General features: G+C 65.4%; 61 protein-coding genes and 1 riboswitch (2 of these 62 running past the window's edge). Of the genes, 36 read left to right on the top strand and 25 right to left on the bottom strand.

Annotation, left to right across the window (positions count from 1 at the left end; all coding sequences use genetic code 11):
* The 4 genes from I6F16_RS29460 to I6F16_RS29445 form a co-directional block, all read left to right on the top strand.
* Positions 1-226: the final stretch of a DUF2314 domain-containing protein gene (locus tag I6F16_RS29460; protein WP_036009354.1), read on the top strand. The gene continues 299 nt to the left of window position 1, outside the view; 226 of the gene's 525 nt are visible here — the last part of the coding sequence; the start codon falls outside the window, past its left edge; its stop codon occupies positions 224-226.
* Between the two features lie 39 nt (positions 227-265).
* Entirely contained in the window at positions 266-1,786 is a 1,521-nt protein-coding gene (hisS, locus tag I6F16_RS29455) for a histidine--tRNA ligase (RefSeq protein ID WP_225115002.1), read from the top strand.
* Positions 1,787-1,853: 67 nt separating this feature from the next.
* Positions 1,854-2,108, top strand: a complete 255-nt coding sequence (locus I6F16_RS29450) for a tautomerase family protein (protein ID WP_275498569.1) — start codon at positions 1,854-1,856, stop codon at positions 2,106-2,108.
* A 185-nt stretch (positions 2,109-2,293) separates the two neighbouring features.
* Positions 2,294-2,686: a thioesterase family protein gene (locus I6F16_RS29445; RefSeq protein ID WP_036009365.1), complete on the top strand. Its 393-nt coding sequence runs from the start codon at positions 2,294-2,296 to the stop codon at positions 2,684-2,686.
* 18 nt (positions 2,687-2,704) lie between these two features.
* On the opposite strand, the gene I6F16_RS29440 is transcribed toward I6F16_RS29445, so the two are convergent.
* From I6F16_RS29440 to I6F16_RS29430, 3 genes are all read right to left on the bottom strand, one after another.
* Positions 2,705-4,066 (bottom strand): flagellar biosynthesis protein FlgA, encoded by a 1,362-nt coding sequence (locus I6F16_RS29440; RefSeq protein WP_225174221.1) that lies wholly within the window; start codon positions 4,064-4,066, stop codon positions 2,705-2,707.
* A 67-nt stretch (positions 4,067-4,133) separates the two neighbouring features.
* Positions 4,134-4,958 (bottom strand): pyrroline-5-carboxylate reductase, encoded by an 825-nt coding sequence (gene proC / locus I6F16_RS29435; RefSeq protein WP_109145982.1) that lies wholly within the window; start codon positions 4,956-4,958, stop codon positions 4,134-4,136.
* Between the two features lie 247 nt (positions 4,959-5,205).
* Entirely contained in the window at positions 5,206-5,706 is a 501-nt protein-coding gene (locus tag I6F16_RS29430) for a YbjN domain-containing protein (RefSeq protein WP_036009392.1), read from the bottom strand.
* Positions 5,707-6,138: 432 nt separating this feature from the next.
* Positions 6,139-6,298, top strand: a riboswitch (FMN riboswitch).
* A gap of 77 nt (positions 6,299-6,375) precedes the next feature.
* Here I6F16_RS29430 and I6F16_RS29425 point away from each other — a divergent pair.
* Positions 6,376-6,933 (top strand): 6,7-dimethyl-8-ribityllumazine synthase, encoded by a 558-nt coding sequence (locus I6F16_RS29425; RefSeq protein WP_036027167.1) that lies wholly within the window; start codon positions 6,376-6,378, stop codon positions 6,931-6,933.
* A 175-nt stretch (positions 6,934-7,108) separates the two neighbouring features.
* On the opposite strand, the gene I6F16_RS29420 is transcribed toward I6F16_RS29425, so the two are convergent.
* The 5 genes from I6F16_RS29420 to lgt all read right to left on the bottom strand — a co-directional run bounded on the left by I6F16_RS29420 (position 7,109) and on the right by lgt (position 11,721).
* Positions 7,109-8,062 carry a ribose-phosphate pyrophosphokinase gene (locus I6F16_RS29420; protein ID WP_036009398.1) on the bottom strand — a complete coding sequence of 318 codons (954 nt, stop codon included), beginning with the start codon at positions 8,060-8,062 and terminating at the stop codon, positions 7,109-7,111.
* A 194-nt stretch (positions 8,063-8,256) separates the two neighbouring features.
* Complete coding sequence (locus tag I6F16_RS29415; RefSeq protein WP_225174220.1) at positions 8,257-8,871, bottom strand: hypothetical protein; 615 nt, start codon at positions 8,869-8,871, stop codon at positions 8,257-8,259.
* A gap of 101 nt (positions 8,872-8,972) precedes the next feature.
* A complete protein-coding gene (gene pgeF / locus I6F16_RS29410) occupies positions 8,973-9,740 on the bottom strand; it encodes a peptidoglycan editing factor PgeF (RefSeq protein ID WP_225174219.1) in 768 nt (255 codons plus the stop codon).
* On the bottom strand, positions 9,737-10,855 hold the full coding sequence (locus I6F16_RS29405) for an SAM-dependent methyltransferase (protein ID WP_225147374.1): 1,119 nt from the start codon (positions 10,853-10,855) through the stop codon (positions 9,737-9,739). The genes pgeF and I6F16_RS29405 overlap by 4 nt, the downstream gene beginning before the upstream one ends.
* 20 nt (positions 10,856-10,875) lie before the next feature.
* Positions 10,876-11,721, bottom strand: a complete 846-nt coding sequence (gene lgt, locus I6F16_RS29400; RefSeq protein ID WP_036027175.1) for a prolipoprotein diacylglyceryl transferase — start codon at positions 11,719-11,721, stop codon at positions 10,876-10,878.
* A gap of 198 nt (positions 11,722-11,919) precedes the next feature.
* On the opposite strand from lgt, the gene I6F16_RS29395 reads away from it, so the two are divergent.
* The 4 genes from I6F16_RS29395 to ychF all read left to right on the top strand — a co-directional run bounded on the left by I6F16_RS29395 (position 11,920) and on the right by ychF (position 15,124).
* Positions 11,920-12,183: an accessory factor UbiK family protein gene (locus I6F16_RS29395; RefSeq protein ID WP_057027684.1), complete on the top strand. Its 264-nt coding sequence runs from the start codon at positions 11,920-11,922 to the stop codon at positions 12,181-12,183.
* A gap of 339 nt (positions 12,184-12,522) precedes the next feature.
* Positions 12,523-13,239 carry a 50S ribosomal protein L25/general stress protein Ctc gene (locus tag I6F16_RS29390; protein ID WP_057027685.1) on the top strand — a complete coding sequence of 239 codons (717 nt, stop codon included), beginning with the start codon at positions 12,523-12,525 and terminating at the stop codon, positions 13,237-13,239.
* A 58-nt stretch (positions 13,240-13,297) separates the two neighbouring features.
* Complete coding sequence (gene pth, locus I6F16_RS29385) at positions 13,298-13,903, top strand: aminoacyl-tRNA hydrolase (RefSeq protein ID WP_036009403.1); 606 nt, start codon at positions 13,298-13,300, stop codon at positions 13,901-13,903.
* Between the two features lie 123 nt (positions 13,904-14,026).
* Positions 14,027-15,124, top strand: coding sequence for a redox-regulated ATPase YchF (ychF, locus tag I6F16_RS29380; protein WP_057027687.1), 1,098 nt, complete (start codon positions 14,027-14,029; stop codon positions 15,122-15,124).
* Positions 15,125-15,239: 115 nt separating this feature from the next.
* On the opposite strand, the gene I6F16_RS29375 is transcribed toward ychF, so the two are convergent.
* A complete protein-coding gene (locus I6F16_RS29375) occupies positions 15,240-15,536 on the bottom strand; it encodes a DUF4282 domain-containing protein (protein ID WP_028134403.1) in 297 nt (98 codons plus the stop codon).
* Between the two features lie 179 nt (positions 15,537-15,715).
* On the opposite strand from I6F16_RS29375, the gene I6F16_RS29370 reads away from it, so the two are divergent.
* From I6F16_RS29370 to I6F16_RS29360, 3 genes are all read left to right on the top strand, one after another.
* Positions 15,716-16,168: a MaoC family dehydratase gene (locus I6F16_RS29370; RefSeq protein WP_036027191.1), complete on the top strand. Its 453-nt coding sequence runs from the start codon at positions 15,716-15,718 to the stop codon at positions 16,166-16,168.
* A complete protein-coding gene (locus I6F16_RS29365) occupies positions 16,168-16,662 on the top strand; it encodes a MaoC family dehydratase (protein ID WP_225174218.1) in 495 nt (164 codons plus the stop codon). The genes I6F16_RS29370 and I6F16_RS29365 overlap by 1 nt, the downstream gene beginning before the upstream one ends.
* A gap of 178 nt (positions 16,663-16,840) precedes the next feature.
* Positions 16,841-16,987 (top strand): hypothetical protein, encoded by a 147-nt coding sequence (locus I6F16_RS29360; protein WP_225157367.1) that lies wholly within the window; start codon positions 16,841-16,843, stop codon positions 16,985-16,987.
* Positions 16,988-17,025: 38 nt separating this feature from the next.
* Here I6F16_RS29360 and I6F16_RS29355 read toward each other — a convergent pair whose 3' ends face one another.
* The 5 genes from I6F16_RS29355 to I6F16_RS29335 form a co-directional block, all read right to left on the bottom strand.
* The gene (locus I6F16_RS29355; RefSeq protein ID WP_007614812.1) at positions 17,026-17,163 is read right to left on the bottom strand and encodes a hypothetical protein; all 138 of its coding nucleotides are present in this window, start codon (positions 17,161-17,163) and stop codon (positions 17,026-17,028) included.
* 328 nt (positions 17,164-17,491) lie between these two features.
* Positions 17,492-17,914 (bottom strand): hypothetical protein, encoded by a 423-nt coding sequence (locus I6F16_RS29350; protein WP_036009414.1) that lies wholly within the window; start codon positions 17,912-17,914, stop codon positions 17,492-17,494.
* A 217-nt stretch (positions 17,915-18,131) separates the two neighbouring features.
* On the bottom strand, positions 18,132-19,040 hold the full coding sequence (locus I6F16_RS29345) for a hypothetical protein (RefSeq protein WP_225115005.1): 909 nt from the start codon (positions 19,038-19,040) through the stop codon (positions 18,132-18,134).
* A gap of 372 nt (positions 19,041-19,412) precedes the next feature.
* On the bottom strand, positions 19,413-19,853 hold the full coding sequence (locus tag I6F16_RS29340; RefSeq protein WP_036009417.1) for a nuclear transport factor 2 family protein: 441 nt from the start codon (positions 19,851-19,853) through the stop codon (positions 19,413-19,415).
* A 200-nt stretch (positions 19,854-20,053) separates the two neighbouring features.
* Entirely contained in the window at positions 20,054-20,494 is a 441-nt protein-coding gene (locus I6F16_RS29335; protein WP_036009420.1) for a nuclear transport factor 2 family protein, read from the bottom strand.
* A 346-nt stretch (positions 20,495-20,840) separates the two neighbouring features.
* On the opposite strand from I6F16_RS29335, the gene I6F16_RS29330 reads away from it, so the two are divergent.
* A complete protein-coding gene (locus I6F16_RS29330) occupies positions 20,841-21,227 on the top strand; it encodes a hypothetical protein (RefSeq protein ID WP_036009422.1) in 387 nt (128 codons plus the stop codon).
* Between the two features lie 37 nt (positions 21,228-21,264).
* On the opposite strand, the gene uvrB is transcribed toward I6F16_RS29330, so the two are convergent.
* The 4 genes from uvrB to I6F16_RS29310 all read right to left on the bottom strand — a co-directional run bounded on the left by uvrB (position 21,265) and on the right by I6F16_RS29310 (position 25,839).
* The gene (gene uvrB, locus I6F16_RS29325) at positions 21,265-24,222 is read right to left on the bottom strand and encodes an excinuclease ABC subunit UvrB (RefSeq protein ID WP_225174217.1); all 2,958 of its coding nucleotides are present in this window, start codon (positions 24,220-24,222) and stop codon (positions 21,265-21,267) included.
* 93 nt (positions 24,223-24,315) lie between these two features.
* The gene (locus I6F16_RS29320) at positions 24,316-24,543 is read right to left on the bottom strand and encodes a hypothetical protein (RefSeq protein ID WP_225114102.1); all 228 of its coding nucleotides are present in this window, start codon (positions 24,541-24,543) and stop codon (positions 24,316-24,318) included.
* A 55-nt stretch (positions 24,544-24,598) separates the two neighbouring features.
* On the bottom strand, positions 24,599-24,820 hold the full coding sequence (locus tag I6F16_RS29315; RefSeq protein WP_057027695.1) for a hypothetical protein: 222 nt from the start codon (positions 24,818-24,820) through the stop codon (positions 24,599-24,601).
* A gap of 104 nt (positions 24,821-24,924) precedes the next feature.
* Positions 24,925-25,839, bottom strand: a complete 915-nt coding sequence (locus I6F16_RS29310; RefSeq protein ID WP_074448039.1) for a LysR substrate-binding domain-containing protein — start codon at positions 25,837-25,839, stop codon at positions 24,925-24,927.
* A gap of 190 nt (positions 25,840-26,029) precedes the next feature.
* Here I6F16_RS29310 and I6F16_RS29305 point away from each other — a divergent pair, with 190 nt between their 5' ends.
* From I6F16_RS29305 to I6F16_RS29295, 3 genes are all read left to right on the top strand, one after another.
* Positions 26,030-26,809, top strand: coding sequence for a sulfite exporter TauE/SafE family protein (locus tag I6F16_RS29305; RefSeq protein WP_109145303.1), 780 nt, complete (start codon positions 26,030-26,032; stop codon positions 26,807-26,809).
* Positions 26,806-27,036 carry a hypothetical protein gene (locus I6F16_RS29300; protein WP_225114101.1) on the top strand — a complete coding sequence of 77 codons (231 nt, stop codon included), beginning with the start codon at positions 26,806-26,808 and terminating at the stop codon, positions 27,034-27,036. The genes I6F16_RS29305 and I6F16_RS29300 overlap by 4 nt, the downstream gene beginning before the upstream one ends.
* Positions 27,037-27,148: 112 nt before the next feature.
* The gene (locus I6F16_RS29295; protein WP_225114100.1) at positions 27,149-27,847 is read left to right on the top strand and encodes a glutathione S-transferase family protein; all 699 of its coding nucleotides are present in this window, start codon (positions 27,149-27,151) and stop codon (positions 27,845-27,847) included.
* 63 nt (positions 27,848-27,910) lie between these two features.
* On the opposite strand, the gene I6F16_RS29290 is transcribed toward I6F16_RS29295, so the two are convergent.
* Positions 27,911-28,126, bottom strand: coding sequence for a cysteine-rich CWC family protein (locus tag I6F16_RS29290; protein WP_109145300.1), 216 nt, complete (start codon positions 28,124-28,126; stop codon positions 27,911-27,913).
* A gap of 118 nt (positions 28,127-28,244) precedes the next feature.
* Here I6F16_RS29290 and I6F16_RS29285 point away from each other — a divergent pair, with 118 nt between their 5' ends.
* The 3 genes from I6F16_RS29285 to I6F16_RS29275 all read left to right on the top strand — a co-directional run bounded on the left by I6F16_RS29285 (position 28,245) and on the right by I6F16_RS29275 (position 31,601).
* Positions 28,245-29,786 carry a DUF1800 family protein gene (locus I6F16_RS29285; protein ID WP_225114099.1) on the top strand — a complete coding sequence of 514 codons (1,542 nt, stop codon included), beginning with the start codon at positions 28,245-28,247 and terminating at the stop codon, positions 29,784-29,786.
* Positions 29,787-29,788: 2 nt separating this feature from the next.
* Positions 29,789-31,006 (top strand): DUF1501 domain-containing protein, encoded by a 1,218-nt coding sequence (locus I6F16_RS29280; RefSeq protein ID WP_225174216.1) that lies wholly within the window; start codon positions 29,789-29,791, stop codon positions 31,004-31,006.
* A 271-nt stretch (positions 31,007-31,277) separates the two neighbouring features.
* On the top strand, positions 31,278-31,601 hold the full coding sequence (locus tag I6F16_RS29275) for an antibiotic biosynthesis monooxygenase (RefSeq protein WP_036030903.1): 324 nt from the start codon (positions 31,278-31,280) through the stop codon (positions 31,599-31,601).
* A gap of 177 nt (positions 31,602-31,778) precedes the next feature.
* Here the strand turns inward: I6F16_RS29275 and I6F16_RS29270 are convergent, their stop codons facing one another.
* From I6F16_RS29270 to I6F16_RS29250, 5 genes are all read right to left on the bottom strand, one after another.
* A complete protein-coding gene (locus tag I6F16_RS29270) occupies positions 31,779-32,234 on the bottom strand; it encodes a GNAT family N-acetyltransferase (protein WP_036030968.1) in 456 nt (151 codons plus the stop codon).
* Positions 32,235-32,320: 86 nt separating this feature from the next.
* Complete coding sequence (locus tag I6F16_RS29265) at positions 32,321-33,133, bottom strand: PAS-domain containing protein (RefSeq protein ID WP_225174215.1); 813 nt, start codon at positions 33,131-33,133, stop codon at positions 32,321-32,323.
* A 229-nt stretch (positions 33,134-33,362) separates the two neighbouring features.
* Positions 33,363-33,512, bottom strand: coding sequence for a hypothetical protein (locus I6F16_RS29260; RefSeq protein ID WP_036009463.1), 150 nt, complete (start codon positions 33,510-33,512; stop codon positions 33,363-33,365).
* A 73-nt stretch (positions 33,513-33,585) separates the two neighbouring features.
* Positions 33,586-33,762, bottom strand: a complete 177-nt coding sequence (locus tag I6F16_RS29255) for a hypothetical protein (protein WP_162832045.1) — start codon at positions 33,760-33,762, stop codon at positions 33,586-33,588.
* A gap of 154 nt (positions 33,763-33,916) precedes the next feature.
* Positions 33,917-34,567 carry a glutathione S-transferase family protein gene (locus tag I6F16_RS29250; protein ID WP_025032208.1) on the bottom strand — a complete coding sequence of 217 codons (651 nt, stop codon included), beginning with the start codon at positions 34,565-34,567 and terminating at the stop codon, positions 33,917-33,919.
* Between the two features lie 592 nt (positions 34,568-35,159).
* Between I6F16_RS29250 and I6F16_RS29245 the strand changes: the two genes are divergently transcribed.
* From I6F16_RS29245 to I6F16_RS29215, 7 genes are all read left to right on the top strand, one after another.
* Positions 35,160-36,362 carry a pyridoxal phosphate-dependent aminotransferase gene (locus I6F16_RS29245; RefSeq protein ID WP_225174214.1) on the top strand — a complete coding sequence of 401 codons (1,203 nt, stop codon included), beginning with the start codon at positions 35,160-35,162 and terminating at the stop codon, positions 36,360-36,362.
* A 384-nt stretch (positions 36,363-36,746) separates the two neighbouring features.
* Positions 36,747-37,226 (top strand): DUF992 domain-containing protein, encoded by a 480-nt coding sequence (locus I6F16_RS29240; RefSeq protein ID WP_225174213.1) that lies wholly within the window; start codon positions 36,747-36,749, stop codon positions 37,224-37,226.
* A gap of 155 nt (positions 37,227-37,381) precedes the next feature.
* Positions 37,382-39,430, top strand: coding sequence for an elongation factor G (locus tag I6F16_RS29235; protein ID WP_036009483.1), 2,049 nt, complete (start codon positions 37,382-37,384; stop codon positions 39,428-39,430).
* Positions 39,431-39,713: 283 nt separating this feature from the next.
* On the top strand, positions 39,714-39,986 hold the full coding sequence (locus tag I6F16_RS29230) for a helix-turn-helix transcriptional regulator (RefSeq protein WP_008566993.1): 273 nt from the start codon (positions 39,714-39,716) through the stop codon (positions 39,984-39,986).
* A 105-nt stretch (positions 39,987-40,091) separates the two neighbouring features.
* Positions 40,092-41,834 carry a SulP family inorganic anion transporter gene (locus I6F16_RS29225; protein WP_225174212.1) on the top strand — a complete coding sequence of 581 codons (1,743 nt, stop codon included), beginning with the start codon at positions 40,092-40,094 and terminating at the stop codon, positions 41,832-41,834.
* 66 nt (positions 41,835-41,900) lie between these two features.
* Positions 41,901-42,740, top strand: a complete 840-nt coding sequence (locus I6F16_RS29220) for a shikimate dehydrogenase (RefSeq protein ID WP_225114093.1) — start codon at positions 41,901-41,903, stop codon at positions 42,738-42,740.
* Positions 42,741-42,804: 64 nt separating this feature from the next.
* Positions 42,805-43,431, top strand: coding sequence for a hypothetical protein (locus I6F16_RS29215; RefSeq protein WP_036030974.1), 627 nt, complete (start codon positions 42,805-42,807; stop codon positions 43,429-43,431).
* A 228-nt stretch (positions 43,432-43,659) separates the two neighbouring features.
* Here the strand turns inward: I6F16_RS29215 and I6F16_RS29210 are convergent, their stop codons facing one another.
* On the bottom strand, positions 43,660-44,796 hold the full coding sequence (locus I6F16_RS29210) for an alpha-hydroxy acid oxidase (protein WP_225114092.1): 1,137 nt from the start codon (positions 44,794-44,796) through the stop codon (positions 43,660-43,662).
* A gap of 129 nt (positions 44,797-44,925) precedes the next feature.
* Between I6F16_RS29210 and I6F16_RS29205 the strand changes: the two genes are divergently transcribed.
* From I6F16_RS29205 to serA, 10 genes are all read left to right on the top strand, one after another.
* Positions 44,926-45,093: a hypothetical protein gene (locus I6F16_RS29205; protein WP_167361667.1), complete on the top strand. Its 168-nt coding sequence runs from the start codon at positions 44,926-44,928 to the stop codon at positions 45,091-45,093.
* Positions 45,094-45,314: 221 nt separating this feature from the next.
* The gene (glmM, locus tag I6F16_RS29200; RefSeq protein WP_036009507.1) at positions 45,315-46,658 is read left to right on the top strand and encodes a phosphoglucosamine mutase; all 1,344 of its coding nucleotides are present in this window, start codon (positions 45,315-45,317) and stop codon (positions 46,656-46,658) included.
* Between the two features lie 246 nt (positions 46,659-46,904).
* A complete protein-coding gene (locus tag I6F16_RS29195) occupies positions 46,905-48,149 on the top strand; it encodes an MFS transporter (RefSeq protein WP_275970744.1) in 1,245 nt (414 codons plus the stop codon).
* 236 nt (positions 48,150-48,385) lie between these two features.
* On the top strand, positions 48,386-49,216 hold the full coding sequence (locus I6F16_RS29190) for an outer membrane beta-barrel protein (protein WP_036009511.1): 831 nt from the start codon (positions 48,386-48,388) through the stop codon (positions 49,214-49,216).
* A 166-nt stretch (positions 49,217-49,382) separates the two neighbouring features.
* Positions 49,383-50,270 carry an outer membrane beta-barrel protein gene (locus tag I6F16_RS29185; protein WP_225114091.1) on the top strand — a complete coding sequence of 296 codons (888 nt, stop codon included), beginning with the start codon at positions 49,383-49,385 and terminating at the stop codon, positions 50,268-50,270.
* Between the two features lie 70 nt (positions 50,271-50,340).
* Positions 50,341-50,931 carry a glutathione S-transferase family protein gene (locus I6F16_RS29180; protein WP_225114090.1) on the top strand — a complete coding sequence of 197 codons (591 nt, stop codon included), beginning with the start codon at positions 50,341-50,343 and terminating at the stop codon, positions 50,929-50,931.
* Between the two features lie 18 nt (positions 50,932-50,949).
* On the top strand, positions 50,950-51,414 hold the full coding sequence (locus I6F16_RS29175) for a GNAT family N-acetyltransferase (RefSeq protein ID WP_225114089.1): 465 nt from the start codon (positions 50,950-50,952) through the stop codon (positions 51,412-51,414).
* Positions 51,415-51,569: 155 nt separating this feature from the next.
* The gene (locus tag I6F16_RS29170) at positions 51,570-51,776 is read left to right on the top strand and encodes a hypothetical protein (protein WP_036009515.1); all 207 of its coding nucleotides are present in this window, start codon (positions 51,570-51,572) and stop codon (positions 51,774-51,776) included.
* Positions 51,777-51,855: 79 nt separating this feature from the next.
* Complete coding sequence (locus tag I6F16_RS29165; protein WP_225114088.1) at positions 51,856-53,028, top strand: phosphoserine transaminase; 1,173 nt, start codon at positions 51,856-51,858, stop codon at positions 53,026-53,028.
* A gap of 123 nt (positions 53,029-53,151) precedes the next feature.
* Positions 53,152-54,157: the 5' portion of a phosphoglycerate dehydrogenase gene (gene serA / locus I6F16_RS29160; protein ID WP_036030940.1), read on the top strand. Its footprint extends 584 nt past the window's final position; the window shows 1,006 of its 1,590 coding nt (coding positions 1-1,006); it begins with the start codon at positions 53,152-53,154; its stop codon lies beyond the right edge, outside the window.

Here is a 54,157-nt window from a genome sequence, read left to right as displayed (position 1 = left end):
GAAGAAGCTGCCCGACGGGACCTTGACCGGCGTCTTCGCCAACGAGCCGCGCGATCTGCCGGGCAAGCGAGCCGGCGATAAGGTCAAGTTCGCGGAGGCCGACATCTCGGACTGGATGTTCATGCGCAACGGCAAGATCGTCGGCGGCGAGACCATCAAGCCGACGCTGAAATCGCTGCCGAAGGCCGACGCGGACGCGCTCCGGGCGCGAATGGAGCAGCCGTAGGGCAGTTGCCGCCCCGCGCCGCGGCTGGTAAACGCCCGCATGGCCGAGAAACCCAAAAAACCCCAGAAACTGAAGGCGCGCCTGCCGCGCGGGCTCGAGGATCGCGACCCTGCCGCGATCCGGGCGACGCGCGAGATGGTCGAAAAGATCCGCGCCGTCTACGAACTCTACGGTTTCGAGCCGGTGGAAACGCCGGCGATGGAATACACCGACGCGCTCGGCAAATTCCTGCCCGACCAGGATCGCCCCAACGAGGGCGTGTTCTCGTTCCAGGACGACGACGAGCAATGGATCAGCTTGCGCTACGATCTCACTGCGCCGCTGGCCCGCTACGTCGGTGAGCGCTACGGCACCGACGGTCTGGTGCTGCCCTATCGCAGCTACCGCGTTGGCTACGTCTTCCGCAACGAGAAGCCCGGCCCCGGCCGCTTCCGCCAGTTCATGCAGTTCGATGCCGACACGGTCGGCTCGGCGACGCCGGCGGCGGATGCCGAGATCTGCATGATGGCGGCGGACACGATGGAGGCGCTCGGGATCGCGCGCGGCCAGTACCTGGTGAAGGTGAACAATCGCAAGGTGCTCGACGGCGTTCTGGAAGCCATTGGCCTCGCGGGTGAAGAGAATGCGGCGCGCCGACTGACCGTGCTGCGTGCGATCGACAAGCTCGACAAGTTTTCCGCGGATGAAGTGCGCAAGCTGCTCGGTCCCGGACGCTGGGATGGCGGCGAGGAAGGCAAGGGCGACTTCACCAAAGGCGCCAATTTGAGCGCGGCGGAAGCCGATGTTGTTCTCGCCATCACCAAGCCGCGCGAGGATTGGAAAGAAGCAATTGCCGCGGCAGAAACCTATCTCGCCAAGAGCGAAGTCGGTCAGGCCGGCGTCAGCGAGCTGGAAGAGATTGCAAAACTGGTCACGGCCTCGGGCTATGGTGCGGATCGTATCAAGATCGATCCCTCGGTGGTGCGCGGCCTCGAATATTACACCGGCCCCGTCTACGAGGTCGAACTCCTGCTCGATACCAAGGACGAGAAGGGCCGCCCGGTGCGCTTCGGCTCGGTCGGCGGCGGCGGGCGTTATGACGGCCTCGTCTCGCGCTTCCGCGGCGAGCCGGTGCCCGCAACCGGATTCTCGATCGGCGTGTCGCGGCTGCAGGCCGCGCTGACGCTGCTCGGCAAGCTCGACACGCGGCCCGAATTCGGCCCGGTCGTCGTCACCGTGTTCGACCGCGACCGCGTGGCCGACTACCAGAAGATGGTCGCGAGCTTGCGTACCGCGGGCATCCGCGCCGAGCTCTATCTGGGCAACCCGAAGAACATGGGCAACCAGCTCAAATATGCCGATCGCCGCAACTCACCTTGCGTCATCATCCAGGGCTCGGATGAAAAGGCGCGCGGCGAAGTGCAGGTCAAGGACCTGATCGAGGGCGCCAAGGCGGCCGCTGCGATCGCCTCCAACCAGGAATGGCGCGAGACCCGGCCGGCGCAATTCTCGTGCAGCGAAGCCGATCTCGTCGCAAAAGTGCGCGAGGTCCTGGGCCGCCATGACGTGAAGTGGGGCTAGCTATTCGCAGGCCGCGTCATGCCCGGGCTTGTCCCGGGCATCCACGTCTTGTTTGATAGAAGAGAACGTGGATGGCCGGGACAAGCCCGGCCATGACGACAGCAGCAGGGAGAGAACAATGCCTGAGATCACCATCAGCATGGCCGAAGGCCGTACCGACGAGCAGAAGGCCGGCATGATGCGCGACATCACCCAGGCGCTGGTGAAGAATCTCGGCGTCGATGCCGATGCCGTCGTCATCCAGATCAACGAAGCCCCGCTCCGTCACAAGATGAAGGGCGGCAAGACCTTCGTGGAGCGTGCGGCGGCGGCGAAGAAGTAGCGGTCGACGGTTCTGCATTCACCGCTGTCGTCCCCGCGAAGGCGGGGACCCATAACCACAGGGAGTGGTATTGGGCCAGCTGGTAACTCCGAGCCTTCGCCAAACTTGATCCTGTGGTTATGGGTCCCGGATCTGCGCGCGCTTAAGGCGCGCTTGTCCGGGACGACACTGAGTGTAAGGGGTCCATGGACGCACGCGACTTCATCACAACAGGCATGAGCGCCGAGCGCACGCTGGTGGTCCCGGTGGAGCGCACCGTCGGGCATTTCGTGTCAGGCATGCCTTTTGTCTACGCGACGCCGATGATGATCCTGGAGATGGAGATGGCATCGGGTGATGCGATCCGCTCAGCGCTTCAGCCGGGCTGGGTCACTGTCGGTACCGAGGTCGACATCCGCCATCTTGCCGCCGCGCTCGTCGGTGCGACCGTGCGGACCACTGCAAAGGTGGTCGCGGTCGAGCGCCGCGTCATTCGCTTCGAGGTTGAGGCATTCGAGGGCCCGCGCAAGCTCGGCGAAGGCCGCCACGCCCGCGGGCTCGTCAATGTCGAGATGTTCAACAAGCGGCTCGGGGCTTAACGCGGCTGTGGATTTCGCCTAATCCACCTTCCGCGCTTTTGGAGACGAATACGACGTTTCCTGCTCCCTGCGGAGACGCACGGCAGACAGCCTCTCGTCAATCGCCACATCCGCCCAGGTGATGCAGGTGTCTTTGGCTACCGCCTTGGTCAATCGCACATTGTGCGCAAGCCCGAGTGGCAGATAGCGCTTTTCAAGGGAGGTGCTGGCGGGCGTCAGTTTGCCGAAGACGGTGTAGCCGCCTTCTCCGTCGAGCATGTCTCCCTCGCGCAAGTCCTTCTTGGCTGTGGCAGCAACATCGGCGTTGAACGTCGTGGCGACGCCTGTCGCCTCATTGCGCAGAGCGATCGAGGCAACTGAAATTCCAAGCTCCAGCCCTATGAGATGCCACTTCTTGTAGGAGCTCATGTAACGACCGCTCGGATCGGTGACGACGCTGTATTCCTGGAAACAGTTGCGGATGTAATCGCTGTCGCCTTCGAAACAGACCCACACGCCCTTGCGGATGTCGTTGGGGATGGGCCTGCCTTCGGCCGTCAGGCAGGATACGACCTCGACCTGGCCCTTGGATTCCAGGATGCCGCCCTCCGAACTGGGGCGCATCAGCGTGGGGATGTCGTCGACCGATCCCGGTGGGAATGCAAGGCCATGCGAGGGCGCCTCCAGGCCGGTTGCGTTCGCGATCGCGGCAGATTCAATCGCAGGCTTGGAGCCGTCGAGGAACGCGTTGAACATTTTTGGATTCATGCCCCCGCGCGCAGCTTGCTCTGCAGACAATCCCCAGTGATCCCAGACCGTTTCGGGCGTCGATTCCCGGTAATGCGGCAGCCATTTGTGGCCACGGCCCGCTGCCACGACGGGAAAACCGCAGGCCCTCGCCCAATCTACGAGGTCGCAAGCGAGAGCCGGCTGATCGCCATAGGCCAGGCTGTAGATCACGCCGGCCTGCCTGGCTCTCTGCGCGAGGATCGGTCCGCAGAAGGCGTCGGCTTCGACGGTCACGTTGATGACGGCCTTGCCTGCAGAAAAGGCGCCGAGGCAGTGCTCGACCGCCGCGACAGGATTGCCGGTGCACTCTGCGATCACCTCGATGCCTTCGCACTTCACAAGCGCTTCCCAGTCGTCGGTCAGGAAGGTCGTGCCGTACTTGAGAGCATCCCCGAGTGAGGTCGCGGCGAACTGCTCCGGGCGCCACCCCACCCGGTACAGGTTTTCGCGGGCACGCGATGGGGACAGGTCAGCAATTCCAACGAGATGGACGCCCGGCGTACGCAGGACTTGATGGAGATACATTGCGCCGAACTTGCCCGCCCCGATCAGTCCGATTTTGATGGGGCGCCGCTCGGCCTGTCGTTCGAGAAGTTTCGCGTAGAGGTTCACGATTGCTCTCCCTATCGGCAACGACCGGGATCGCCGCGCATTCGGCCGCCGAAGCGCTCTGATCCGTCTACTTCGCCAATTCCTTCGACCGCTGCGTGGCCGCGGCGATGGCGCGGATCATGAGTTCGCGCAGGCCCGGCTCGCCCATCAGCACACTGAGCGCGGCGGCCGTGGTGCCGCCGGGCGAGGTGACGTTCTGGCGCAGGGCGCTGGACGGCAGCTCCGACTGGTGCAGCAGCTCGCCGGAGCCGGCGACGGTCTCGCGGGCGAGCTTGGTCGCCAGCGCCTCCGGCAATCCCGCTTCGACGCCGGCGCGGGCGAGCTCTTCGGCGAGCAGGAACACATAGGCCGGGCCCGAGCCGGACACGGCGGTGACCGCGTCCATCAATCCTTCATCCTCGACCCATTCGACCGAGCCGGTGGCGCGCAGCAGCGCATCCGCCACCGCGCGCTGCGCGGCGCTGACGTTGTTCGCGGCAACAGCGACGGTGATGCCGCGGCCGATCGCTGCCGGCGTGTTCGGCATCGCGCGCACCACGGCGCCGCCACAGACCTCTTGGAGCAAGGCGATCGTGGTGCCTGCCATGATCGAGACCACCGACGTCTTGTCCGAGACGAACGGCTTCAGCTTGGCGCCGGCCTCGCGGAACATCTGCGGCTTCACCGCCACGACCAGCGTCTCGACAGCGCCTGCGGTCTTCACATCAGGATTGAGCACGACGCCCTTGGCGGCCAGCGCGGAGATCTCGGGCGCAATGTGCGGCTCGATCACCGCGACGCGGCGCGGATCGAGCCCGCCCGAAAGCCATCCGGTCAGCATCGCGCCGCCCATCTTGCCGGCGCCGGCGAGCAGGATGGTGCCGGTGATGTTTTGAAGAGGGTTGTTTGCCATCGCCGTTGCCACGTGTTTGCTGTCATCCCCGCCTAGTGCGCAATTGCGCACGGGGGGCGGGGATCCCTGCGCGAGCGATTGCTCGTCACATAACCACAGGCGGTTCTAGTGGATCGAGGTGTCGGCAACAAGCCGCGTGCCACAAGTGGCCATCACGCGGTATGGATCCCGGATCGTGCGCGCTTTGGGCGCGCTTGTCCGGGATGACGTAGGGAGCGAGCTGCCGCCCTTGCGCCTTGGGAAGGCCCTACGCCTCCCCCACCGTATCGAACATCGCCGCGTCCATCGCCTCCGCCGTGCTCTTGCCGGCCCACACCACGAACTGGAACGCCGGGAAGTAGCGCTCGCAGGCATGAATGGCGCCGGCGAGCATGACCTCGCATTGCGCGGGCGAGGCGGTAAGGCCGCCCGGCAGCACCAGGGCCTGGCGGTGCATCACCATGCCGGTGGTGGTCCACAGGTCGAAATGGCCGACCCACAGCTGCTCGTTGACGGCGGCGACGAGCCGCTGCACCTCGCCGCGGCGCGCGGGCGGAATCTTCATGTCGAAGGCGCAGGCCAGATGCAGCGCCTCGATCTCGCCCATCCAGGTAAAGGAGAGCTGGTAGTCGGTCCATTGTCCCTTGGAGACAATCGTGAGCTCGTCCTCGCCGGAGCGTTCGAACGGCCAGTTGTTGCTGGCGGCGATGTCCTCGACCACCGCGAGCGGATGGTTTCTGGAATCGATAGTGCCTTCGAGCAGGGACATGCCGTCTCGACCTCTTGCCTTCTTGTTGTCTTTGATACGCACGCGGTTGGGCCCGGCGCGCACTCCCTAAAACGTCGCTGCGGCGTCCCTCGGATCAGCCTTTGCAATCCCCTCGGAGTCGCTGTTGCGATCCTCGGATCAGCGCGGGCCTGTCGCGGATCAAGTGATGTGATTTGCGGAATCTGCGCAACGGGGTCGCGAGTCCGTCCACAAGCCAGGACTCGTTCGTCCACAGCTCATCTCCGCCACAATCCTTAACGGACGAGAACAAACCGGAATCGGATTCGGCAAAAAAGCTCGCCGCAAATTCCGTGGGGCGAGGGCCGGACCGCCGTGCGGGCATGGGACCATGCGCTTGGCCCATGCGGAACACGCTTGCCGCGACTGCCCGGCGGCGGCATATTTCCTGATAGGCCGTTCATCCCGGACGGCCGATGTTCTCAGGGCGGGGTGAAAGTCCCCACCGGCGGTAAGGGCCGACAAGCCCAAGCCCGCGAGCGCCTTCCGCAAGGGTTTATCCCGAACGGAAGGGTCAGCAGATTCGGTGCAACTCCGAAGCCGACGGTTAAAGTCCGGATGAAAGAGAACGGTCGGTGGCAGACGCATCGCAAGGTGCGGCTGTTTGTCGTTCCGTGTGCCCTGATTCTGGTCCTTAAACCGAGGAAAGCCATGAATCAGATGCTGCAAGACCCCCAAACCGAAACGTCCCAAACGCCGCCGCCGGTTCCCGTGGATCCGGCCCCTGCGCATCCGCGTTTCGCCAAGCCGCAGCGGGTGGCCTTCGTGCAGGCCTGCTGGCACCGCGACGTGGTCGCGGAAGCCCGCATCGCCTTCATGAAGGAGGCAGAAGCCCGCCACCTCACCCATGTCGACGTGTTCGAGGTGCCGGGCTCGTTCGAGATCCCGCTGCACGCGCAGGTCCTCGCCAAGACGCGGCGCTACACCGCGATCGTCGCGGCCGGTCTCGTCGTCGACGGCGGCATCTACCGCCACGAATTCGTCGCCGACACCGTGATCAAGGCGCTGATGGACGTGCAGCTGCGCACAGAGGTGCCGGTGTTCTCGGCCGTGCTGACGCCGCAGCAATTCCACGAGACCGAGGTGCACTACGATTTCTTCCGCAAGCACTTTGCGATCAAGGGCGTCGAGGTCGCGACCGCCTGTGCGGAGACGTTGCACGGCTTGGAGCGTTTGCGCGGCCAGGTCGCGGCGGGGATCGTGGGGTAGTAAGGGCCGGAAGGACCGTGCACTCCCTCGCCCCGCTTGCGGCGAGAGGGTGGGGTGAGGGGGAGTCTCCGCGGGGACGGTGAGAGTTGGACTCGCGGAGAGCCCCCCTCACCCGGATTGCATCTGCGATGCAATCCGGCCTCTCCCCGCACGCGGGGAGAGGCGAAGAAGAAAATCAGTCGAACAGGCTCGACACCGATTCTTCCGCCGCCGTGCGCGCGATCGCATCCGAGATCAGACTGGCGATCGGCAGGGTGCGGATGTTCGGCGCCTTGGTCACCGCGTCGGTCGGCAGGATCGAATCGGTAATCACCAGCTCCTTCAGCCTGGAGCCGGCGATGCGGGCGGCGGCGCCGCCGGAGAGCACGCCGTGGGTGATGTAGGCGTAGACGTCCTTGGCGCCCTTGGCGAGCAGCGCATCGGCCGCGTTCACCAGCGTGCCGCCGGAATCGACGATGTCGTCGACGAGGATGCAGGTGTGGCCGGAGACGTCGCCGATCACGTTCATGACCTCGGACTCGCCCGGCCGCTCGCGGCGCTTGTCGACGATGGCGAGCGGGGTGTTGATGCGCTTGGCGAGGCCGCGCGCGCGGGCGACGCCGCCGACGTCGGGCGAGACCACCATCGTCTTGGTCAGGTCGAACTTGTCCTTGATGTCGCGCACCATCAGCGGCGCGGCGAACAGGTTGTCGGTCGGGATGTCGAAGAAGCCCTGGATCTGGCCGGCATGCAGGTCGAGCGTCATGACGCGGTCGACGCCGGCCTGCGTGATCATGTTGGCGACGAGCTTGGCCGAGATCGGCGTGCGCGAGCCTGACTTACGGTCCTGCCTGGCGTAGCCAAAATAGGGCAGCACTGCGGTGATGCGGCGCGCCGAGGAGCGGCGCAGCGCGTCGGTGATGATGAGCAATTCCATCAGATGGTCGTTGGCGGGGAACGAGGTCGACTGGATGACGAAGGCATCCGAGCCGCGGACGTTCTCCTGGATCTCGACGAAGATCTCCATGTCGGCGAAGCGCCGCACCACCGCCTTGGTCAGCGGCAGGTCGAGCCCTTGCGCGATCGCCTGGGCGAGGGCCGGATTGGAGTTGCCGGCGACGAGCTTGATGGAGCCGTTTTTGGCCGACATGGACGCTTCCTCCCGCGCTTTGCTGGATACGACCTTCAACATCAGAAAATACCCGCTGGCAGCACGGTTACGACGGGCGAGGAAATATCAGGCGGAAGGGCGCAATGGCAACCCGGGATGCTACGTTTTCCCTTTGAAAATCCTGAGTCGGGCCAACGGCTTGGCCGCAAGTTGAGGCCGTGGTTTAGCGGGGGTTATTGCTCGGCATAGCCGAGCGCTGATGCCGGCATGTCTGGCGCGGGAGCGTCCTTGACGACGCTGGCCACCGCCGGTCCCCGCAATGCCGGAGCTGCACTGGGTGCATCCGGCGTTCCGTTGATCATGTTGGAAAGTCCGCTGAATCCGGCCTGGGCGATCTTCCGCAGCACGAGGTCGTCGGCAGCCAACCACGCGTCGCGCCCGCCCTTGGCCGAGGTCGGTTCCTCGCCGGAGAGACGCAGCGCGCGCTGCTGGTTGGCGTCGTAGACGTCCCAGACCCAGGCGATCACGGTCTTGCCGCGCACCACCTGGGCGGAGAGGTAGCTGCGCACGCGATAGGCAGCCGTACCTTCGCGGGAGACCACGGACAGGCTGCGCAGCTTGGATTCGCTGTCGAGCACGCCGACCATGCGGTCGAACACTTGCGGAGGTGGCCCGTCGATCGATTCGAAGGCGATAGTGGCCCCACTGCCGGCGCTCGGCGCCATCGCATAGGAATTGGCGGCAGTGCCGCCGCCGGCGCAGCCGCCCAGCGCGGCCGCCGCCGCCAGCAGCATGACCGCCAGCACGCGCGAACCCGCGCGGCGGAAGATGAATGACGCGTCCCTCATTATGGAGGGCAGCGATATCGTTAAAATCGATTAAGGTCTAGGGCAGGCGCGACACAAGCCACTGTCATCGAGCCCCGGAATGGCACGGGGTGCCCCTGTGTTCACCCTTCCAGCGCGATCGCGTGAACGTGACGGCCGTAATCCGGCTCCTTGCGATGCACCGAACGGCGATAGCTGAAGAAGCGCTCGTCGGCGTAAGTATCGAGACCGAGATCGTCGATCATCAGGATGCCGGCGGCCTCCAGCCGCTTGCGGATGAAGCCGGCGAGATCGAACATCGCGTGGCCCTCGCGCACCGAGGGGATGAAGAACACAGCGTTCTCGGCATCCTGTTCGATGAAGCGCGCCACGAACTCGTTGCCGACCTCGTAGCTGTCCTGGCGGATCAAGGGACCGATCGCGGCGATGATGCCGCCGCGCGTGGCGCCGAGCTGCTCCATCGCCGCGATGGTGGATTCCAGCACGCCCGTCAGTGCGCCCTTCCACCCCGCGTGCGCGCCGCCGATCACGCGCGCCTTCGGATCGACGAACAGCACCGGCCCGCAATCGGCGGTGGAGACGCCGAGCGCGATGCCCGGCGTCTTCGTCACCAGCGCATCGCCCTTGGGTCGCGGCCCGCTCGGCCATGGTGCCTCGGCAACCAGCACGTCGGGCGAATGGATCTGGTGCAGGCTGAGGAAGCGCTCGGGCGCAACGCCGACATGCTCGGCCATGCGGCGCCGGTTCTCCGCGACCAGGGCCTGATCGTCGTTGGAGCCGAGCCCGCCGTTCAGCGCCGAATAGATGCCGCCGGAGACGCCGCCTTCGCGGGTGAAGAAGGCATGGCGCAGGCCGGGCACGGCCGACAGCACCGACGAAGCAATCGTCATGAGGCCTCTCCTGCCTGTTCGAGATCGCTGAGGCCGGCAAGGCTTGCCAGCCGCGGCTCGGAGATGCCGAGCACCTTGAACATCGAGCCCATGCCGCCACGCCCGGTATCGGTCAGGCGCCTGAGCGCCACCGAAATGTCGGTGGCAACGTCGGGCGCAGCTTTCTGCATCAGGGCGGCGGCGCGGGTGTCGATGCCGATCCGCTTGAGGAAGTCGCCTTGCGTCACGGGCCCATGCACGCGCGCGCCGACATCCTCGGCCGCGCGCGCCAGCGCCTGGAAATCGACATGGGCGGTGACGTCGGCCTGGCCCGGCGCCTTCAAGGGATCGGCGAAGGTGTGGCGCGCAATCGCCTGGAACGTGTCGCCGGCGTCGCTGCGGAGGTGGCCGTAATCGATGATCAGCGCCGCGCCGTCCTGGTCGCGCACGCGCGTGGCAAGCTTCATGATCTCGCCGTCGGGGCGCCACTCGAACACGGCGCCGATGGGGGCGGCGCGTACCAGGGGCGGCAGCAGCACGTCGAAGCGAGGCGTCGGCTCCGGCGCCGCGCCGAACTGAAGCTTGCCGTTGGGATCGATCTCGATCACGCGCTCGTGCCAGCCGTTCTCGAGCCGGACCATCTGGTGAATCGGCAGCACGTCGAAATATTCGTTGGCGAGGATGATGCTCGGGCCCTCCGGCACCTCGTCGATGCTGTCGTGCCAGGCGATGTTGCGCACGTTGGCGAGCGTCGCGCTCTGCCGGTCCCGCAACACGGGATTGACCTCGACCATGTGGATGTGGAGCGCCTGGTAGAGCGGGGGCAGCACGCGGAGCGCGCGCAGCGCATCCGCCATCATGGTGCCACGGCCGGGGCCGAGCTCGATCAGCCGCAGGAACTGCGGCGAGCCCATCTGCTTCCAGACCGAGGCGGTCCACAACCCCAACAGCTCGCCGAACATCTGGCTGACTTCGGGCGCCGTGGTGAAGTCGCCCTCGCGCCCGAGCGGATCGCGCGAGACGTAATAGCCGTAGCGCGGATGCATCAGGCACAGTTCCATGTACCGCCAGACCGGCATGGGCCCGGAAGATTTGATCAGCGCCTTGATCTCGTTGAGCAGCGGCTGGTCGGTCACGGCGATCTTCTCGAAATGAATTAACGAATGGCCTGGACGGGCGTCGGCGCACCGCGCCTCACTGCCAATACAATAAGAATGAGGCCGACGATAAGCATCGGGATCGACAGCAGCATGCCCATGGTTAATCCGCCCCAGAGGAAACCGAGCTGCGCGTCCGGCTCGCGGAAATGCTCGCCGGCGATGCGGGCCAGACCATAGACCAGGATGAAGGCGCCGAGGATCATGCCGGGGCGCTTCAAGGCACCGAACCGGATCATGATCGCGAGCACCGTGAACAGCAGGATGCCCTCCATGCCGGCTTGGTAGAGCTGGCTCGGATGCCGCGGCAGTTGCGTCGGATCGTTGGGGAAGATGATCGCCCAAGGCAGGGTCGGGTCGGTGGCGCGGCCCCACAATTCGCCGTTGATGAAATTGGCGATGCGTCCGAGCAACAGCCCGACCGGGGCGACCGCGGTGGTGATGTCGCCGAGCGACAGGATCGAGATGCCATTGCGCCAGGCGAACCACATCACCGCGACGACGCAGCCGAGGAAGCCGCCGTGGAACGACATCCCGCCCTCCCACAACTTAAAGATCGCGGCGGGATGATCGATGAAGAAGGGCAGGTTGTAGAACAGCACGTAGCCGGCGCGGCCCCCCACGATGATGCCGAGCGTGACCCACAGGATGAAGTCGTCGATCTGAAGCAGCGAGATCGGCGCGGGTCCGCCCCACAGGCGTTCGCTCTTCAGCAGCGCGCGGGCATAAAGCCAGCCGAACACGATGCCGCAGATATAGGCCAAGGCATACCATTTGATCGCGAACGGACCGATCTCGAGCGCGATCGGGTTGAAGGCGGGGAAGTCGATGAGCAGAAACGGCATCGCGCCTTCTGTGTCCAAGCGGGATCGCGGCGGTCGGCGCCGGCAGACGCCCCGTGATTCCTCTTATGCAGGGACGTTGAATACGATTGCAAGGAAACCGGCGCATGACAAGGATACCGCCGCTTCGCTCTTGAACCGGCCCCGTCGGATTGCCATTGTCATTCTGCGTGTTCGCGCAAAGTTTATCGGAGGCCCACAATGACCCAGACCAACAACCGGTTTTTCGACGAGATCGGCCGCCTGATGAACGACGCCGCCGGTGCTGCCCAGGGCGTCAAGCGCGAGTTCGATTCCGTGATGCGCAGCCAGGCCGAAAAATTCCTGCGCGACATGGACCTCGTCAAGCGCGAGGAGTTCGAGGCGGTCAAGGACATGGCGCGCCTTGCGCGTGAGGAGAACGAAGCCCTGAAGGCGCGGCTCGCAGCGCTGGAGGCGAAGCTCGGGGGGACCCCGACGTCGTAAAGCGCGGTCTCTTACCCTCCCCTGGAGGGGGAGGGTCGGCGCGTAGCGCCGGGGTGGGGTGATCTCTCCACTCGGGCACCGCCTCGATCGAGAGACTGTCACCCCACCCCGGCTCACGTTTTGCTACGCTCCATATGAGCCGATCCTCCCCCTCCAAGGGAGGGTAAGGACCCGGGCCTCCCAGGGGAGGGTACCAGCCCATTCTCCTTGTCATTTCCGCAGCTTCCGGGTAAAAGCCCGCCACGTCCGCGGCCCCCGCACCCCTGGAGGCTTGCTGTGGACTATGCCATGGGCCGCCTTGCGGCCCATTAACTTTTGCAAAAACAAGGACTTAACGACATGGCGACGACCGTCAAGGAATTGAAGGCGACCGCGCGTCCGAAGAGCGGCAAGGGGGCCGCCCGGGCTGAGCGTCGCGCCGGGCGAGTGCCCGGAGTGATCTACGGCAACAACCAGCCCCCGCTGACGATCTCGATCGAGGATCGTGAACTGCGCCAGCGCATCCTTGCCGGCCGGTTCCTGACCACGCTGGTCGACATCGACCTCGAGGGCAAGAAGCACCGCGTCATTCCGCGCGACTATCACCTTGATCCGGTCAAGGACTTCCCGATCCATGTCGATTTCATGCGGCTGGGCGAAGGCGCCACCATCCGCATCAGCGTTCCCCTGCACGTGGTGAAGGCGGAAACCTCTCCGGGCGTGAAGCGCGGCGGTACCGTCAACATCGTCGCCCACGCGATCGAGCTCGAATGCGGCGTCGAGAGCATCCCGCAATACATCGAGGCCGATGTCGGCTCGCTCGAGATCGGTCACTCCCTGCATCTGGCCGACGTCAAGCTGCCGGCCGGCGTCAAGGCGCTGACCCGCGAGGACGCGACCCTCGTCACCATCGTGCCGCCGTCCGGTTACGCCGAAGAGCAGAAGGCCGCTGCTGCGGCTGCCGCTGCTGGTGCGGCCCCGGGCGCTGCGGCTGCTCCGGCCGCTGGTGCTGCGGCTCCGGCTGCTGCTCCTGCCGCTGCTGCCAAGGCTCCCGCCGGCGGCGACAAGAAGAAGTAATCTCTCGAAGCTGGCGCGCGGTCCTTGACCGCGCGCCGAGCGGGGGGCGCGCCGCGTCATGCGACTCTTTGTTGGGCTCGGCAATCCCGGCGCGAAATACGCACGTAACCGGCACAATATCGGCTTCATGGCCGTCGACGAGATCGCGCGGCGTCATGGTTTTGCGCCGTGGCGCCGCCGCTTTCAGGGCGAGACCTCGGAAGGTGCGCTCGGACCCGAGCGCGTGATCCTGCTCAAGCCCACGACCTACATGAACGAGTCCGGACGCAGCGTTCAGGAAGCGGCTAGCTTCTTCAAGATCGCCGCGGGCGACACCACCGTGTTCCACGACGAGCTCGAGCTGCCGCCAGGCAAGGTGCGGGTGAAGATCGGCGGCGGCATTGCCGGCCATAACGGCCTGCGTTCGATCTCGGCGCATATCGGCAACGATTATCGCCGGGTGCGGCTCGGCATCGGTCATCCCGGCGTCAAGGAGCTGGTGCACGGCCATGTGCTGTCGGACTTCGCCAAGGCCGACAACGAATGGGTGGCGACGCTCTGCGATGCGGTGGCCGAGCATGCCGCGCTGCTTGCCAAGGGCACGGACGCGACCTTCGCCAACAGGGTGCATCTGGCCATGCAGGCGAAGGGGTTTTTGACCAAGGACGAGAACGGCAAGGAATAACACCTGTCATCGCCGGACTTGATCCGGCGATCCATCCTTCGAAGACGATGGATGCGCGGATCAAGCCCGCGCATGACGAGTTCGAAAGACATTTGCGCGCGAAGCGCGGAGGCCAGGACCACCATGGGATTCAAATGCGGGATCGTCGGATTGCCCAATGTCGGCAAGTCGACCTTGTTCAATGCGCTGACCGAGACGGCCGCGGCGCAGGCCGCGAACTATCCTTTCTGCACCATCGAGCCGAATGTCGGCGAGGTCGCCGTGCCCGATCCCAGGCTCGACAAGCTCGCGGCGATCGCCAAGTCGGGCCAGATCATCCCGACCCGGCTGACCTTCGTCGACATCGCAGGCCTCGTGCGCGGCGCCTCCAAGGGCGAAGGCCTCGGCAACCAGTTCCTGGCCAATATCCGCGAGGTCGACGCCATCGCGCATGTGGTGCGCTGCTTTGAAGATTCCGACATCACCCATGTCGAAGGCAAGATCGCCCCGCTCGCGGACATCGAGACCATCGAGACCGAGCTGATGCTCGCCGACCTAGACAGCCTCGAGAAGCGCGTCGACAATCTCACCAAGAAGGCCAAGGGCAACGACAAGGACGCCAAGGAGCAGCTCGATCTCGTCAACCGCACCCTGGTGCTCTTGCGCGAAGGCAAGCCCGCGCGCCTCGTCGAGCGCAAGGCGGAGGAGGAGCGGGCCTTCTCGATGCTCGGCCTGCTGTCGTCCAAGCCCGTGCTCTATGTCTGCAACGTCGAGGAAGGCTCGGCCGCGACAGGCAACGCCTTCTCCAAGGCGGTCGAGGAGCAGGCGGCGAAGGAGGGCGCAGTTGCCGTCGTCATCTCCGCCAAGATCGAATCCGAGATCGCGACCATCTCGCGTGACGAGCGCGCGGACTTCCTGGAGACTTTGGGCCTCGAAGAAGCCGGCCTCGACCGCCTGATCCGTGCCGGCTACACCCTGCTCGACCTCATCACCTACTTCACCGTGGGCCCGAAGGAAGCGCGCGCCTGGACCATCCATCGCGGCACCAAGGCGCCGGCGGCGGCCGGTGTGATCCACACCGATTTCGAGAAGGGTTTTATCCGCGCCGAGACCATCGCGTATGACGATTACGTCGCGCTCGGCGGCGAAGCCGGTGCCCGCGATGCCGGCAAGCTCCGCCTTGAAGGCAAGGACTACGTCGTCGCCGACGGCGACGTGATGCATTTCAGGTTTAATACGTAGGCCACAGCGTCATTCCGGGGCGCGCCTCTTGGCGCGAACCCGGAATCCATAGGGCCTCAGAACAAGTGGATGAATGGATTCCGGGCTCGCGCTGCGCGCGCCCCGGAATGACGGGCTACCGCATCCCTGATCCCTGGTCCCGGATCGCGCCGAGATGCTCGTTGATGCGGAAGACGATCAGGATCAGCTCCGCGACGATGCGCGAGAACACGATGCCGACCACGACGCTGGCGATCGACGACAGCAGCACCAGGAAGCCGCCGAATGGGCTGATCGCCATCGCGGCCAACCCTGAGAAGATGCCGGAGAGCCCGAACAGGCAGATCAGCGCGATCACCAGCCAGTAGAAGGTCTTGATGATCGTCGGCGTGATGAAGCGGTCCCACTGGAACAGGTCGCTGAATGAGAACATTGCTCTCCCCAAGGCAAATCGCAAGGCAAATCGGGACTTCAAATCGGGCTTCGGCCGTCGATCGATCCGACTCAAATCAACGCCGATCTCAAGTATGTAGCACGAGCCATGCGGGCCGGCGGGTTGAGATTGCCGCAAAGTGCGGCCACAATCTGTCATTCCCGCAAAGCTTTCCCGAGATGACCCTGACCTTCGAAGATTTCCCGCCTGGCCGGTTCGGAACGTTCGGCCCGCGCCACGTCACCCGCGACGAGATATTGGCCTTTGCCGCCGAGTTCGATCCGCAGCCGATGCACCTCGACGAGGCGGCAGCAGCTGAGAGCATGCTGCGCGGCCTGTCCGGTTCGGGCTGGCACCTGTGCTCGCTGATGATGCGGATGATGGCCGACGGCTTCATCACCCGCGCCGCGTCGCTGGGATCTCCCGGCGTCGACGAGGTGCGCTGGCTGTCGCCGCTGCGGCCTGGCGACGATCTCACGCTCGACGTCGATGTCCTGGAAGCGCGGGCCTCGAAGAGCCGACCTGAGCTCGGCATCGTCAAGTTCAAATGCACCGCGCGCAATGCGGCGGGGCAGGCGCTCGCCGAGATGACCTCGCCGATTCTGATCAAGCGGCGCGAGGGAGCGGCCTGATGCGGTTCTTCGAAGACATCGCGATCGGTCAGCGCCGCGAGATCGGCGCCTATACGTTCACGGCGGAAAAGATCAAGACCTTCGCCGCCAAGTTCGATCCGCAACGTTTTCACCTCGACGAGGAGGAGGGCAAGAACTCGCTGTTCGGCGGGCTCGCGGCCTCGGGCTGGCATGTCGGCTCGGCCTGCATGAGCCTGCTTGTCGCCGACGGCCAGCGTCTGGCGCGCGAGGCCGCCTCGCGCGGCGAGGAGGTCGCGGTGTGGGGCCCGTCGCCGGGCTTTCGAGACCTGCGCTGGATCAGGCCGGTGCTCGCGGGAGATACCGTCGCTTACGTCAATGAAGTCATCGACAAGCGCACCTCCGCCTCCCGTCCCGGCTGGGGAATTTTGACGGCCCGCACCACCGGCACCAACCAGCGCGGCGAGGAGGTCTATTCCATCACCGCGTCCGCCTTCGTGCCGCTGCGCAAAGCGGTTAGATCTGTTCCAAGATGAACGGGCAAATGAGTGCGCGAGTGTTGCCCGCGCGCTATGGACGCGATTCCGGGTGGCTGCCATAAGCCTGCGCAACATGGTTACGGCGAAGCAGTTTCGCGGAACCAGTCAGTTGCTAACTAATTATGAACCTGTCGCTGTCTATTTGAAACGAATGGGGCAGAGACAGGGGACGACCATGGCAGACCGCGGCGCACTCAAATTTGTTGGATTCATCTTCGCGACTGCGACGCTGGCCGTGATGCTGGTCGCCGGCATGGTGGTGAAGGGCTACGCCGATGGCGCCTACACGCTGGAGGCCTCGACCGCGGAAGCGGCCCGGTAAGAATTCGTTAACAATCGCGGCCGGCATCCGGCCGCAGCTCAGCGGCTATAGACGAACGCCAGGATGGCGATCGCAACCGCCAGCAGCCCGACAAAGCGCAGCATGATCGTGCCGAATTGATTCGGCGCGGGCCGCAACGGGATCGGGTCCGTGGTATCGGGCCGAATGCTTTCCATCTGAAAGGTCCCCCTGAGCCCCGGCCGTAGCTGCACGGGCGCTTGGGGTTGGTCGCCGGGGAGCGGCGGTGGGTTCAATGGTGGGCGTTGGCCGCGCCACATTCTCCGCTGTCATGCCCCGGCTGACCGGGGCATCCAGTACGCCGCGGCCCATCGATTCAATCACCGGCGCTGGTGGAATACTGGATCACCCGCCCCTGTGCGCAATTGCGCACTAGGCGGGTGATGACACCTGTGTTGGAGAAACGGCTGCGTGACCCACCAACAAATCAAAACCGCCGCGCTCCCTTCCGGAACGCGGCGGCCAATGATGCGTTCGTGCCGGCGATCAGCTGTTGCGCAGGCCGTCGGCGGCGCGCTTCCACTGCGCGACGTTGTCGGCGATCATGCGGGTCGACTTCATCGCGGCCTGGCTGAGCTGGGCGTAGCCGGAGATCTCGCGCTGGACGCGCTGGCCTTCGGCGTGGAGCAGGTCGCGCAGGCTCTCGAGCTCGGAGATCAAATTCTCGATCTCGGCGAGCGAGGTGCCGGCGACGCGCTGGATCAGCGAGTTGACGTTGTTGACGGTGGCTTCCGCGCTCGGGTCGAGCGGCGGGGCGTCGGTGGTGGTCGCTGCCGGACGACGCAGATAGGCGATGTCGTTGCGGACGAAGTCGCGGATGCCGGCTTCGACCTCGGTCACGGCGGCGAGGTTGGTGTCGACCGTCTCGGTCTCGGTGGCTTCGATCTTTTCGGGACGCATGGCGTTCATCGTTATTCCCCTGTTCGCGTTGAGCGCAGCGCGAGTGTCCCCCGCACGACGACGTCTGTGAGGCAGGCTGCATCAGGGCGTCCGATTTTGACCGCAAATGGGCCAAGATGCGGCAAGGCCGGACCATTCGGGGGTTTTGCCGTGGCGTATGGTTAGGGAAGGGTGAATGCTGCCGCGGTGATGGCCTTCTCCCCGCAGGCGGGCAGAGGCGCCGGCCTCACCAGCTCTTCTTGAAGCCCGCCGTCACGCTCTTGTTCAGCGTGCCTTGCGAGGTTTCACCGACCGAGCCGGAAACCGTGACGTTGTCGAACAGCTTCTGCTCGGCGCCGAGCTTGCGCAGCCATTTGTCGTCGGTGGTCGACAGCGTCTGGCCCGCAATGATGCTGGTGCCGGTGTCGGTCGCGGTGACCTTGGCGCTCTGGTCGGTCTCGTAATTGCGCGTGACGTGGCCGCCGATGCCGGGGACCGCGCTGGTGCCCTGCTGGTTGACGCTGTAGCCGTTCTGCAGCGTCAGGGAGGTGTCGCCCGACAGCGGCACCGATTTGGTCAGCGACGCCCCGATCTTGCTGTGCTCGGCGCCGGGATCGACCCTGGCTTCCACCGCGGTCTTGTCCCAGATCGCGCCCGCACCCGGCGCGGTCGCCGTCGCCCAGGCGCTGCCCGAGGATTGCGGCAGGCTGCCGCCGTTGGTGGCCTTCTGCGCCAGCAGCTCGGACATCGTCCTGGGCTCGCTCGCCAGCGTCATGTCGGCGCCGACTCGGGTATCCCAGAACGAGGATACCGATTGCTTCACGGTCACTGCCGACGAGCCGTTGGCATTCGGGTTCGACGACCAGTCGAGGCCTTCCCTGGCGGCGGCCTGGGCGCGCTTCTTGGCGGCCATCGGGTCGATGCCGGTCCCGGCATCGACCGCGAGCTGGCTCCAGTCGAGCTTGTCGACGTCGATGCCCTTCATGATGTCGGGATCATTGACGTCGGGGGCTTCGGCCGCCTCGGCCTCGTCGTCGGATGCGGGTGCGGAGAAGGGCGGAATGATCTGTGCCTGTAACGTCAGCACCGAGCCCAAGATGAATGCGGCCGCCAGCAACGGCAGCCTGGTCCAGCCAAACCCTGTCGAGAATTCCATCGTCCTGCCCACGAACCCCAGCGCATGCTGTCCGCCCCACTATAGCGGTTGCAATGACCATGCGCCATTCCGGCGCTGAAAGTGCCGGTTTATCGTTGCGGAATTGTGGCGGTTCGCAAGGGGAGGCGAACCAACGGGCCGCGCGAAAGGCGCGCGCCCGATGACAGGTTCGTGATGCGACGGCATCCGGCGGGGCTGGAGGCCAGGACGTCGCGATCGCCTCGTCATCGGTCCCGAACAGCGGGGCCCGTTGGCGTCCCCCCTGAAGCGCGATGATCATCATCGCGCTTCAGGTTGTTGTTTGCGCATGATCTTCTCGGAAAACCGCTTCGTACTTTGCGCTAACGCGGCCCCTCAGAGCCGGATCATGCGTTAGCCGACGCTGGTCATCTTCGGCAGATGAATGGCGCGGCCGAGTGCCTGCTCGACCAGGTCGAAGGTGTCGATCAGCACCCGCATGCTGATCAGCTTGCCGGCCCTGAACTGGGCGAACTGCGCCACGCGCAGGCTGATCGGCTTGTTGGAATCCAGCGCCGTCAGCGAATAGCGCACCATCGAGGCGGCGGAATCCACGCCCAGCATGATGCTCTCGCGGTCGAAGCGGCGGACCTGGAAATTGTCGGCGAGCTGGCGGATGACGTCGAGCACGGCATCCTTGCCCTGGCGCGCGCCGAGGAACGGAAACATGTCGATCGGGCCGTAGAGCGCCCACTCGACGTCCTCGTCGATCAGGGCCTCGATATCCCTAAAATCCCGGTCGTTGATCGCGCGGTGCAACGCACGCGAGAAACGCCAGAGGCTGTGCTCTGTCATTTGGGGCAGTCCTGAAGCTGGCTTTACGGAAAAAAACGGCAAACAACCCCATGCGCACCAAGGCGCCAGGGCTCAACTCATTTGTATACGAACAAATTAGCAGATTTCGGCCAAAACGCAATTCACGTTTTCGCAATGCACACTTGAACGGGTTTTGTGAGATTTACAATACAACCCCGTAATTGTCCGGGTCCCGGCGCTCAGTCCGCCCCGGCAATCAGCGGCCCGATCTCCCGTTCCAGCACCTGCTGCACCAGGTCGTAGGAATCGATGATCTCGCGCATCTCCGCCACCAGTCCGCCGCGAAACGTGTAGAACACCGCCATGTCGAACTGCACGATGCGGTCGTTGCTGCGCTTCTTGAAAAAAGCGTTCATGTAGGTCGCGACGGCCTCGCCCTCGGCGACGATATGCGGCGTCTTGTAACGAACCTCCGAATAGCGCGACCAGACCGTCTGCCACAACTCGCGCAGCTCCTGCTTGCCCTGGCGCGGCACCAAATGCGGCAGCACGTCGATCGGCGCGTGGGTGAGGAAATAGACGTCGTCGGTGCAGCAGGCCAGCGCCGTCTCGATATCGCCGCGCGCGAAGGCATCGAGCAGGTGCACGACGCGTTGGCGATTCAGCTGCTCCACCGTCATTCCCGCCCGCTCTCCTTGGTCTTGTGCCTTTTGCAAGCCTAGCGCGTGGTCTCACGCCGGCGCAATCCGCAAGATCACAGGGATGTTTGCAGAGGTTTTGACGTGCGAGCGCAATGCCCGGTTCATGGGGTTCGCGGCGTCTTCGGCTGCTTGGTGTGCAAGCCCGCGTGGACGAACCCGCAAAGCCGCGCGCCGGGAACATAGGCGGCCCGCTCTCGTGCGCCGAAGCTTGGGTGAACGTGGAGGGGAGAGACGCAGCCGGCATCGCCGGCCTGCGTGATCCATCTCACGTCGCGCCTGTCCAGACGCCGCTACCGTCATCCCCAAGTCATCAGGGAGACGTGCCATGGCCACCATCGCCGCCACGAGAAAGTCCCGCCTGCATAACGCGCTCGAAGGCCTCGCGCTGACCGCGACCCTGCAGAGCTTCCCGACCTTCGCCACTGCGGCCTTCCTGCTCAAGCTCATCGGCAACCACGACCTCGTCGGCGATCCCGGCGTCGCCATCTTCGTCGCCTTCGCCTCGTTCACCCACGCCCTGATCGCCGTGACCCTCGGCCCGAGCTTCCCGCACCTGTTCAAGACCGTCTACGAGCCGAAATTCTTCGAGGCCCATCTGTCGCTCTCCGACAAGATCACGGCATGGCGCACCCAGCCCGTCGCCTCGCTGCAACTGGTGACGATCGTGCTGCTGCTGTCGGTGATGGCCGTGGTGGCGGCGAGCGTGGGGTGAGGGGGTAACCACGAACGTCGCCGATAAACCTACGCGTCTACCTCTTCTTCCACCCACCCCTTCGCCCCGGTGCCCCGCCCGTCGACTTCGGCGCGGGCCCGAACTCCGGTCCCGACTGCCGCGAATCCGTCGGCTGGATGATCCTGCTGGTGCTGCCGAACGGCTTTGACGGCAGCGCGCGGCTCTCGCGATAGGGCAACGACTCCGGGCCGTGCATCTCGTCGAGATGCGGCTTATGCACGCGGGAGCCCTTGCCGCCGCCGGCCTTGAGCGCAGTTGCGGCGCTCTTGTTCTTCATGGCGCTGACGGGGAGGTTGGCGGCGTCGCCGTATTTCTTCGTGCCGGCATAGGCGCCCGCCTTGGTCGCGACGGTGCGCTGCTTGACGGTGGGGTCGTCGACCACGGCGAGCTCGGTGGCGCGCAGGCGCTTGACCTCGTCGCGCAGGCGGGCGGCTTCCTCGAAGTTCAGGTCGGCGGCGGCCTCGCGCATTCGCGTTTCGAGATCGGCCAGAACGGCTTCGAAATTGTGGCCGATCGAGATGACGTCGTCGGTCATGTCGTGGCCGCCGACCTCGATCAGCACGTGGTCGCGCTCATAGACCGAGTTGAGGATGTCGCCGATCTGCTTCTTCACGCTCTCCGGCGTGATGCCGTTGGCATTGTTGTACTCGACCTGCTTCTCGCGGCGGCGGTTGGTCTCGGCGATGGCGCGCTCCATCGACCCCGTCATCTGGTCGGCATAGAGGATCACCTTGCCGTCGACGTTGCGCGCGGCGCGGCCGATGGTCTGGATCAGCGAGGTCTCGCTGCGCAGAAAGCCTTCCTTGTCGGCGTCGAGGATGGCGACCAGGGCGCATTCGGGGATGTCGAGGCCCTCGCGCAAGAGGTTGATGCCGACCAGCGCGTCGAAGGCACCGAGGCGCAAGTCGCGGATGATCTCGATGCGCTCGATCGTGTCGATATCGCTGTGCATGTAGCGCACGCGGATACCCTGCTCGTGCAGATATTCGGTGAGGTCCTCCGCCATGCGCTTTGTGAGGACCGTGATCAGTGAGCGATAGCCCGCCTGCGCGGTGGCGCGCACTTCGCCGACGAGATCGTCGACCTGCGTGCGGGCGGGGCGAATATCAACGGGAGGATCAATCAGCCCGGTGGGGCGAATGACCTGCTCGACGAACACGCCGCCGCTCTCGTTCAGCTCCCAGCTGCCCGGGGTCGCCGACACCGCGACGGTCTGCGGCCGCATCATGTCCCATTCCTCGAAGCGGAGCGGGCGGTTGTCCATGCAGGACGGCAGGCGGAAGCCGTATTCGGCCAGTGTCGCCTTGCGACGGAAGTCGCCGCGGAACATGGCGCCGATCTGCGGGATGGTGACGTGGCTTTCGTCGGCGAAGATCAGCGCGTTGTCGGGCACGTATTCGAACAGCGTCGGCGGCGGCTCGCCGGGGCGGCGGCCGGTGAGGTAGCGCGAATAGTTCTCGATGCCGGCGCAGCTGCCCGTCGCCTCCATCATCTCGAGGTCGAAGGTGGTGCGCTGCTCCAGCCGCTGCGCTTCCAGCAGGCGGCCCTGGTTATTGAGCTGGTCGAGCCGCTGCTTGAGCTCGAACTTGATCGACTTGATCGCCTGCACCAGCGTCGGGCGCGGCGTCACATAGTGCGAGTTGGCGTACATCTTGATGAATTCGAGCTCGTCCTGCTTGTGGCCGGTGAGCGGATCGAACTCCTCGATGGTCTCGATGGTGTCGCCGAACAGGTTCACGCGCCAGGCGCGGTCTTCATAGTGCGCCGGAAAGATGTCGATGACGTCGCCGCGGACACGGAAGGTACCGCGGGTAAAATCGGCCTGGGTGCGCTTGTACTGCAGCGCGACGAGGTCGGCGATCAGCTGGCGCTGGTCGATGCGCTCGCCCTTCTTCAGCGCGAAGGTCATCGCGGTGTAGGTCTCGACCGAGCCGATACCGTAGATGCAGGACACCGACGCCACGATGATGACGTCGTCGCGCTCGAGCAGCGCGCGCGTCGCCGAGTGTCGCATGCGGTCGATCTGCTCGTTGATCGAGGAATCCTTTTCGATGTACGTGTCCGTGCGGGGCACATACGCTTCCGGCTGGTAGTAGTCGTAATAGCTGACGAAATACTCGACCGCGTTGTCCGGAAAAAAGTTCTTGAACTCGCCATAGAGCTGGGCGGCCAGCGTCTTGTTCGGCGCCAGGATCAGGGCCGGGCGCTGCGTCGCCTCGATCACCTTGGCCATGGTGTAGGTCTTGCCGGAGCCGGTGACGCCCAGCAGCACCTGCGAACGGTCGTTGCGGTTGATGCCCTCGACCAGCTCGGCGATTGCGGTCGGCTGGTCGCCCTTCGGCTCGTAGGACGACTTGATCTCGAAGCGGACACCGCCTTCGGACTTCTCCGGGCGCGGCGGCCGGTGCGGCGTCCACACCTTCATGGAGCCGTCGCCCTTGCGGAACTCCGGCCGGCCCTCGCGGATCAGCGATTCCAGCGCATCGGCGGTCGCCTTGACGCCGAGCGCCTCCATCTTGGAACGCGGCGGGCGCGCCAGCGCTTCGGCATCGTCCTCCTCGGTGGGCAGGCCGAGCTGCCGCGCCAGTTCCGGATCTAGCGTCGGGATGGTGGCCGCAGTTCCGTAATTGGCCTGCGGTGCCTCCTCCAGCCCGGCAAGCTCGCCGGACTGACGGGCGCCCGGCGGCTGCGGATTGGGCCGCAGCGGCATCGGCCGCGCCGCATCTTGCGGAAACTCCTTCGGTGTCGAAGCCCGCGCGCGATGCGCGGCGGCCTCGCCCCCGGCACGGCGGTCGCGCGAATTGTCAGGCGGCGGCTGCAGGCCGGTGCCCGATCCCAAGCCCGCATCGCCGCGATTGATCGCGGGATTCAGCAATTCGGCCAGCGCAGGCCCGATCGGCTGCACATCGGGGCGATGCGCCTTCGATTTGGGGGATTTGCCGGATTTTTCGGGGGATGCAGGTTTCTTCGCCATGAGGCGAATATGGGACGAGTCTGCCCCGCGATAAAGGGTGAATGCCCCGAGCCATGCAGGCTGCTGACAGCAGGTTGGCAGCAGCCTTGCGGTTCACGCCGCCGGCAGCGGCCCCTCGTCGTCTCCGGCCGCGACATTCGGCTCGAGGATGTCGAGATGAATGCCGCCGCAATCGGTGCAGCGCATGGTCCAGTACTCGCATCCGGCGCGGCCGCCGATCACACGGAGCACCGTGAGATCGCCGTCGCATTCCGGGCAGTTGGAGAGCACTGCGCGGGCGTAGATCCGCGGCTGCACCGCATCGGTTTCGATGATGGACATGACCGGTTCCCCCCCTTTTTTTCGCCGCCCTGTCTCTGGTCGGCCTGCGGACCGCCTATTCGTCGTCGCCAGCCCGCCGCCGGAAACGATCGATGTGGTGCTTGGCATCGGCAATCGCGGCATCGCGATCGGGCCAAGCGAAGCCGACTTCCATGGCCGGAAACAGCACGCCGTCGATGGCCACCGGGCTGAGATCGGCCCGGCGGATCCGCGCGTGCCACAGCCCCTTGCCAGCTTCGAAGGATTCGATGTCAAAGCCGTCGTAGAGGGTCGTCATGAGTGTAGGTCCCACGTTTCTTTTCGGAGGGTCACGAGACCACGTCTGCGGAATTTGGGATGTGAAGCCGTTCACAAGCAGGCGGCTTTTTTGCCCGCCGGGCTTCAGTTCCGCGCTGCGGCGCGGCCGATCCGCCGTGGACGGGCGGCAGGTTCCGATGCCGCCCGCATGATCCAGCGGCGGAAGGCGGCAAAGTCGCGCTGCTCGGTCTGGAAGCTGCGATAGAGCAGATACCAGCGCATGCCCTTGGGCACCGAGAGGTCGAACGGCGCCACCAGCCGGCCGGCCGCGAGATCGTCGTCGATATAGGGGCGGATGCCCATCGCGATGCCGAGCCCGTCGGCCGCGGCCTGCAGCGCCTGGCCGTAGAACTGGAACTCGGGCCCGCGCGCGTTGATCCTCGCTGTCCCCGCCGCCTTCAGCCAGATCGGCCAGTCCTCGGGTGAGTGCGCGACGCGGATCAGGCTCGGTCCCTTCAGGTCGGCCGGGCGTTTCAATCCGCCGGCAAGGCGCGGCACGCAGACGGGGGTGAGATCACCGGCGAACAGCGGCTCGGCGACGAGGCCGGGCCAGTCGCCGGTGCCGAGCTTGATGCCGCAGTTCCAGTCCTCGCCGAACGGCACCGCGGCGCCGCCGGTGGTGAAGCGCACCTCGATGTCGGGCTCCTCGCTGCGAAACTCCGACAGGCGCGGGATCAGCCAGCGCATCGCAAAGGTGTGGCCGACGCCGATGGTGAGCACGCGCACGCTGGCGGGCGCCGTCACCTGCGCCGTGAGGCTCGCCAGCGCATCGAAGATCGGGGTCAGCCCGCTCTGATAGGCGCGGCCCGCCTGCGTCAGCACGAGCCTGTTGGCCTTGCGCTCGAACAAGGCGACGCCGAGCCGCTCTTCGAGCAGGTGCACCATGCGGCTGACGGCGGCCGCCGATACGCTCAGCTCCAGCCCGGCCGCAGCAAAGCTGCCGGTCCGCGCCGCCGCCTCGAACGCCTTGATGCCGTTGAGAAACAGCAACCGCCGCAAATGACCCACCCTCAGGAAAGCTGATGCCAGGGCAAGATATCTCAGTTTGCGGAAGAGGCGCAAGCGAGGCACAAACATCAGCGCAATTCGAGCTGATTTGTTGAAGCAGGCGCGGTGCCTTCGCCTCTCCTCGCGGGGCGAGGGAGTGAAACAGTTTGCGTCCCTCACTCGCCCTCGGGAGATTCCTTTCGTGACGCCCATCATGATCGCTGCCCTTGGATTGCTGATGGTGGCCACGGCGTTCCTGTCGGGGCTGTTCGGCATGGCGGGCGGGCTGATCCTGATCGGCGTGCTGCTGGCATTGATGCCGCTGCCGACCGCGATGGTGCTGCATGCGGTCACGCAGATGGCTTCGAACGGCTGGCGCGCGTTCCTGTGGCGGGCGCATATCCGCTGGCGGCCGGTTGCGAACTACATGGTCGGCGCGGCCGTCGCGCTCGCGGCGTGGTCGCTGACCCGCTACGTGCCCGATAAGCCGGTCGCGCTGCTGCTGCTCGGCATCACCCCGTTCATGGCGCGGCTTTTGCCGGCGAACATCAAGCCGGACCCTGATAGCCTCTGGCAGGGCACGGTCTACGGCACGATCTGCATGGGCCTGATGCTGATGACCGGCGTCTCCGGCCCGCTGCTCGACACCTTTTTCCTCGGCGGCGATTTCGGCCGGCGCGAGAAGGTTGCGACCAAGGCGATGTGCCAGGTCGTCAGCCATTTCACCAAGCTGATCTATTTCGGCGGCATCATCGACCAGGCCGCGGGCCTCGATCCCGTGCTCGCTGCCGTCGCCATCGCAGCCTCGATGCTCGGCACCACGCTGGCGCGGCGCATCCTCGAAGCCATGACCGACCAGCAGTTCATCGCCTGGTCCAACAAGCTGATCACCACCATCGCCTGCTACTACATCGTCCACGGCGGCTGGCTGTTGCTGCGTGCGCCGGTTCTGGCCGCCTTCGACAAGGGAGGTTTGCAATGAGCTGTAACGCCGATCCGCTGGTGCTGGACTTCGTCGAATGGGTCGCGCGCGAGCCGCGCGTCTACGCCGAGGTGCTCGCGACCTGGAAGACCTCGTGCCCGCGCCTCACCATCTGGGAGGACGCCGCCGAGCGCGGCTACGTCGCGCGCGAGACGATTGCCGGTCTCGGGCTGGTGATCGCGGCAACGGAAGGCGGCGAGAGGCTGTTGCGCGCGAACGGGCGGTGACGCGCACCTCTCTCCACATCGTCATTGCGAGCGCCAGCGAAGCAATCCAGAATGTCACCGCGGAAGCAGCCCGGATTGCTTCGCTGCGCTCGCAATGACGGAGCACTGCTCAATGTCGCTCAAACTCTACGAACTCGTCGGTACCGATCCCACGCGCCCCTTCAGCCCGTATTGCTGGCGCACCCGGATGGCACTGGCGCACAAGGGCCTTGCGGCGGAATCGCTACCCTGGCGCTTCACGGAGAAGAGCGCGATTGCGCCGCACGGCTCGGAGAGGGTCCCCGTGCTGTTGCACCACGACAAGGCGATCGTCGATTCCTGGACCATTGCGAACTATCTCGAGGACACTTTTCCGGATCGCCCGTCGCTGTTCGGCGGGGAGGGCGGCCGCGCGATGGCGCGCATGATCAATGCGTGGGGCGACATCGCCATCGTCGGCGGCATCTTTCCGCTCATCATCGCCGATATCCCGAACAATCTGAATGAGGTCGATGCCGCCTATTTCCGCAAGTCGCGCGAGGCGCGCTTCGGCGGCAAGACGCTCGAGGAGATCATGGCGGGCCGCGACACCGGCATCGTCGCGTTCCGCAAATCGCTCGAGATCATGCGGCAGACGCTCAAGACGCAACCTTTTCTCGGCGGGCAGGCACCGAACTACGCCGATTACATCGTGTTCGGCGGATTCCACTGGGCGCGCGTGGTCAGCCCGTTCAAGCTGCTCGAAGCGGATGATTCGGTCTATGTGTGGCGCGAAAAGCTGCTGGATGCGTTCGACGGCATGGCGCGGAAGTCGCCGGGACAAGAGGTGTAAACTTCGTAGCCCGGATGGAGCGCAGCGAAATCCGGGGCCGGTGCTAGCGGAACGATTCCCGGATTACGCTTGCGCTCCGTCCGGGCTACGCGTCGCCGCTTTCCGCAAGCATTCCCGGCACAGGCAATCCTCCCCCTCGATCGGCATCGGCAGCCGTGCCGTCTCCTCCGCGCACCAGCAAGTCCCTGAGAGATCGCAGCCGAATTCGCTGCCGCAACGGGAACAGGTGAGACGGCGCGCAAGTGCCGGCGCTGACGGGATTTCTTTCGGATTTGTCATGTTTTACGTCGAAGCTTCGCCGTCATTTTCATGGCGGGTTCATCTGCCGCTGCAGTATCTTACGCGCCGACCGCGTCGAAAGGAAAGCATCTCGCAGCGCGCGAAGGACAGATCATCGATGGCCCGCGATTCGCAAGCCGCCCTCGTCGCGCTCAACCGCTTCGGCTTCGGCGCCCGCGGCGGTGCATCGGGCGATCTCGTCAACGCAAGCTCCGACCCGCGCGGCTTCGTGAAGGCGGAGCTTTCGCGTGCCAATGGCGTGCTGCTGGAAGCGCCGGTTCTGCAATCGACGCCGCAGCTCGGGCAGGCCGTGTTTGCCTATCAGGACCAGGTCAAGCAGGCGCGTGAGGCGGCGAAGGCCGCTGCGCCCGCCGAGACGCCGCCTGCCGATCAGAACGCGCCCTTGCGCCGCAATCTCTCGCTGAATGCAGCGGCAGAGATCACCGGCCAAATGGCCGATGCAAAGCCCGCCGAGAACACCGTTCGGCCCGAGGCCATGCAGCCGAACGCCGCGCCGCCTGCTGCCAAGCCAGCGCCGCAGCCGCTCAATGTCATCCAGAAAACCTTTCGCGCCGAGGCACTGGCGCGGCTGCAGCGCGCCACGCTCGTCGAGTGCGGTTTCACCGAGCGCCTCGTCGCGTTCTGGTCCAATCATTTCTGCATCTCTGCCAGCAAGGGCGAGCTGGCGCGGATCTGGGCCGGCGCGTTTGAGCGCGAGGCGATCCGGCCGCACGTGCTCGGGCGCTTCGCCGACATGCTGAGGGCGGTCGAGCAGCACCCGGCGATGCTGTTCTTCCTCGACAACCAGCAATCGCTTGGACCTGACTCGCGCGCCGGGCAAAACCGCAAGCGCGGGCTGAACGAAAATCTCGCGCGCGAGATCCTGGAGCTGCATACGCTCGGCGTCGGCGGCGGCTACACCCAAGGCGACGTCACCTCGCTCGCGCGCATCATCACCGGCTGGACCTTTGCCGGCAGGCAAGGGCAGCTCGGAGTTCCCGGCTCCTTCGTCTTCAACACCAATGCGCATCAGCCCGGGCCGCAGGTCCTGCTCGGCAAGACCTACGATCAGGCGGGCCTCGCACAGGGCGAAGCTGCGCTCGCCGATCTCGCGCGGCATCCCTCGACCGCGAGTTTCATCGCCACCAAATTCGTCCGTCACTTCGTTGCGGACGAGCCGCCGCCGGCGCTCGTTGCGCGCCTGCGCGACGTCTTCGTCAGGACCGACGGCGATCTCAAGGCGCTGGCGACGGCGCTGGTTGATTCCGAGGAAGCATGGAAGGCGCCGCTCACCAAGCTGCGCTCGCCATACGATTTCCTCGTTGCGAGCGGCCGGCTGCTGGCGCGCGTGCCGGAGGATCCCGGGGCCTATCTCAACAACCTCAATCTGCTCGGCCAGCCGCTGTGGTCGCCGCCGGGTCCCAACGGCTTTCCCGACAGCAATGCCGCCTGGGGCGCGCCGGAAGGCATCAAGCTCAGGCTCGACATCGCGGCGCAGATCGGCGCGCGGCTTGGCAACAACATCGATCCGCTCGACCTCCTGGAGTTCGCCGCCGCCGATGCCGCCTCGGCCGAGACGCGGCGGACCATCGAGCGCGCGGAGTCGCGGCAGCAGGCGCTGGCGCTGCTGCTGATGTCGCCGGAAATGCAGAGGAGATGATGATGACCGACTGCGTCGAGAACCGGCTCCTCACGTCCCGCCGCGGTCTCCTGCTCGGCGGCGCGTCCTTTGCAGCCTGGGCCTACCTGCCGAAATTCGCCCGCGCGGCCGACGGGCGCGATCCGCGATTGATCGTGGTGATCCTGCGCGGGGCGCTGGACGGGCTCTCGACCGTCGCGCCGCTGGGCGATCCCGATTATCCCGGCCTGCATGGATCGATCGCGCTCAGCGCCGACGGTGCCCATCCCGCAATCATGCTCGACTCGTTCTTCGCCCTGCATCCGGCGATGCCTGAGTTTGCGCGCATGTATCGCGACAAGCACGCGGCGGTGATCCACGCGGTGGCGACGCCCTATCGCGACCGCTCGCATTTCGACGGCCAGGACGTGCTCGAAAGCGGCTATGCCGGCCCCGGCCGCGTGCAGTCCGGCTGGCTCAACCGCGCACTGGAAGCGCTGCCGCGCGGCGAGCGCGTGTCGAGCGGGCTTGCGGTCGGTCCTACCACGCCGCTGGTGCTGCGCGGCAATGCGCCGACCGTCGGTTGGGCGCCGGTCGCGCTGCCGCAGGCCGACGACGACACCGCGATGCGCCTCGTCGAGCTCTATCGGCACCGCGATCCCGCTTTGGCCTCGGCACTGTCGCAAGGCCTTCAGCTCGACAAGGTCGCGAGCGGCGACGACATGAAAGCGACGCGCGGCAATGCGGTCGCGCAGATGCGGCAGGTCGCGCGCGGCGCCGCAAAGCTGATGGCGGCTGATGATGGCCCGCGCATCGCCGCGCTCGCCTTCGACGGCTGGGACACGCATGCCAATGAAGGGGGCCCTGTGGGGCGTCTCGCCTTCCTGCTCGGCGGTCTCGACGGCGCGCTTGCCGAGTTCGAAAGCGGCTTAAGGGATCGCTGGCGCGACACCGTCGTGGTCGTCGCCACCGAGTTCGGCCGCACCGCGCGCATCAACGGCACCGAGGGCACCGATCACGGCACCGGCACGATCGCCTTGCTCGCCGGCGGCGCGGTGCAAGGCGGCCGGGTGATCGCGGACTGGCCCGGCCTCAAGCTCGCGAACCTGTATGAGGGCCGCGACCTCAAGCCGATCACGGATCTGCGCTCGGTGATCAAAGGCGTGCTGCAAGATCAGTTCGGCCTGTCCGATCGCACGCTGGCCGAGACGGTGTTCCCCGACAGCGCAAGCGCAAGGCCGATGAAGGGGCTTGTGGTCTGACTTAACCTCTCCCCGCCCTTCTGCGGGGAGAGGTCGGATTGCTCAGGCGCGTGCGCCTGAGCAATTCGGGTGAGGGGCAAGGCAACACTATTCCCGAGAGGGGAGTCCATCCGATTCCCACATTGACCGTGCGTGCATCGCGCACATCGCCTACAATCGAGACCGAACTCGCGGAGGCAGCCCCTCACCCCACCCTCTCCCCGTAAGAACGGGGAGAGGGAGCGAGAGAGCACCGCATCCTGACGATCGCGCCCACAGGAGACACCACCCCATGTACATCGCCATGAATCGCTTCCGCGTCGCCAAGGGCTCCGAGGCTGCCTTCGAGCAGGTCTGGCTCACGCGCGACACCCATCTCGACAAGGTGCCTGGCTTCATCGAGTTTCACCTGCTGCGCGGGCCGGAAGCCGAGGACCACACACTGTACGCCTCGCACACCGTGTGGGCGAATTATGCGGCGTTTGAGGCCTGGACCAAGTCGGAAGCATTTCGCGCGGCGCATCATAAAGCGGGCGACAACAAGCCGCTTTATCTCGGCCATCCCCAGTTCGAAGGTTTCGAGGTGATGCAGACCGTGGGGCGCGGCGCCAAGTAACGCTGCCAAGTAGCGCTGCCAGCAAAAAAATGCGGCCCCTGTCAGACGCGGCGACTGACGGGGACCGCTGGGGCGCATGATCGGTGACGGGGGGCCTGAGCAGACGCAGGGGCAGCCTAGCCTTGCTGTGTTACGCGCGGGTGACAGGTGGAGTTATCCACAGGCTCCCGGCACGACTCAGAAGATCTTGCGATAGACGATGAAACCGGAGCGCTCCGCGACCTTGTCGTACAGGCGCTGCGCCGTGAGATTGGTCTCGTGCGTCTGCCAGTAGACACGCGGCGATCCCGCCAGCTTCGCCCGTTCGTAGACGCCATGGATCAGCGCCGAGCCGACGCCCTTGCCGCGCGCGGCCTCGGAGGTGAACAGGTCCTGCAGATAGCAGGACGGCTCGATCGCGGTGGTGCTGCGATGGAACAGATAATGCGTCAGCCCGAGCAGGCGGCCGTTGTCCTCGGCGACCAGCGCATGCATCGGCTCATAAGCATCGAAGAAGCGCTGCCACGTCATCGCAGTGATCTCGGGCGCGAGCGCGGTCGGACCGGAGCGGCCGTAAAAGGCGTTGTAGCCGTCCCACAGCGGCAGCCATTGATCGTAATCCTGCCTGGTGACGGCGCGAATGATGAGCGACATGTGAATTTCCGCGATCTCGGAGGTGCGCGATGAAGGGATGTCCTTCATACGTGATGATCGTATTGCCGATCAATCGCACACTCGCCTCACTCCGCAACGCGCAAGTACTGGATCAGCTTGCGGCCGGTCGGATCGCGCAGCGAGCGGTAGTAGTCGGCGCGCGCCGGCGCATCGGTGTGGCGCACGAGGTCGGTCACGGGCGTGTAGCTCAGCATCCGCCCGCCGTCCGGCAGTGCGGTGCAGACGAAGCGCAGCACCTCGCCGTTGCGCAGCGCGACGTTGATCGGCGTGGCATCGCCGACCCGCACCATCTCCATGCGCTGCGCGATGAAGGTGCCGAGCTCGTCCTCGGGCAGCGCGAACGCGCCGGTGTCGCGGCCGTGATACATCAGCGCGATGAAGGGTGGCTTCGCCTCGGCGACCTCGTCCGGCACCGCAAAATAGTCGCGGAACGCGCGGTTGATGAATTCGGCCCGGGTCTCGGCATCGAGCAGCACGATGCCGATATCGACCTTGTCGAGCGCGGCCGACAGCCGCGCGGCAATGGCGTGGCTGCGGCGCTCGGCCGCGAAACTGCCGAGCAGCCGCTCGCGCATCAGCCCGGTGATGCCGGCGGTTCCGAAAACGGTGACGGCCAGGAGGCCGAGCGGCGCCAGATCGGCGGCGCCATGGCCGGAGACGCCGTGGCGGTTGAGGAAGAACAGCGCCGCGCCGATCACCGCGACAATCGCGGTCGTCACGGCGGAGGCGAGACCTGCGAGCGCGCCGGCGAGAGCCACGACGGCGACGAACAGCGGGGCGGGCGAGGGCGCGGGGACGAAGCGATCGAGCAGCATCGCCAGCAGCAGGGTCGCTGCCGTCAGCGCCGGACCGGAGATCGCACGCCATCCGAACCGCATGGACCTGTCTCGCTCCTCCCGAAAGAGGTAAGGCCGCAACACTGGCTGATTGTTGCGTGACTGCGATGCGATTTCGTGCGGCGTGCTTAAGGCGCGCTTGCGTGCAAGCGTAAGGCTTTCGGATGATTTTAAAGCATGATCCGGAGCAGTGTGAAGCGGTTTTCCGAAAAGATCATGCTCAAACAATAACCTAAAGCGCGATGACGATTCATCCTAATCGCATCGCGCTTTAGACCATGTGCGCGCGCTGCTGCAGCGTCGGCGCATGCAGCGTCGACGTGCCCGTGCCCTTGCGCGTGCCGACGATGATCAGCAGCGAGGCCGCGACCAGGATGGCCGCAGTCAGGGTGATTGCAACGACTACCACAGGTGATTTCATCGACGTCCTGTCGCGATGCCGGTCGGCGCGGGCCGCACGGCGCCCTGAAGGCTGGTCCAGGATGAAACGGGAATCAGACCGGCAGGCCCATCGCCATGGTCGCCTTGGTCGACAACACCGTCAGGGTGACGATCAGGCACAGCGAAAGCGCGGCGACGGCGAGCGAAGCCGCGACCGCATGGGTGAGCCGGGAAGACGCGACGGTAGCGGATGGGCTCTGAAACCCCGCTGTGCCGGACGCCCGCATCATGGTCTAAATCCTTCAACACGCGAGCGAATCACCCGCGACTTTCCAGAATTTCCCAGTTTCAACCGGCAACATTGCGGCGGCGACCGCGCCGAAAGTGGCGGGATTGCGGCAAAGGCGGCCCTTATGCCCGCTATTCGCCGGAGCGGACGCGCCGTCAGGCGCTCGCGGCGATGCTGGCGGGGTCGTCGATGTCGGCCGGGCGCCAATCCATGGTCACGAAGCCGGGCGCGGCTTCGACGCGTTTGAGCCAGTCCCGGATCGCCGGGAAGGCCTGGAGGTCGAAGTCGCAGCGGTCGGCGAGGTGGGTGTAGCCGTACAGCGCGATGTCGGCGACCGTGAGCTGGCGCGCGGCGAAATAGGAATTGGTCTTGAGGTGATTCTCCATCACCTGGAGCGCGCCATAGCCGCGCTCCATCCAGTCCTCCAGCGAATGGGTCTGCAGGTCGCGGCCGCCCTTGACCAGCGACAGCCAGAAATAGGCCGCGCCGATGTTCGGCTCGAGCGCGTGCTGCTCGAAGAACATCCATTGCAGCGCCTCGGCGCGGTCGATGCGGTTTTCCGGCGCGAGCGGCGTGCCGACGGCAACGTACCAGAGGATGGCGTTAGACTCGGCGAGATAGCGGTCCTCGCCGACCTCGAGCAGCGGCACCTGCCCCGACGGGTTCTTGGACAGGAAATCCGGCGTGCGGCTCTCGCCGCGCAGAATGTCCACCTCCACCGCTTCGTAAGGCAGGTTGAGCAGCGCCAGCGCAAGGCGGACCTTGTAGCTGTTGCCCGAGCGTTGCATCGAATAGAGCTTGTACATTCTGGCGTTCGAAATCCGAGGACGAGAAGACGCGGCGCCCGTTGCCCCGCGAGGCGGCTAAACAATGATGCCGATGCGAATCCGCCGCAAGTGCCGGCCGATAGAAAAACTCGAAAACCCTACCGCACTGCAATGGAGAGGAAGATCATTTCGCGACGATGCAGTTCAGTTCACATGTACGTCAATCTGCGGACACATCGCTCTACGTAGGCTACCGCATAGACGATCGAGATTAGGACGCCAGTGTTTCCGCATCGTCATGGCCGGGCTTGACCGGGCCATCCACGTCTCACTTGGCGCACGAAGAACGTGGATGCCCGGGACAAGCCCGGGCATGACGACGAGCGGTTTCCTGGAGACGTGCACCATCCAGAATTGCTCCGAGGACAGGCCTTGTCGGATATGAGCAATTCCGGAGGCAAAAGTTACGGAATATTGCGGGAAACCGCGCCTCCCAGCGCTCCAACTCGTAAACTTTTCCGGGATCGGGCCGAAGTTTCTTGCGGCCCAGCGGCACACGTTTTAGGGTGGCTCATTCCCACAATTGGAGTCGTGAGGCGAAGGGCTTCACGACGCTCGCCAGGAGATGATGATGTCCTTCCTTGCCGCTGCGCTCGACCGTGTGAAGCCGTCCGCGACCATCGCGGTCACGGATAAAGCACGCGCGCTGAAAGCGGCGGGCCGCAACGTCATCGGCCTCGGTGCCGGCGAGCCCGACTTCGACACGCCCGCCAACATCAAGCTGGCGGCGATCCGCGCCATCGAGGCCGGCAAGACCAAGTACACCGCGGTCGACGGCATCCCCGAGCTGAAGGAAGCCATCATCGCGAAATTTCAGCGCGAGAACGGCGTCGCCTACAAGCCGAACCAGATCATCGTCGGCACCGGCGGCAAGCAGGTGCTCTACAACGCGTTGATGGCGACCATCAATCCGGGCGACGAGGTGATCATTCCCGCGCCCTATTGGGTCAGCTATCCCGAGATGGTCGCGCTCGCGGGCGGCGAGCCGGTGCCGGTGGTCTGCACCGCCGCGACCGGCTTCAAGCTCCAGGCCGAGGCGCTCGAGCGCGCGATCACGCCGAAGACCAAATGGGTCATCCTGTGCTCGCCGTCGAACCCGACCGGCGCCGCCTACACGCGTTCGGAGCTGAAAGCGCTCACCGACGTGCTGGTGGAGCATCCCCACGTCTGGGTGATGACCGACGACATGTACGAGCATCTCGTCTATGACGACTTCCAGTTCACCACGGTCGCGCAGGTCGAGCCGAAACTCTACGACCGCACGCTCACCGTGAACGGCGTCTCGAAGGCCTATTGCATGACCGGCTGGCGCATCGGCTACGCCGGCGGTCCCGCGCAGCTCATCAAGGCGATGTCGACGATCCAGTCGCAGTCGACCTCGAACCCGTCGTCGATCGCACAATGGGCTGCGGTCGAGGCGCTGAACGGTCCGCAGGACTTCATCCCCGCCAACAACAAGGTGTTCAAGGAGCGGCGCGACCTCGTCGTCTCCATGCTCAATCAGGCCAAGGGAATCGAGTGCCCGCGTCCCGAAGGCGCGTTCTACGTCTATCCATCGTGCGCCGGCACGATCGGCAAGACCGCGCCGTCGGGCAAGGTGATCGCCAATGACGAGGACTTCGTCACCGAGCTCCTGGAGACCGAAGGCGTCGCCGTGGTGCAGGGGTCGGCCTTCGGCCTTGGACCGGCGTTCCGCATATCCTACGCGACCAAGACCTCGGACCTCGAAGACGCCTGCAAGCGCATCCAGCGCTTCTGCGGCAATCTGCGGTAAGACGGTCGCGACAAGAATCGGAAAGGCCCGCTTCGGCGGGCCTTTTTTGTTGTTTTTCGATAAGAGGAGTCGGATGGACTTTTTGTTTCTGGTCGGCGTTGTGCCCGGCCCCTCACCCGGATCACATCTGCGATGTGATCCGACCTCTCCCCGCGGAAGAGCGGGGAGAGGTTAAGCAAGGCCGGCGACGTTGCATTGTGAGGGACGCACGGCTCTCTCACTCCCTCGCCCCGTTCTTACGGGGAGAGGGTGGGGTGAGGGGTCTCTCCGCAAGTTCGATTCTAAACGCGCGCGAGCTGGCACGGCCGCGGCTCTTGTGGCATAGACCCGCAACACGGGTGGGGCGCTCTCTCTGCTCGCATCACATCATCGCCGGAGACATTCATGCGCCGTTCGTTCCTCTTCGGCGGACTCACCGCTGCCAGCCTCATCGCGTCCGTCGTGAACACCGGCGCGCAGCAGCGGATGGCGCGGGTCGGCGTGCTCGAATGCCGCGGCGGCGCCAGCGTCGGCTTCCTCGTGGGGTCGGTGACTCATCTCGGCTGCGTGCTGCGCGCCGACGGCTTGCCCGACGACCGCTACGTCGCGACCATCCGTAAAGTGGGCCTCGACATCGGCATCACCCAGGAGACGGCTTTGGCCTGGGGCGTGTTCGCGCCGGTCGACCGGCTCGGCCCCGGCGACCTCTCCGGCAATTACGTCGGCGCGCAGGGCAGCGCCTCCGTCGGTGTCGGCTTGGGGGGCAACGTGCTGGTCGGCGGCTCCAACAATTCGATCGCGCTGCAGCCGCTGAGCGTGCAGGGCCAGGTCGGCCTCAACATCGCCGCCGGCCTCGAGAGCCTGGAACTCCGTCCGGGCCGTTGACACTTCTGCGTGTGATCGCGCCGCGCGAAGCGGCGCGATTTTGCTGACGACGCACCGCAGCGACGTTTGATGCTTGCCAAATCTCGGGGAGGGGCAGAGCATCGGCGTTTGCCGACCCAATCACGGGCCGAGCTCCACACCAAGGAGGCGGCGAAATGGGACAAGACGTCAGAAGTCCCCGAGGTCCACGGTGCATCGCGCTGGTGGGCCCTTTCCAAAGCGGTAAAACCACACTTCTGGAAGCAATATTGGCGCGAACGGGTGCAATCCCGCGCGCCGGCAGCGTCGATGCCGGAACGTCCGTCGGCGACGCCACGCCCGAGGCCCGTCATCACAAAATGACCGTCGGCCTCACTGCCGCCACCACGAGTTTCATGGGCGACAGCTACACCTTCCTCGATTGTCCCGGTTCCGTCGAGTTTGCCCACGACATGCGCGCCGCGTTGCCGGCGGTCGACGCCGCAATCGTGGTCTGCGAGGCCGACGAGAAGAAGCTGCCGCAGCTTCAGATCATCCTGCGCGAGCTGGAAGAGCTGAAGATTCCGCGTTTCCTATTCCTCAACAAGATCGACCGCGCCAGCCAGCGCATCCGTGAGACGCTGGCGATGCTGCAGCCCGCCTCGCGCGTGCCGCTGGTGTTGCGCCAGATCCCGATCTGGAAGGGCGAGCTGATCGAGGGCTTCGTCGATCTCGCGCTGGAGCGCGCCTTCATCTATCGCGAGCACAAGGCCTCCGAGGTGATCGCGCTCGAAGGCGGCGATCTCGATCGCGAGAAGGAAGCCCGCTTCTCGATGCTGGAGAAGCTCGCCGATCACGATGATGCGCTGATGGAGCAGCTGCTCGAGGACATCCAGCCGCCGCGCGATGCCGTCTTCGACGATCTCGCCCGCGAATTGCGGGAAGGGCTGATTTGCCCGGTGCTGCTGGGCGCCGCCGTGCGCGAAAACGGCGTGTTGCGCCTGATGAAGGCGTTGCGTCACGAGGCGCCCGGCGTTGCGGAGACCGCAAAACGTCTTGGCGTACCCGAGGCTAAGGACGCGCTCGGCTATGTCTTCAAGACGCTGCATTCGCAGCACGGCGGAAAGTTGTCGCTGACGCGGCTGCTCGCCGGCCATCTCGACGACGGCGCCACGCTGCAATCCTCATCCGGCGGTGCCGGGCGCATCTCCGGCATCCTCGCCGTCAACGGCGCCTACGACACCAAGCGCGCCTCGGCCGAAGCCGGCGAGACCGTGGCCCTCGCCAAGCTCGATCCGGTCAAGACCGGTGACACGGTTTCGAGCGGCAAGACGGCGCCCGCGGCATTGATCACGATCGAGCCGACGCCGCCGGTGCTCGCGATCTCGGTCGCGGCCACCGACCGCAAGGACGACGTCAAGCTCGGCCAGGCGCTGACGCGCCTGCATGAGGAGGATCCCTCGCTCATGATCGTGCAGAACGCCAAGACTCACGACACTGTGCTGTGGGGCCAGGGCGAGATGCATCTGCGCGTCGCCAGCGAGCGCTTGCGCGACCGCTTCGGCGTCAAGATCACCTCGCATCCGCCTGCGATCGGCTATCAGGAGACCATCCGCAAGCCGATCACCCAGCGCGGCCGTCACAAGAAGCAGTCCGGCGGCCACGGCCAGTTCGGCGATGTCGTGCTCGACATCACGCCGCTGCCGCGCGGCGACGGCTTCAAGTTCGCCGAGAAGGTGGTGGGCGGCGCGGTGCCGCGCAACTACATCCCGGCGGTGGAGGAGGGCGTCGTCGATGGATTGGCGCGCGGTCCGCTCGGCTTCCCCGTCACCGACGTGCAGGTGACGCTGACCGACGGCTCCTATCACAGCGTCGATAGCTCCGATCTCGCCTTCCGCACGGCCGCGCGGGTCGGGCTCAACGAAGGCCTGCCGCAATGCCAGCCGGTGCTGCTGGAGCCGATCCACATGGTCGAGATCGTCTGCCCGACCGACGCCACCGCCAAGATCAACGCGATCCTGTCGGCGCGGCGCGGCCAGATTCTCGGCTTTGACACCCGTGAGGGCTGGACCGGCTGGGACTGTGTCCGCGCCATGATGCCGGAAGCGGAGATCGGCGAGCTGATCGTGGAGCTGCGCTCTGCCACCGCCGGCGCCGGCAGCTTCACGCGCCAGTTCGACCACATGGCCGAAGTCACCGGCCGCGCCGCCGACCAGATCATCGCCGCACATCAGCACGCGGCGTGACCGGTTAGGAAGGCACCGCTCTCTCGCTCCCTCTCCCCGTTCTTACGGGAGAGGGAGGGGTGAGGGGCTGTATCTACACGTGCGGCGTTTCACGGAGGCCGCGCTCTCCCCACGCGTCATTGCGAGCGAAGCGAAGCAATCCAGGATCCCTCCACGACCGGTGGCTCGCAATGAGGGAGGAGATGACGAGGCCTCCCCCCTTGCACATGCGTGCAGTTGACGTATTTTACATCATTGTATATGTTCCAGATGTCACTTATAACTGCTCGTAAGTGAGGCCAAGGTGATCACCTCGTTCCAGATGCGGGCAGCCCGCGCGTTGCTCGGCATCGACCAGAAAACCCTGGCCGAGCTCGCCGGCGTGTCGCTGCCGACCATCCAGCGGATGGAGGCCTCCACCGGCAATGTTCGTGGCGTGGTCGAGACCTTGATCAAGGTGGTCGAGGCGTTCGACCGGGCCGGCGTCGAGCTGATCGGCGAGCAGGCCCGCAGCGACAGCGGCGGACGTGGCGTTCGCTTGAAGGAGCCGGGGCCGCCGCGCCGTGTCGGAGCATGATCGCGCGTTGATCATGCCCGGGATCAAGATGGGCTAGCGCATCGTCGCACCTCGGGACGCACGATGCTTCGGAGCATTGTGGGGCCAGCGGAGCACCTTGCTGACATGAGCATCACGAGCGATCAGGCAGGACGGCTGCACCAGTTGCGTCAGCCGACCTTTGCCGAACTGTATCTGCCGAAGCTCGTCACCGTCTTTCGCGAAGGCTACGGCCTTGCGGATTTCCGCGCCGACGTCTTCGCCGGCCTCACGGTCGCGATCGTCGCGCTGCCGCTGTCGATGGCGATCGCGATCGCCTCGGGCGTGACGCCGGACCGCGGCCTCTACACCGCCGTTGCCGGCGGCTTCATCGCCTCCTTGCTCGGCGGCAGCCGGTTCCAGATCGGCGGCCCTGCCGGTGCATTCATCGTTCTGGTCGCGGCGACTGCGGAGCGGCATGGCGTCGACGGAGTCATCCTCGCCACCATGATGGCGGGCCTGTTCCTGATCGGCGCAGGGCTGCTCAGGGTCGGCACCTACATCAAGTTCATTCCCTATCCCGTCACCGTCGGCTTCACCGCCGGCATCGCCGTCATCATCTTTGCCAGCCAGCTCCGCGATCTCTCCGGCATCACGCTCGTGGGCAAGGAGCCCAGCGAGTTCGTGCCCAAGCTCGTCGCGCTCGCCGGCGGCCTCAACACGATCAATCCGTCCGCCGTCGCGGTCGCCCTCGTCAGCATCGGCATTATCGCCGCCTTGCGCCGCTGGCGGCCGTCCTGGCCCGGGATCCTGATCGCGGTCGTGTTTGCAGCCGTCGCCAGCGCGGTGCTGTCGTTGCCGGTCGAGACCATCGGCTCGCGCTTCGGCGGCATCCCGCGCGAATTGCCATCGCCGGCGCTGCCCGCGTTCTCACTGGAAAAGGCAAGGGCGGTGCTGCCGGATGCGATCGCGTTCGCGCTGCTGGCGGCGATCGAATCGCTGCTGTCGGCGGTGGTGGCCGACGGCATGACCGGCCGCCGTCATCGCTCCAATTGCGAGCTGGTGGCGCAAGGCGCGGCCAATATCGGCTCGGCGCTGTTCGGCGGCATCTGCGTCACCGGGCTGATCGCACGCACCGCGACCAACATCCGCGCCGGCGCGCGCGGGCCGCTCGCGGGCATGCTGCATTCGGTGTTCCTGCTGCTGTTCATGCTGGTCGCGGCGCCGCTTGCAAGCTACATCCCTCTGGCCGCGCTCGCCGCGGTGCTGGTCGTGGTGGCCTGGACCATGGCGGAGAAGCATGAATTCGCAACTCTGCTGCGCTCGTCATGGGGCGATGCCGTGGTGCTGCTCGCGACCTTCCTGCTCACGATCTTCCGCGATCTCACCGAGGGCATCCTGGTCGGCTTCGCGCTGGGCGCGGTGCTGTTCATCCATCGCATGGCGGAGATGACGGACATCGAGGAGCGGACGCCACTGGTTGCGGATGATCGCCCCGACGACGGCAACGGCGACCGCGTGCGTTACGATCCCGCGCTTGCGGTCGACCGCGACGTGCTGGTCTATCGCATCACCGGCGCGTTCTTCTTCGGCGCGGCCTCGGCGATCGGCGGCGTGCTCGACGGCATTGCCGACCGGCGCAAGGCCTTCGTGGTCGATTTCGCCGCGGTGCCATTCCTGGATTCGACCGCGGCCAACGTGATCGGCCGCGTCGCCGCCAAGGCGCACCGCCAGGGCATCAGGCTGTTCATCACCGGGGCCTCGCCCGCGGTCCGCCGCGCGCTGCTCACCCATGGCGTCACGCCGCCGCGCGCGCGCTATCGCACGAGCCTCGAGCGCGCCATCGCCGACATCAAGGGCCGGGCCGCCGACGAGACCGCTGCGAGCTGACCGCGCGCGCTTGACAGAGCGGGCGCGACGCGAAATGGATCGCCTCGGAAACGACCCGAGGGAAAGATGACCGCGCCCAAGCCCCCTGCAGCCTGTCTGATCGGATGGCCGGCCGCGCATTCGCGCTCGCCGCTGATCCACCATCACTGGCTGCGCACGCTCGGCATCGAGGGCGGCTATGTCATCGAGGCGGTGCCGCCCGAGGATTTGCGCGATTTCGTGCTGCGGCTGTCGCTGCGCGGCTTCGTCGGCGCCAACGTCACCATCCCGCACAAGGAAGCCGTGCTGGCGCTGTCAACGCCCGACGCGCGCGCCAGGGCGGTCGGCGCCGCCAACACGCTGTGGTTTGCCGACGGCGAGCTGCGCTCCACCAACACCGATGTCGAAGGCTTCATCAACAATCTCGACGCCAGCGCGCCCGGCTGGGACATGGCCGAGGAAGCGCTGGTGCTGGGCGCCGGCGGCTCCTCGCGCGCGGTCGTGTTCGGCCTGCTGGAGCGCGGCATCAGCTGCGTACATGTCGCCAATCGCACCATGGCGCGGGCCGAGACCCTGGCACAACAGTTCGGATCGAACGTGCATCCGCTGCCGTGGGACGCGATCGGCGACGTGCTGCCGCGCGCAAAGCTTCTCGTGAACACGACCTCGCTCGGCATGCATGGCCAGCCTTCACTCGACGTCGACCTCGCGCGCCTGCCGCAAGATGCCGTCGTCGCCGACCTCGTCTACGTTCCCCTGGTGACGCCGCTGCTCGCCGCGGCGACGGCGCGCGGCCTGAAGACCGCCGATGGGCTCGGCATGCTGCTGCATCAGGCGGTGCGCGGCTTCGAGCTGTGGTTCGGGCGGCGGCCCGAGGTCACCGCCGAGCTGCGCGCATTGGTCGAAGCCGATCTCACGAAGACTTGAGAGGGGCGCGGCGAATAGCACACCATCTCTGGAGTTCTACGTCGTGGGACAATCGGAGACCGTCATGCCTGTTCAACGTGCAACTTTCACACGCCCCCTGATCGCCGTCGCGATGGTGGTCGTCTCGACCTACTGCGCCTTCGCCCAGAGAGCGCCGGTGCCGACGCGCGTGCGCGGCACCATCGAAAGCGTCAATGGCGACACCATGCAGGTCAAGTCGCGCAGCGGTGAAGAGCTCAAGCTTCGCCTCGCCTCCGACGTGAACGTGTCGGGCGTCACGAAGATTTCACTCGCCGACATCAAGCCGGGCTCGTTCATCGGCGCCACCACCGTGCCGGGACCGGACGGCAGCCAGAACGCCGTCGAGGTGCACGTGTTTCCGGAAAGCATGCGCGGCACCGGCGAAGGCTCGCGACCTTGGGACCTCAAGCCCAACTCCAGCATGACCAATGCGACCGTCGCGGAGAGCGTCGTCGGCAATGACGGTCACACGCTGCTGGTCAAGTACAAGGACGGCGAGAAGAAGGTGTTCGTCGCCGACGACACGCCGGTCGTGACCTTCGTGCCCGGCGACAAATCCGAGCTGAAGCCCGGCGCCAAGGTCATCGCCTTCATGAAGCAATTGCCCGACGGCTCGTTCGAGACCAACCGCGTCAGCGTCGGCCGCGACGGCCTGACGCCGCCGATGTGAGGGGCTGTGAGACGCGCACCTGCCGCCTGAAATGCCGCCGTCGTCCCGGACAAGCGTCAGCGCAGGTCCGGGACCCATAACCACAGGGAAAAGTTGTTGCGCGAAGCAGGCCACTCCGAGCCCCCATTGCCACACCCTTCTGTGGCTATTGTCCCGGATCGGCGCGCGCTTTGGGCGCGCTTGTCCGGGACGACAGTGATTATTGCTGCGGCATCCCGGCAGACGCACTCACACCGCAATCACGTGATCGTCGATCTCGTCCACCCGGTTGACGCCGCACAGGCCCATCGTGGTGAGCAGCTCCTTCTGGATGATGTCGATCGCCTTGGCGACGCCGGCCTGGCCGCCGGCACCGAGGCCATAGGCATAGGCGCGGCCGATCATGCACGACTTTGCGCCGAGCGCCAGCGCGCGCATCACGTCCTGGCCGGAGCGGATGCCGCCGTCGAACATGATCTCCATCCTGTCGCCCACCGCGTCCGCGATCTCGGGCAGGACCTCGATCGAGGACGGCGCGCCGTCGAGCTGGCGGCCGCCGTGGTTGGAGACCACCAGCGCCTGCGCGCCGGTCTTGGCGGCTTCCTCGGCGTCCTCGACGTCGAGGATGCCCTTGATGATCAGCTTGCCCGGCCAGATGCTGCGGACCCACTCGACGTCCTTCCAATTCAAGGAGGTGTCGAACTGCGAGGCCGTCCATTCGGCGAGGCGGTTGAGATCTTCAGTGTTCTTCACGTGGCCGGCGATATTGCCGAAGGTGCGGCGCTTGCCCTGCAGCACGCCGGAGACCCAGGCGGGCTTGCTGGCGAAGTCCAGCAGCTTCGACAGCGACCATTCCGGTGGCACCGTCATGCCGTTCTTGATGTCGGCGTGGCGCTGGCCGATCACCTGCAGGTCGACCGTGAGCACCAGCGCGCTGCACTTGGCGGCCATCGCGCGCTGGATCAATTCCTTGATGAAGCCGCGGTCCTTCATGACGTAGAGCTGGAACCAGAACGGCTTCTCGACACTGGCGGCGATGTCCTCGATCGAGCAGATCGACATGGTCGATTGCGTGAACGGGATGCCGGCGGCCTGCGCGGCGCGGCAGGCGTGGATCTCGCCGTCGCCGTGCTGCATGCCGAGCAGGCCGACCGGCGCGAGGATCAGCGGCATCGTCGACGGCTCGCCGAGGATCGTGGTCGAGGTGTCGCGCTTGGAGACGTCGACCAGGATGCGCTGGCGGAACTTGATCGCCTGCATGTCCTCGCGGTTGGCGCGCAGCGTCTCCTCGGCGTAGGAGCCGCGGTCGCAATAGTCGAAGAATGCCTTCGGCACGCGCCGCCGATGCAGCGTGCGAAGATCGTCGATACAGGTAACATGCTTCATGTCGTTTCCCCGGCCCGTCACGTACCAAACAGTCTTGCATCGGAAGATTTCGGGGTCATCTAGCATGGTTGGATGCACAGCCAAATCGTTTGCAGAACGTTTTGGAAGGAGAGTGCCAAGGAGAGCGTCATGACGAAGCCGCACGCAGGACCTTCGCCGGAAGAGATCAAGGAGAAGCATGATCTCGAGGAGGCGCTCGAAGAGGGGCTGGAGGAGACCTTCCCGGGCTCCGATCCCGTCAATGTCACCCAGCCGGCGCCCAGTCGCGCGGACGGCCATGTGAAGCGCTCGGATTAAGGCGAGTTCCACCGCTTTTCGCTGGTCACGCCGGAATTGCAATGTTAACAATGTGTTATCGGGGGCGGTCGCGGCGCCGGTTCCGTAATGATTCATCATATTTTTTGAAGCCAAGTTAGCCGCGATAGCTTTATAAGACCTCGGCAAATCAGGGATGCGGGTCCCGTTGGGGCAGCCCGTGGTTGTAGAGGGGAGTCCCTGGTTGCTGCTTGGGGGACGATATGAGCCGCAAATATTTCGGGACGGACGGGATTAGGGGCCGCGCCAACGGACTGATCACGCCGGAGCTCGCGCTCAAGGTCGGCCAGGCCGCGGGCCTTGCGTTTCAGCGCGGCGACCACCGCCACCGCGTCGTGATCGGCAAGGACACCCGTTTGTCCGGCTACATGATCGAATACGCCATGGTGGCAGGCTTCACTTCGGTCGGTATGGACGTGCTGCTGGTCGGCCCGATGCCGACGCCGGCGGTCGCGATGCTGACCAAGTCGATGCGCGCCGATCTCGGCGTGATGATCTCGGCCTCGCACAATCTGTTCGAGGACAACGGCATCAAGCTGTTCGGCCCGCAGGGCTTCAAGCTGTCCGACGACGTCGAGCGGCAGATCGAGCAGTTGCTCGACGAATCCCTCGACAAGCGGCTCGCCCAAAGCGCGAGCCTCGGCCGTGCTCGCCGCATCGACGGCGTGCATGACCGCTACATCGAATTCGCCAAGCGCACGCTGCCGCGCGACCTCTCGCTCGAGGGCCTTCGCGTCGTGATCGATTGCGCCAACGGCGCCGCCTACAAGGTGGTGCCCGAGGCGCTGTGGGAATTGGGCGCCGACGTGGTGCCGATCGGCGTCGAGCCCGACGGCTTCAACATCAACAAGGATTGCGGCTCGACCTCGCCGGAGGCGTTGTCGAAGAAGGTGCGCGAGATGCGCGCCGACATCGGCATTGCGCTGGACGGCGACGCCGATCGCGTCATCCTGGTCGACGAGCGCGGCCATGTCGTCGACGGCGACCAGCTGCTCGCGGTGATCGCGCAGAGCTGGAAGGAGGACGGACGCCTCTCGCGTCCCGGCATCGTCGCCACCGTGATGTCCAATCTCGGGCTGGAGCGCTTCCTGCAAGGGCAGGGGCTCGAGCTGGTGCGCACGCCGGTCGGCGACCGCTACGTGCTCGAGCAGATGCTGAACGGCGGCTACAATCTCGGCGGCGAGCAGTCCGGCCACATCATCCTGTCCGACTACGCCACGACCGGCGACGGTTTTGTCGCCGCATTGCAGGTGCTCGCCGTGGTGCAGAAGCTGCGCCGCCCGGTGTCAGAAGTCTGCCACCGCTTCGATCCGCTGCCGCAGATCCTCAAGAACGTCCGCCACAAGGGCGGCAAGCCGCTCGATGATTCCGACGTTAAGTCGGCGATCTCCGACGGCGAGAAGCGCCTCAACGGCCACGGCCGCCTCTTGATCCGCTCCTCCGGCACCGAGCCCGTGATTCGCGTCATGGGCGAAGGCGAGGACCGTCACCTCGTCGAGGACGTCGTCGACACCATCGTTTCGGCATTGGGGCAGGCAGCGGCTTGAGTCCTTCCTTCTCCCCTTGCGGGAGAAGGTGGCGCGAAGCGCCGGATGAGGGGTTCTATCCGCTCGCAACACAGCTCGTGAGGATAGAAACCCCTCACCCGTCTCGCCGCTAACGCGGCAAGCCACCCTCTCCCACAAGGGGAGAGGTAAGAGGCGCATCCCAGCCATTTGCGATTGACGCTGGTCCCACCGTCGCTTGCGTCGTAATCAGCACCTCGCGGCAATCTGCCGCGCCGGATTGCCGCCTTGAACAAGCCTGTCGTCGTCTCAGAGGAAACGCTGACCGAGCCCGTCGTCGTCGCCGAATTGGCGCCTGCCGCCGCCAAGGGGCCGGCCTATATCGTGCTCGCCGGCATCAGCGTCTCGCACTTCCTCAACGACACCATGCAGTCGCTAATCGCCTCGGTGTACCCGATCCTGAAGGACGCCTACGCGCTCGACTTCGCGCAGATCGGCATGATCACGCTGGCATTCCAGTTCACGGCCTCGCTGCTGCAGCCGGTGGTCGGGCACTACACCGACAAGAAGGCGCAGCCCTATTCGCTCGCGGTCGGCATGGCCTCGACCTTCTTCGGCCTGCTGCTGCTTAGCGTCGCGCACCAATATCTCGTCATCCTCGTCGCCGCCGCGCTGGTCGGCCTCGGCTCGGCGGTGTTTCACCCGGAATCGGCGCGCATCGCGCGGCTCGCCTCGGGCGGACGCTACGGCTTTGCGCAATCGGTGTTCCAGCTCGGCGGCAGCTTCGGCACCTCGATGGGGCCGGTGCTCGCCGCGTTGATCGTGGTGCCGTTCGGGCAGGGCAGCATCGCCTGGTTCTCCTCGATCGCGTTTCTCGCCATCCTGATTCTCTGGCGCATCGGGCGCTGGTACGCGCCGCAGATCGCGACGAAGAAAGCGGCGCCCGTCCACACTCAGCCGGGAGGGCCGAGCTCGCGCCGTGTCGCGGTAGCGCTCGCAGTGCTCGTCGTGCTGTTGTTCTCCAAGCAGCTCTACGTTTCGAGCCTGTCGAGCTATTACATCTTCTACCTGATCGACCGTTTCGGCGTGTCGACGCAGGCAGCCCAGATCTATCTCTTCGTCTTTCTCGCGGCGAACGCCGTGGGTGCGTTTCTCGGCGGTCCGCTGGGCGACCGCTTCGGCCGCAAGATCGTGATCTGGATCTCGATCCTCGGCGCGCTGCCGTTCACGCTGGCGCTGCCCTATGCCGGGCTCGTTGCGAGCGCGGTGCTCAGCGTCGCCATCGGCCTGATCATCTCCTCGACGACGTCGTCGATCATCGTGTTCGCGCAGGAGCTGGTGCCGCACCGCTTCGGCATGATCTCCGGCGTGTTCTTCGGCGTCGCCTTCGGCATCGGGGGCCTGGGCGCGGCCGTGCTCGGCAAGCTCGCCGACCACACCTCGATCGAGTTCGTCTACCAGGTCTGCGCCTGGCTGCCGGCGATCGGGCTGCTCGCGGTGTTCCTGCCCAAGCTGCCGCGAAACGCGCGTTAACGCATCCTCTCTTGCCGCGTTGCGGCTTCACACATCGTTAGGGAATGCGGCGCAGATGTCGCATTTGGCGCGGCATTTTTGCAACGCTCGCACGGCGCGCGCATGTAGGGTGAGAAAAAATCAACCTTAAAAATTAGGGTTAAGTGGCGCTTAAACATTTGCTGGCATCGTCCCCCGTGAGTTTCCAGAACGTGAGGCGCTCGTATTCAGCCTCACCGGCCATAAGGACGAAGCCAATGCGTAGCGTTAAGTCTCTCCTTGCCGCGGGTGCGGCAACCCTGATCTCGTCGATGGCGTTCGCCGCCGATATGCCGATCGCCGCCCCCCCTCCGATGTACGCGCCGCCGGCTCCGCCCGCCGACTTCGGCGGCTGGTATCTGCGCGGCGACATCGGCATGACCAACCAGAGCGCGAAGCGCATCGAGAGCGCCCTGCCGGCCGGGTACTCGAAGACGACGGAAGGCCTCGGCTTCGACTCCTCGCCGCTGTTCGGGCTCGGCGTCGGCTATCGCTTCAACAACTGGTTCCGCGCCGACGTCATCGGCCAGTACCGGGGCAAGGCCAATCTGCACGGTAGCGACAATGTCGTGGGACCCGGCTTCGTCGGCGTCAACAACTACAGCGGCAGCAAGTCCGAGTGGCTCGTGATGGCCAACGCCTATGTCGACCTCGGCACCTGGTGGTGCGTCACGCCGTTCATCGGCGCGGGCGTCGGCGGCTCCTACAACAAGCTCAGCGGCTTCCGCGACGACGGCGTGTCCTACAGCCCGCTGCTCAACAACAGCGTCGCCTACTTCGCCGACAACGGAAAGTGGAACCTCGCCTGGGCCGCTCACGCCGGTCTTGCCTACAAGGTCAACCCCGGCTTCACCGTCGAACTGGCCTACAGCTACATGAACCTCGGCGATGCCGCGCCCGGCAACTACCGTTTGTTCGACAACAGCGCTTCCGGCCCGACCTCGATCAAGGTCAGGGACATCACCTCGCACGACGTCAAGCTCGGCGTGCGCTGGGATCTCAACAGCCCGCCGGCCTACGTGCCGCCGCCGCTGGTCACCAAGGGCTGATCGCAACCTGATCGGTTAGGACTCCTTAACGGCGCGGGATCATCCCGCGCCGTTTTGCTTTGCGTATTTTTCATGTCGAGGTGCGGCGAAGGCGCCCGGCGCAACCATTGGTTAAGGTTAACAGGCGATGATCATCGCAACAGTTCGAGTCCGATGGAGCGTGGTGATGCGTAGGCTGGTGTTGGCAGCGGCGATGTTGGGGACGGTGTCTGCCGCGCAAGCGGCCGACATGCCGGACCTGCCCGTGCTGCGCGGCGGCTTCGCGGACGGTCTGTCGAAGACCTCCGTCAATTGGAATGGCTTCTATGTCGGCGGTCATGGCGGTTATACCGCAGATGCCACGGATTTCAGTCAGAGCGTGGTCGGACTGACCAACTACATCTTCCGCGACAGCGTACTCCAGGGGCCGACCTCGACGTGGTCGCTGCTGAACAAGACCAACACTCAAAGCACCAATTTCGGTGGCTTCGTCGGCCGCAACTGGCAATGGTATGATGCCGTTCTCAGTCTCGAGGGCACTTACAGCTACTTCAACGATATGGCGACATTGACGTCAGGAACCAACTCGCTCGTCATCGTCAACCCGCCTGGTGAGGTGCGGGCGCCCGGCGTCACCAACAACTATGCCGTCACGCTGACGGGTGCCGCGGCGGCACAGGTCAAAGACATGGTGACGCTCCGCGGCCGCGTGGGTTGGGACGGCGGCAGCTTCATGCCTTATGCCTTCATGGGCGCTGCCGTCGGGCGAATGGACGTGTCGCGCACCGTGACCAGCAGCGTCTCGATGCGACAGGACACGACGACGACGGATTTCTTCGGCAACACCACGACGACACTTGGAACGTGGGGCCCGGTTCCTGCGCAGTCGGGCACGCAAGGTCAGCACAGGACCAACACGTACGCAGTGGGTTGGATCGCCGGCCTCGGGCTCGAATACTGCGTTTGGGACGGCTTGTTCGCCCGCATCGAATACGAATATGTGAGATTCTCGCCCGTCATGAACACGCAGGTGACGTTGAACAACGCGCGCCTCGGCGTCGGCTACAAGTTCTGAGCCGTCCGCTTCCTGTTGACAGCTGCGCTTCGTCCTGATGCTCTCTCGTTCCGAAAGCGGGGCGGCAGCGATGAAGATCTACGGCGACAGCAATTCCGGCAATTGTCTCAAGGTGAAGTGGGTCTGCGACAAGCTCGCTGTGCCCTACCAGTGGATCGAGATCGACACCCGCAAGGGCGAGACGCGCACGCCGCAATTCCTGAAGATGAACGGCGCCGGCCAGGTGCCCACCGTTGCATTCGACGACGGCCGTACGCTGGCGCAGTCCAACGCCATCATCCGCTATGTCGCCCGCGACAGCGCGCTGGTTCCGCGCGACGCCTTCACGGCGGCCAAGATGGACGAATGGCTGTTCTGGGAGCAGTACAGCCACGAGCCCTATATCGCCGTGTGCCGCTTCCTCATGGTCTATCTCGGCAAGGATGCCTCCGAGCTCGATCCTGAAAAGGTCAAGCGCGGCCATGCGGCGCTAGACCGCATGGAGCAGCATCTCGCCGCCAGCCGCTTCTTCGCTGGCGACGAGGTGTCGCTAGCCGACGTGTCGCTGCTCGCCTATACGCGTGTTGCCCATGAAGGCGGGTTCGACCTCGGCCGCCATGCCTCCGTCCGCCGCTGGATCGGCGACGTCGAAGCGTTTCTCGGCCTTCCGCCGGCGCGCTGAGGTGCGGAGTCGCCTGACATGAATGCCGAAGCCGTCTCTATCCGTCCCGCGCGCCGCGAGGACGTCGCCGCGATCGTGGCGATGCTCGCCGACGATCATCTCGGCCGCGCGCGCGAGCGCGTGGAGGATCCGTTGCCGGCCGCCTATTACGACGCATTCGCGCGGATCGCGCGCGATCCGAATCTGACGCTGGTGGTTGCCGAGAGTGAGGGCAGGGTGGTCGGCTGCCTGCAGCTCGCGATCCTGCCGGGCCTGAGCTCGCAAGGCGGATCGCGCGGCCTGCTCGAGGATGTTCGCGTTGCCACTGATTGGCGCAGCCGCGGCATCGGCGAGCAATTGGTGCAATGGGCCGTGACGGAAGCAAAGGCGCGCGGCTGCAATCTGGTCGAGTTGCTCACGCATCAGACGCGCGTCGATGCGCAGCGCTTCTACAAGCGGCTCGGCTTCACGGCGAGTCACGTCGGCATGACTGTCCGCTTTTGAGGCAGCGCGAGCGCTGCGCAGCCGGCGAAAAGCGGGCTTTTCATTCGGTCGTGTTAAGAGCCGGTAAACTACCGCTCGGTCGTTCACATTGATGAAGGAACGAAGGGTGCTACGGGGGCATCTGACACCGGGCTCGCTCGGTTCGGGACATTTCGATGACAAGCTATTCGATGATCAAGGTCGGCAACGACTACGTCGTGCAGGCCAATGACAAATGCATTTTGAAGGTCGGAAGCCGCCGCAAGGCGGCGCAATTGATCAGCGATGCCACGGACTTGCTGAACGCGCTCACTGTTGTCGAATCCCCTGATATTGCACCGGAAGCGCCATCACTGGCGCGTGAGGCCCCGGAACTTCCTTGACGGACCTTCCCGATTCCCGTATCAGCCGCGGCGGGACACCTCCCCCCAACGGGAGGCTTACTATCTGGAAGGGTAGATCATGACTGTAGCGAAGCCCGCTTCGCGGCCGACCGTGCCGCATTTCTCCTCCGGCCCCTGCGCCAAGCGCCCCGGCTGGAACGCCCAAAATCTCAAGGACGCAGCTCTCGGCCGCTCGCATCGCGCGAAGATCGGCAAGGCCAAGCTCAAGCTCGCGATCGACCTGACGCGCGAAGTGCTCGAGGTCCCCGCCGATTACCGCATTGGCATCGTGCCGGCCTCCGATACCGGCGCGGTCGAGATGGCGCTGTGGTCGCTGCTTGGCGCACGGCCGGTCACCACGCTCGCCTGGGAATCCTTCGGCGAGGGCTGGGTCAGCGACATCGTCAAGGAATTGAAGCTCAAGGACGTCACCAAGCTCAATGCGGGCTACGGTGAGATCCCCGATCTGTCGAAGGTCGATCCCAAGAGCGACGTCGTCTTCACCTGGAACGGCACCACGTCGGGCGTGCGCGTTCCGAACGCGGACTGGATCAGCGCGAGCCGCGAAGGCCTGACCATCTGCGATGCGACCTCCGCCGCATTTGCGCAGCCGCTCGACTGGGCCAAGCTCGACGTCGTCACCTTCTCCTGGCAGAAGGCGCTCGGCGGCGAGGCCGCGCATGGCATGCTGATCCTGTCGCCCCGCGCGGTGGAGCGGCTCGAGACCTACAAGCCGGCCTGGCCGCTGCCGAAGATCTTCCGCATGACCAAGGGCGGCAAGCTCAACGAAGGCATCTTCGTCGGCGAGACCATCAACACGCCGTCGATGCTCTGCGTCGAGGATTATCTCGATGCGCTGAACTGGGCCAAGTCGATCGGCGGTCTCAAGGCGCTGATCGCGCGCGCCGACGCCAACACCAAGGTGCTGGCGGACTGGAAGGCGAAGACGCCCTGGATCGACTTCCTCGCCAAGGACGCATCGATCCGCTCCAACACCTCGGTGTGCCTGAAGTTCACCGATCCCGCGATCACCTCGCTCTCCGAGGACGCGCAGGCGGAGTTCAGCAAGAAGCTGGTGGCCCTCGTCGAGAAGGAAGGCGCGGGCTACGACTTCGCCTATTACCGCGACGCGCCGGCCGGCCTGCGCATCTGGTGCGGCGCCACGGTGGAAGCAAAGGACGTCGAGCTGCTGACGCAGTGGATCGACTGGGCCTTCGCCGAGACCAAGGCCACGCTCGCGAAGGCGGCGTAAGCAAACCTAATCCTCGTCATGGCCGGGCTTGACCCGGCCATCCATCAATCAAGAGAGATGGATCCGCGGGTCAAGACCGCGGATGACGTGCCGTAAATGCAGCACGCACAACGGATCATCCCCATGACCAAACCCAAAGTTCTCATTTCCGACGCGCTCTCGCCCGCTGCCGTGCAGATCTTTAGGGATCGCGGCGTCGAGGTCGACTTCCAGCCCAATCTCGGCAAGGACAAGGACAAGCTGGCCGAGATCATCGGCAATTACGACGGCCTTGCGATCCGCTCCGCGACCAAGGCGACCGCCAAGATCCTCGAGAAGGCGGCCAGGCTGAAGGTGATCGGCCGCGCCGGCATCGGCGTCGACAATGTCGAGATCCCGGCCGCGACGGCCAAGGGCATCATCGTGATGAACACGCCGTTCGGCAATTCGATCACGACCGCCGAGCACGCCATCACCCTGATGCTCGCGCTCGCCCGCGAGATCCCGCAGGCCGATGCCTCGACGCAGGCCGGCAAGTGGGAGAAGAACCGCTTCATGGGCGTGGAGATCACCGGCAAGGTGCTGGGCGTCGTCGGCTGCGGCAATATCGGCTCGATCGTCGCCGACCGCGCGCTCGGCCTGCGCATGAAGGTGATCGCGTTCGACCCGTTCCTGTCGCCGGAGCGCGCCAAGGACATCGGCGTCGAGAAGGTCGATCTCGACGATCTGCTCAGGCGCGCCGACTTCATCACGCTGCACACGCCGCTGACCGAGAAGACCAAGAACATCATCGACGCGGCCGCGATCGCCAAGATGAAGAAGGGCGTGCGCCTGATCAATTGCGCCCGCGGCGGTCTCGTCGACGAGCAGGCGGTGGTCGATGCGCTCAACGCCAAGCACATTGCCGGCGCCGCCTTCGACGTCTTCGTCGAGGAGCCCGCGACCAAGAGCGTGCTGTTCGGCCATCCCAACGTGATCTGCACGCCGCATCTCGGCGCCTCCACCACCGAGGCTCAGGAGAACGTCGCGCTGCAGGTTGCCGAGCAGATGTCGGATTACCTGCTCACCGGCGCGATCTCGAACGCGGTCAACTTCCCCTCGATCACGGCGGAAGAAGCGCCGAAGCTGAAACCGTTCATCGCGCTCGCCG

It is taken from the genome of Bradyrhizobium sp. IC4060 (assembly GCF_020193715.1).
Taxonomy (GTDB): Bacteria; Pseudomonadota; Alphaproteobacteria; order Rhizobiales; family Xanthobacteraceae; genus Bradyrhizobium; species Bradyrhizobium yuanmingense.
The sequence above is the reverse complement of the archived record's forward strand: the minus strand, read 5'-3'. Positions and strand labels throughout refer to the sequence as shown.

Excerpts from the sequence above, each read along its gene's own strand:
- I6F16_RS29430 (WP_036009392.1), bottom strand. The coding sequence starts at position 5,706 with ATGTCCCTGCTCGAAGGCACTATCGATTCCAGAAACCATCCGCTCGCG.
- I6F16_RS29280 (WP_225174216.1), top strand. The coding sequence starts at position 29,789 with ATGACCGACTGCGTCGAGAACCGGCTCCTCACGTCCCGCCGCGGTCTC.
- I6F16_RS29190 (WP_036009511.1), top strand. The coding sequence starts at position 48,386 with ATGCGTAGCGTTAAGTCTCTCCTTGCCGCGGGTGCGGCAACCCTGATC.
- I6F16_RS29260 (WP_036009463.1), bottom strand. The coding sequence starts at position 33,512 with ATGAAATCACCTGTGGTAGTCGTTGCAATCACCCTGACTGCGGCCATC.
- I6F16_RS29420 (WP_036009398.1), bottom strand. The coding sequence starts at position 8,062 with ATGTCGGCCAAAAACGGCTCCATCAAGCTCGTCGCCGGCAACTCCAAT.
- I6F16_RS29290 (WP_109145300.1), bottom strand. The coding sequence starts at position 28,126 with ATGACAAATCCGAAAGAAATCCCGTCAGCGCCGGCACTTGCGCGCCGT.
- I6F16_RS29375 (WP_028134403.1), bottom strand. The coding sequence starts at position 15,536 with ATGTTCTCATTCAGCGACCTGTTCCAGTGGGACCGCTTCATCACGCCG.
- I6F16_RS29285 (WP_225114099.1), top strand. The coding sequence starts at position 28,245 with ATGGCCCGCGATTCGCAAGCCGCCCTCGTCGCGCTCAACCGCTTCGGC.
- I6F16_RS29340 (WP_036009417.1), bottom strand. The coding sequence starts at position 19,853 with ATGACAGAGCACAGCCTCTGGCGTTTCTCGCGTGCGTTGCACCGCGCG.
- I6F16_RS29265 (WP_225174215.1), bottom strand. The coding sequence starts at position 33,133 with ATGCGGTTCGGATGGCGTGCGATCTCCGGTCCGGCGCTGACGGCAGCG.
- I6F16_RS29245 (WP_225174214.1), top strand. The coding sequence starts at position 35,160 with ATGTCCTTCCTTGCCGCTGCGCTCGACCGTGTGAAGCCGTCCGCGACC.
- I6F16_RS29425 (WP_036027167.1), top strand. The coding sequence starts at position 6,376 with ATGAATCAGATGCTGCAAGACCCCCAAACCGAAACGTCCCAAACGCCG.
- I6F16_RS29360 (WP_225157367.1), top strand. The coding sequence starts at position 16,841 with ATGGCAGACCGCGGCGCACTCAAATTTGTTGGATTCATCTTCGCGACT.
- I6F16_RS29205 (WP_167361667.1), top strand. The coding sequence starts at position 44,926 with ATGACGAAGCCGCACGCAGGACCTTCGCCGGAAGAGATCAAGGAGAAG.
- glmM (WP_036009507.1), top strand. The coding sequence starts at position 45,315 with ATGAGCCGCAAATATTTCGGGACGGACGGGATTAGGGGCCGCGCCAAC.
- I6F16_RS29210 (WP_225114092.1), bottom strand. The coding sequence starts at position 44,796 with ATGAAGCATGTTACCTGTATCGACGATCTTCGCACGCTGCATCGGCGG.
- I6F16_RS29390 (WP_057027685.1), top strand. The coding sequence starts at position 12,523 with ATGGCGACGACCGTCAAGGAATTGAAGGCGACCGCGCGTCCGAAGAGC.
- I6F16_RS29270 (WP_036030968.1), bottom strand. The coding sequence starts at position 32,234 with ATGTCGCTCATCATTCGCGCCGTCACCAGGCAGGATTACGATCAATGG.
- I6F16_RS29240 (WP_225174213.1), top strand. The coding sequence starts at position 36,747 with ATGCGCCGTTCGTTCCTCTTCGGCGGACTCACCGCTGCCAGCCTCATC.
- lgt (WP_036027175.1), bottom strand. The coding sequence starts at position 11,721 with ATGCCGTTTCTGCTCATCGACTTCCCCGCCTTCAACCCGATCGCGCTC.
- I6F16_RS29165 (WP_225114088.1), top strand. The coding sequence starts at position 51,856 with ATGACTGTAGCGAAGCCCGCTTCGCGGCCGACCGTGCCGCATTTCTCC.
- I6F16_RS29335 (WP_036009420.1), bottom strand. The coding sequence starts at position 20,494 with ATGACGGTGGAGCAGCTGAATCGCCAACGCGTCGTGCACCTGCTCGAT.
- I6F16_RS29215 (WP_036030974.1), top strand. The coding sequence starts at position 42,805 with ATGCCTGTTCAACGTGCAACTTTCACACGCCCCCTGATCGCCGTCGCG.
- I6F16_RS29295 (WP_225114100.1), top strand. The coding sequence starts at position 27,149 with ATGTCGCTCAAACTCTACGAACTCGTCGGTACCGATCCCACGCGCCCC.
- I6F16_RS29330 (WP_036009422.1), top strand. The coding sequence starts at position 20,841 with ATGGCCACCATCGCCGCCACGAGAAAGTCCCGCCTGCATAACGCGCTC.
- I6F16_RS29345 (WP_225115005.1), bottom strand. The coding sequence starts at position 19,040 with ATGGAATTCTCGACAGGGTTTGGCTGGACCAGGCTGCCGTTGCTGGCG.
- I6F16_RS29225 (WP_225174212.1), top strand. The coding sequence starts at position 40,092 with ATGAGCATCACGAGCGATCAGGCAGGACGGCTGCACCAGTTGCGTCAG.
- I6F16_RS29170 (WP_036009515.1), top strand. The coding sequence starts at position 51,570 with ATGACAAGCTATTCGATGATCAAGGTCGGCAACGACTACGTCGTGCAG.
- pth (WP_036009403.1), top strand. The coding sequence starts at position 13,298 with ATGCGACTCTTTGTTGGGCTCGGCAATCCCGGCGCGAAATACGCACGT.
- I6F16_RS29175 (WP_225114089.1), top strand. The coding sequence starts at position 50,950 with ATGAATGCCGAAGCCGTCTCTATCCGTCCCGCGCGCCGCGAGGACGTC.
- proC (WP_109145982.1), bottom strand. The coding sequence starts at position 4,958 with ATGGCAAACAACCCTCTTCAAAACATCACCGGCACCATCCTGCTCGCC.
- I6F16_RS29395 (WP_057027684.1), top strand. The coding sequence starts at position 11,920 with ATGACCCAGACCAACAACCGGTTTTTCGACGAGATCGGCCGCCTGATG.
- I6F16_RS29180 (WP_225114090.1), top strand. The coding sequence starts at position 50,341 with ATGAAGATCTACGGCGACAGCAATTCCGGCAATTGTCTCAAGGTGAAG.
- I6F16_RS29350 (WP_036009414.1), bottom strand. The coding sequence starts at position 17,914 with ATGAACGCCATGCGTCCCGAAAAGATCGAAGCCACCGAGACCGAGACG.
- uvrB (WP_225174217.1), bottom strand. The coding sequence starts at position 24,222 with ATGGCGAAGAAACCTGCATCCCCCGAAAAATCCGGCAAATCCCCCAAA.
- hisS (WP_225115002.1), top strand. The coding sequence starts at position 266 with ATGGCCGAGAAACCCAAAAAACCCCAGAAACTGAAGGCGCGCCTGCCG.
- pgeF (WP_225174219.1), bottom strand. The coding sequence starts at position 9,740 with ATGACGATTGCTTCGTCGGTGCTGTCGGCCGTGCCCGGCCTGCGCCAT.
- ychF (WP_057027687.1), top strand. The coding sequence starts at position 14,027 with ATGGGATTCAAATGCGGGATCGTCGGATTGCCCAATGTCGGCAAGTCG.
- I6F16_RS29235 (WP_036009483.1), top strand. The coding sequence starts at position 37,382 with ATGGGACAAGACGTCAGAAGTCCCCGAGGTCCACGGTGCATCGCGCTG.
- I6F16_RS29220 (WP_225114093.1), top strand. The coding sequence starts at position 41,901 with ATGACCGCGCCCAAGCCCCCTGCAGCCTGTCTGATCGGATGGCCGGCC.
- I6F16_RS29370 (WP_036027191.1), top strand. The coding sequence starts at position 15,716 with ATGACCCTGACCTTCGAAGATTTCCCGCCTGGCCGGTTCGGAACGTTC.
- I6F16_RS29320 (WP_225114102.1), bottom strand. The coding sequence starts at position 24,543 with ATGTCCATCATCGAAACCGATGCGGTGCAGCCGCGGATCTACGCCCGC.
- I6F16_RS29300 (WP_225114101.1), top strand. The coding sequence starts at position 26,806 with ATGAGCTGTAACGCCGATCCGCTGGTGCTGGACTTCGTCGAATGGGTC.
- I6F16_RS29315 (WP_057027695.1), bottom strand. The coding sequence starts at position 24,820 with ATGACGACCCTCTACGACGGCTTTGACATCGAATCCTTCGAAGCTGGC.
- I6F16_RS29415 (WP_225174220.1), bottom strand. The coding sequence starts at position 8,871 with ATGAGGGACGCGTCATTCATCTTCCGCCGCGCGGGTTCGCGCGTGCTG.
- I6F16_RS29185 (WP_225114091.1), top strand. The coding sequence starts at position 49,383 with ATGCGTAGGCTGGTGTTGGCAGCGGCGATGTTGGGGACGGTGTCTGCC.
- I6F16_RS29250 (WP_025032208.1), bottom strand. The coding sequence starts at position 34,567 with ATGTACAAGCTCTATTCGATGCAACGCTCGGGCAACAGCTACAAGGTC.
- I6F16_RS29255 (WP_162832045.1), bottom strand. The coding sequence starts at position 33,762 with ATGATGCGGGCGTCCGGCACAGCGGGGTTTCAGAGCCCATCCGCTACC.
- I6F16_RS29355 (WP_007614812.1), bottom strand. The coding sequence starts at position 17,163 with ATGGAAAGCATTCGGCCCGATACCACGGACCCGATCCCGTTGCGGCCC.
- I6F16_RS29445 (WP_036009365.1), top strand. The coding sequence starts at position 2,294 with ATGGACGCACGCGACTTCATCACAACAGGCATGAGCGCCGAGCGCACG.
- I6F16_RS29365 (WP_225174218.1), top strand. The coding sequence starts at position 16,168 with ATGCGGTTCTTCGAAGACATCGCGATCGGTCAGCGCCGCGAGATCGGC.
- I6F16_RS29275 (WP_036030903.1), top strand. The coding sequence starts at position 31,278 with ATGTACATCGCCATGAATCGCTTCCGCGTCGCCAAGGGCTCCGAGGCT.